At 65.7% G+C, this 55969-nt stretch carries 55 protein-coding genes and 1 pseudogene (1 of these 56 only partly in view); 8 read left to right on the top strand and 48 right to left on the bottom strand.

Features of this window, described 5'->3' with window-relative positions:
- Both secD and yajC read right to left on the bottom strand, forming a co-directional pair.
- On the bottom strand, positions 1-543 hold the 5' end (the start) of the coding sequence (secD, locus tag ACQR0U_RS26180; RefSeq protein WP_315711724.1) for a protein translocase subunit SecD. Its footprint begins 1059 nt before the window's first position; the window shows 543 of its 1602 coding nt (coding positions 1-543); its start codon is at positions 541-543; its stop codon lies beyond the left edge, outside the window.
- Between the two features lie 88 nt (positions 544-631).
- The gene (gene yajC, locus ACQR0U_RS26175; protein ID WP_006614336.1) at positions 632-1000 is read right to left on the bottom strand and encodes a preprotein translocase subunit YajC; all 369 of its coding nucleotides are present in this window, start codon (positions 998-1000) and stop codon (positions 632-634) included.
- Positions 1001-1203: 203 nt separating this feature from the next.
- Here yajC and ACQR0U_RS26170 point away from each other — a divergent pair, with 203 nt between their 5' ends.
- The gene (locus tag ACQR0U_RS26170; RefSeq protein WP_316175351.1) at positions 1204-2220 is read left to right on the top strand and encodes an ATP-binding protein; all 1017 of its coding nucleotides are present in this window, start codon (positions 1204-1206) and stop codon (positions 2218-2220) included.
- A 51-nt stretch (positions 2221-2271) separates the two neighbouring features.
- On the opposite strand, the gene ACQR0U_RS26165 is transcribed toward ACQR0U_RS26170, so the two are convergent.
- Both ACQR0U_RS26165 and ACQR0U_RS26160 read right to left on the bottom strand, forming a co-directional pair.
- Positions 2272-3726 (bottom strand): LysM peptidoglycan-binding domain-containing M23 family metallopeptidase, encoded by a 1455-nt coding sequence (locus ACQR0U_RS26165; protein WP_315711721.1) that lies wholly within the window; start codon positions 3724-3726, stop codon positions 2272-2274.
- A gap of 107 nt (positions 3727-3833) precedes the next feature.
- Positions 3834-4481 (bottom strand): protein-L-isoaspartate(D-aspartate) O-methyltransferase, encoded by a 648-nt coding sequence (locus ACQR0U_RS26160; RefSeq protein WP_315712607.1) that lies wholly within the window; start codon positions 4479-4481, stop codon positions 3834-3836.
- Positions 4482-4748: 267 nt separating this feature from the next.
- Between ACQR0U_RS26160 and ACQR0U_RS26155 the strand changes: the two genes are divergently transcribed.
- On the top strand, positions 4749-5132 hold the full coding sequence (locus ACQR0U_RS26155) for a response regulator (RefSeq protein WP_315711720.1): 384 nt from the start codon (positions 4749-4751) through the stop codon (positions 5130-5132).
- A gap of 8 nt (positions 5133-5140) precedes the next feature.
- Here the strand turns inward: ACQR0U_RS26155 and surE are convergent, their stop codons facing one another.
- The 12 genes from surE to ACQR0U_RS26095 all read right to left on the bottom strand — a co-directional run bounded on the left by surE (position 5141) and on the right by ACQR0U_RS26095 (position 17527).
- Positions 5141-5908, bottom strand: coding sequence for a 5'/3'-nucleotidase SurE (gene surE, locus ACQR0U_RS26150; protein WP_434843728.1), 768 nt, complete (start codon positions 5906-5908; stop codon positions 5141-5143).
- 95 nt (positions 5909-6003) lie between these two features.
- On the bottom strand, positions 6004-6363 hold the full coding sequence (locus ACQR0U_RS26145) for a hypothetical protein (protein WP_315751010.1): 360 nt from the start codon (positions 6361-6363) through the stop codon (positions 6004-6006).
- Between the two features lie 102 nt (positions 6364-6465).
- Positions 6466-7797 (bottom strand): serine--tRNA ligase, encoded by a 1332-nt coding sequence (gene serS, locus ACQR0U_RS26140; RefSeq protein WP_315751008.1) that lies wholly within the window; start codon positions 7795-7797, stop codon positions 6466-6468.
- Between the two features lie 126 nt (positions 7798-7923).
- Entirely contained in the window at positions 7924-8739 is an 816-nt protein-coding gene (tatC, locus tag ACQR0U_RS26135) for a twin-arginine translocase subunit TatC (protein ID WP_315827526.1), read from the bottom strand.
- The gene (tatB, locus tag ACQR0U_RS26130) at positions 8736-9263 is read right to left on the bottom strand and encodes a Sec-independent protein translocase protein TatB (RefSeq protein WP_315827525.1); all 528 of its coding nucleotides are present in this window, start codon (positions 9261-9263) and stop codon (positions 8736-8738) included. The genes tatC and tatB overlap by 4 nt, the downstream gene beginning before the upstream one ends.
- Before the next feature lie 112 nt (positions 9264-9375).
- Positions 9376-9609 (bottom strand): twin-arginine translocase TatA/TatE family subunit, encoded by a 234-nt coding sequence (locus tag ACQR0U_RS26125; protein ID WP_006614346.1) that lies wholly within the window; start codon positions 9607-9609, stop codon positions 9376-9378.
- A gap of 276 nt (positions 9610-9885) precedes the next feature.
- Positions 9886-10983, bottom strand: a complete 1098-nt coding sequence (gene scpB / locus ACQR0U_RS26120; protein ID WP_434843729.1) for an SMC-Scp complex subunit ScpB — start codon at positions 10981-10983, stop codon at positions 9886-9888.
- A gap of 19 nt (positions 10984-11002) precedes the next feature.
- Positions 11003-11842 (bottom strand): segregation and condensation protein A, encoded by an 840-nt coding sequence (locus tag ACQR0U_RS26115; protein WP_315711705.1) that lies wholly within the window; start codon positions 11840-11842, stop codon positions 11003-11005.
- Positions 11839-12867 (bottom strand): beta-N-acetylhexosaminidase, encoded by a 1029-nt coding sequence (gene nagZ, locus ACQR0U_RS26110; protein ID WP_434843730.1) that lies wholly within the window; start codon positions 12865-12867, stop codon positions 11839-11841. The genes ACQR0U_RS26115 and nagZ overlap by 4 nt, the downstream gene beginning before the upstream one ends.
- 42 nt (positions 12868-12909) lie before the next feature.
- A complete protein-coding gene (locus tag ACQR0U_RS26105) occupies positions 12910-14460 on the bottom strand; it encodes an SPOR domain-containing protein (RefSeq protein ID WP_434843731.1) in 1551 nt (516 codons plus the stop codon).
- 95 nt (positions 14461-14555) lie between these two features.
- Complete coding sequence (gene argS / locus ACQR0U_RS26100) at positions 14556-16352, bottom strand: arginine--tRNA ligase (protein ID WP_434843732.1); 1797 nt, start codon at positions 16350-16352, stop codon at positions 14556-14558.
- Positions 16353-16360: 8 nt separating this feature from the next.
- Positions 16361-17527 carry a deoxyguanosinetriphosphate triphosphohydrolase gene (locus ACQR0U_RS26095; RefSeq protein ID WP_315827520.1) on the bottom strand — a complete coding sequence of 389 codons (1167 nt, stop codon included), beginning with the start codon at positions 17525-17527 and terminating at the stop codon, positions 16361-16363.
- A gap of 111 nt (positions 17528-17638) precedes the next feature.
- Between ACQR0U_RS26095 and erpA the strand changes: the two genes are divergently transcribed.
- Complete coding sequence (erpA, locus tag ACQR0U_RS26090; RefSeq protein ID WP_434843733.1) at positions 17639-17980, top strand: iron-sulfur cluster insertion protein ErpA; 342 nt, start codon at positions 17639-17641, stop codon at positions 17978-17980.
- Positions 17981-17998: 18 nt separating this feature from the next.
- On the opposite strand, the gene ACQR0U_RS26085 is transcribed toward erpA, so the two are convergent.
- The 5 genes from ACQR0U_RS26085 to ACQR0U_RS26065 form a co-directional block, all read right to left on the bottom strand.
- A complete protein-coding gene (locus tag ACQR0U_RS26085; RefSeq protein ID WP_434843734.1) occupies positions 17999-20314 on the bottom strand; it encodes an ATP-binding protein in 2316 nt (771 codons plus the stop codon).
- A 762-nt stretch (positions 20315-21076) separates the two neighbouring features.
- Positions 21077-21817, bottom strand: a complete 741-nt coding sequence (locus ACQR0U_RS26080; protein WP_316186120.1) for a metallophosphoesterase family protein — start codon at positions 21815-21817, stop codon at positions 21077-21079.
- Between the two features lie 206 nt (positions 21818-22023).
- Positions 22024-22683, bottom strand: a complete 660-nt coding sequence (locus ACQR0U_RS26075; RefSeq protein ID WP_434843735.1) for a hypothetical protein — start codon at positions 22681-22683, stop codon at positions 22024-22026.
- Between the two features lie 147 nt (positions 22684-22830).
- A complete protein-coding gene (locus ACQR0U_RS26070; RefSeq protein WP_316186118.1) occupies positions 22831-23112 on the bottom strand; it encodes a hypothetical protein in 282 nt (93 codons plus the stop codon).
- A gap of 300 nt (positions 23113-23412) precedes the next feature.
- Positions 23413-24318, bottom strand: a complete 906-nt coding sequence (locus tag ACQR0U_RS26065; RefSeq protein WP_434843736.1) for a LysR family transcriptional regulator — start codon at positions 24316-24318, stop codon at positions 23413-23415.
- Between the two features lie 95 nt (positions 24319-24413).
- On the opposite strand from ACQR0U_RS26065, the gene styA reads away from it, so the two are divergent.
- Positions 24414-25661 (top strand): styrene monooxygenase subunit StyA, encoded by a 1248-nt coding sequence (gene styA / locus ACQR0U_RS26060; RefSeq protein ID WP_316188273.1) that lies wholly within the window; start codon positions 24414-24416, stop codon positions 25659-25661.
- Positions 25662-25684: 23 nt separating this feature from the next.
- A complete protein-coding gene (locus ACQR0U_RS26055) occupies positions 25685-26212 on the top strand; it encodes a flavin reductase family protein (RefSeq protein ID WP_434843737.1) in 528 nt (175 codons plus the stop codon).
- 431 nt (positions 26213-26643) lie between these two features.
- On the opposite strand, the pseudogene ACQR0U_RS26050 reads toward ACQR0U_RS26055, so the two are convergent.
- Positions 26644-26892 (bottom strand): annotated as a pseudogene (locus tag ACQR0U_RS26050) (aldo/keto reductase); the annotation flags it as partial.
- Positions 26893-26964: 72 nt separating this feature from the next.
- On the opposite strand from ACQR0U_RS26050, the gene xth reads away from it, so the two are divergent.
- Positions 26965-27756 (top strand): exodeoxyribonuclease III, encoded by a 792-nt coding sequence (gene xth, locus ACQR0U_RS26045; protein WP_434843738.1) that lies wholly within the window; start codon positions 26965-26967, stop codon positions 27754-27756.
- A 14-nt stretch (positions 27757-27770) separates the two neighbouring features.
- A complete protein-coding gene (bla, locus tag ACQR0U_RS26040) occupies positions 27771-28640 on the top strand; it encodes a class A beta-lactamase (RefSeq protein WP_434843739.1) in 870 nt (289 codons plus the stop codon).
- Here bla and ACQR0U_RS26035 read toward each other — a convergent pair.
- The 25 genes from ACQR0U_RS26035 to pdhA all read right to left on the bottom strand — a co-directional run bounded on the left by ACQR0U_RS26035 (position 28595) and on the right by pdhA (position 53303).
- Positions 28595-29455 (bottom strand): urease accessory protein UreD, encoded by an 861-nt coding sequence (locus tag ACQR0U_RS26035; protein ID WP_434843740.1) that lies wholly within the window; start codon positions 29453-29455, stop codon positions 28595-28597. The genes bla and ACQR0U_RS26035 overlap by 46 nt on opposite strands.
- Positions 29452-30096, bottom strand: coding sequence for an urease accessory protein UreG (gene ureG / locus ACQR0U_RS26030; protein ID WP_316225528.1), 645 nt, complete (start codon positions 30094-30096; stop codon positions 29452-29454). The genes ACQR0U_RS26035 and ureG overlap by 4 nt, the downstream gene beginning before the upstream one ends.
- Complete coding sequence (ureC, locus tag ACQR0U_RS26025) at positions 30093-31799, bottom strand: urease subunit alpha (RefSeq protein ID WP_434843741.1); 1707 nt, start codon at positions 31797-31799, stop codon at positions 30093-30095. Before ureC ends, ureG begins: the two co-directional genes overlap by 4 nt.
- A 4-nt stretch (positions 31800-31803) precedes the next feature.
- Positions 31804-32502, bottom strand: coding sequence for an urease subunit beta (gene ureB / locus ACQR0U_RS26020; protein ID WP_434843742.1), 699 nt, complete (start codon positions 32500-32502; stop codon positions 31804-31806).
- A 16-nt stretch (positions 32503-32518) separates the two neighbouring features.
- On the bottom strand, positions 32519-33196 hold the full coding sequence (locus ACQR0U_RS26015) for an urease accessory protein UreF (RefSeq protein ID WP_434843743.1): 678 nt from the start codon (positions 33194-33196) through the stop codon (positions 32519-32521).
- Positions 33189-33638: an urease accessory protein UreE gene (gene ureE, locus ACQR0U_RS26010; protein ID WP_434843744.1), complete on the bottom strand. Its 450-nt coding sequence runs from the start codon at positions 33636-33638 to the stop codon at positions 33189-33191. Before ureE ends, ACQR0U_RS26015 begins: the two co-directional genes overlap by 8 nt.
- Positions 33639-33802: 164 nt before the next feature.
- Positions 33803-34105: a putative quinol monooxygenase gene (locus tag ACQR0U_RS26005; RefSeq protein ID WP_316188265.1), complete on the bottom strand. Its 303-nt coding sequence runs from the start codon at positions 34103-34105 to the stop codon at positions 33803-33805.
- A complete protein-coding gene (locus tag ACQR0U_RS26000) occupies positions 34105-35619 on the bottom strand; it encodes an amidase (RefSeq protein ID WP_434843745.1) in 1515 nt (504 codons plus the stop codon). The genes ACQR0U_RS26005 and ACQR0U_RS26000 overlap by 1 nt, the downstream gene beginning before the upstream one ends.
- 86 nt (positions 35620-35705) lie before the next feature.
- Positions 35706-36407, bottom strand: a complete 702-nt coding sequence (locus ACQR0U_RS25995) for an ABC transporter ATP-binding protein (RefSeq protein WP_316175316.1) — start codon at positions 36405-36407, stop codon at positions 35706-35708.
- Positions 36404-37132, bottom strand: a complete 729-nt coding sequence (locus ACQR0U_RS25990; protein ID WP_434843746.1) for an ATP-binding cassette domain-containing protein — start codon at positions 37130-37132, stop codon at positions 36404-36406. Before ACQR0U_RS25990 ends, ACQR0U_RS25995 begins: the two co-directional genes overlap by 4 nt.
- 1 nt (position 37133) lies before the next feature.
- A complete protein-coding gene (locus ACQR0U_RS25985; protein ID WP_434843747.1) occupies positions 37134-38189 on the bottom strand; it encodes a branched-chain amino acid ABC transporter permease in 1056 nt (351 codons plus the stop codon).
- Complete coding sequence (locus ACQR0U_RS25980) at positions 38189-39055, bottom strand: branched-chain amino acid ABC transporter permease (RefSeq protein WP_434872317.1); 867 nt, start codon at positions 39053-39055, stop codon at positions 38189-38191. The genes ACQR0U_RS25985 and ACQR0U_RS25980 overlap by 1 nt, the downstream gene beginning before the upstream one ends.
- 65 nt (positions 39056-39120) lie before the next feature.
- Positions 39121-40359, bottom strand: a complete 1239-nt coding sequence (locus tag ACQR0U_RS25975) for an urea ABC transporter substrate-binding protein (RefSeq protein WP_316170155.1) — start codon at positions 40357-40359, stop codon at positions 39121-39123.
- 101 nt (positions 40360-40460) lie between these two features.
- The gene (locus ACQR0U_RS25970; protein WP_316194220.1) at positions 40461-41510 is read right to left on the bottom strand and encodes a substrate-binding domain-containing protein; all 1050 of its coding nucleotides are present in this window, start codon (positions 41508-41510) and stop codon (positions 40461-40463) included.
- 199 nt (positions 41511-41709) lie between these two features.
- Entirely contained in the window at positions 41710-42186 is a 477-nt protein-coding gene (locus ACQR0U_RS25965) for a GNAT family N-acetyltransferase (protein WP_316202400.1), read from the bottom strand.
- Positions 42187-42233: 47 nt separating this feature from the next.
- Positions 42234-42950, bottom strand: a complete 717-nt coding sequence (locus ACQR0U_RS25960; RefSeq protein WP_409977886.1) for a tetratricopeptide repeat protein — start codon at positions 42948-42950, stop codon at positions 42234-42236.
- Positions 42951-43053: 103 nt separating this feature from the next.
- Positions 43054-44778: a dihydroxy-acid dehydratase gene (gene ilvD / locus ACQR0U_RS25955; RefSeq protein ID WP_315827502.1), complete on the bottom strand. Its 1725-nt coding sequence runs from the start codon at positions 44776-44778 to the stop codon at positions 43054-43056.
- 236 nt (positions 44779-45014) lie between these two features.
- Positions 45015-45986 carry a tripartite tricarboxylate transporter substrate binding protein BugD gene (locus ACQR0U_RS25950; protein ID WP_316175308.1) on the bottom strand — a complete coding sequence of 324 codons (972 nt, stop codon included), beginning with the start codon at positions 45984-45986 and terminating at the stop codon, positions 45015-45017.
- A 90-nt stretch (positions 45987-46076) separates the two neighbouring features.
- Complete coding sequence (locus ACQR0U_RS25945; protein ID WP_316170326.1) at positions 46077-47318, bottom strand: threonine synthase; 1242 nt, start codon at positions 47316-47318, stop codon at positions 46077-46079.
- 125 nt (positions 47319-47443) lie between these two features.
- On the bottom strand, positions 47444-48865 hold the full coding sequence (lpdA, locus tag ACQR0U_RS25940; RefSeq protein WP_316186106.1) for a dihydrolipoyl dehydrogenase: 1422 nt from the start codon (positions 48863-48865) through the stop codon (positions 47444-47446).
- A 32-nt stretch (positions 48866-48897) separates the two neighbouring features.
- Entirely contained in the window at positions 48898-49134 is a 237-nt protein-coding gene (locus tag ACQR0U_RS25935) for a hypothetical protein (RefSeq protein WP_316186105.1), read from the bottom strand.
- 39 nt (positions 49135-49173) lie between these two features.
- Positions 49174-50529: a pyruvate dehydrogenase complex dihydrolipoamide acetyltransferase gene (locus ACQR0U_RS25930; protein ID WP_434872316.1), complete on the bottom strand. Its 1356-nt coding sequence runs from the start codon at positions 50527-50529 to the stop codon at positions 49174-49176.
- Positions 50530-50531: 2 nt separating this feature from the next.
- The gene (locus ACQR0U_RS25925) at positions 50532-50837 is read right to left on the bottom strand and encodes a DUF5076 domain-containing protein (RefSeq protein ID WP_015666657.1); all 306 of its coding nucleotides are present in this window, start codon (positions 50835-50837) and stop codon (positions 50532-50534) included.
- A gap of 18 nt (positions 50838-50855) precedes the next feature.
- Complete coding sequence (locus ACQR0U_RS25920; RefSeq protein WP_315827496.1) at positions 50856-52250, bottom strand: pyruvate dehydrogenase complex E1 component subunit beta; 1395 nt, start codon at positions 52248-52250, stop codon at positions 50856-50858.
- A 30-nt stretch (positions 52251-52280) separates the two neighbouring features.
- Complete coding sequence (gene pdhA, locus ACQR0U_RS25915) at positions 52281-53303, bottom strand: pyruvate dehydrogenase (acetyl-transferring) E1 component subunit alpha (RefSeq protein ID WP_315711659.1); 1023 nt, start codon at positions 53301-53303, stop codon at positions 52281-52283.
- A 479-nt stretch (positions 53304-53782) separates the two neighbouring features.
- Between pdhA and ACQR0U_RS25910 the strand changes: the two genes are divergently transcribed.
- Positions 53783-55462 (top strand): methyl-accepting chemotaxis protein, encoded by a 1680-nt coding sequence (locus tag ACQR0U_RS25910; protein ID WP_316186152.1) that lies wholly within the window; start codon positions 53783-53785, stop codon positions 55460-55462.
- Between the two features lie 134 nt (positions 55463-55596).
- Here the strand turns inward: ACQR0U_RS25910 and ACQR0U_RS25905 are convergent, their stop codons facing one another.
- Positions 55597-55914: an FtsB family cell division protein gene (locus tag ACQR0U_RS25905; RefSeq protein ID WP_315711657.1), complete on the bottom strand. Its 318-nt coding sequence runs from the start codon at positions 55912-55914 to the stop codon at positions 55597-55599.
- Positions 55915-55969 lie beyond the last annotated feature (55 nt).

Genomic DNA, 55969 nt, shown 5'->3' with positions numbered 1-55969 from the left:
CACGGGCTCGACGGTGCCGAGCTCGTTGACGCGGCGCTCGACGATCTGCATCGACTGCTCGATGGTCTGGCGGATGCGTTCGGTGATGGCCGCCGGCGGGATCGTCAGCCGGACCAGTCCGCCGCCGGCATCGCTGACTTCGAGGCTGCGCTGGCCGCTGGAGCCGAGCAGCCCGCCGAGCGGCTGCGAGAGATCGCGCAGCTTGGAGATCGCGGTTCCCGTGTCGCTTTCCTTGGTGATCCGGACCTCGACCCCATCACCCCGGCTCACCAATCCGGTGTAGCCGATCTTGGCATCGCGCAGCGTGCGGCGAACGTCGTCGCGCACGGCATCGAGCCGCTCCTTCTTGATGTAGTTGGAGTCGACCTCGAGCAGCAGATAGGAGCCGCCCTGCAGGTCGAGGCCGAGCACCAGCCGGCGCTGCGCCCAGGCCGGCCAGGTCTTGACCGTCGCTTCGGAGAAGAAGTTGGGCACCGCGCACAGGCACACGACGAGCGCCGTGAGAATGATGCCCAGCGCCTTCCACCGCGTGAAATACAACATGGAGGTTGTCCGTAAGGGCCGTAGCCGGCCCGGAAAATCAGAACATCACAAAGAGCGAAGACCGGCGTTCGACCGGCCAGGCCGGCGATCAGCTCGCGGCTTTCTCGTCCTTCTTGTCGTCCTTTGCGTCTGCCTTCGCGGGCTCGCCCTTGGTGCGGACGCCCGTGATCATCTGGCGCATCTGGCGCACGCGCACGCCGTCGGCGATCTCGAACTCGACCTGATCGTCGTCGACGACCTTGGTCACCTTGCCGACCAGGCCGCCCTGGGTCACGATGGTGTCGCCGCGGCGGACGTTCTTGACGAGATCGGCGTGCTCTTTGACCTTCTTCTGCTGCGGCCGCAGGATCAGGAAATACATGATCACGAAGATCAGCGCGAACGGCAGCAGCGACATCAGCATGCTGTTGGTGTCGCCAGCGCCGGCGGCCTGGGCATAGGCAGGGGTGATCAGCATGTGGTCGATCCTCGTGGGCAGCGCCCGGTGAGACGGGAATAGCCGGCGAACCACGCTTGTCTCGGCGCGGGCCGGCCTCTTGCGAATTTCGCGCGGAATATAGCGGCAGCAGTCCCAATAGCAAGGCGCCCCGCCCCTTCATTTCGCCCCGCTTGCGGCAGCCGGCGAGGCCCGATATGGCTGCCCCATCAGGAACTTGCAGCATGTCGAAAAAACCAGCCAGAGCCTCGTCCCGCGCCCCCGCCAAAAACGCCCTCAGACCGCTCGCCAAAGGCCCCCGGCCTGCAGCGCAAAAGCCACCAAAGATCGCGGCAAAACGTCCCGCCGGCCCCGCCTCCGATGATACGGCTGACCGGATTGCCCGTGCGCTGGAAGCAATTGCCGCGCATCTGGCGACAACCCATGCGGGTGCCACGCCCGCGCTGGACCTGACCGCGGCCGACGCCTTCGTCTGGCATCCGAACGGCCGGCTCTCGACGGTGCCGCGCGTCAGCCGTGTCGAGATCGACCTGCTCAAGGGCATCGACCGGATGCGCGACATCCTGATCGAGAACACCGAGCGCTTCGCCAACGGCCTGCCGGCCAACAATGCCTTGTTGTGGGGCGCGCGCGGCATGGGCAAATCATCGCTGGTGAAGGCCGCCCATGCCAGCATCAACGTCACGCGCAAGCCGGCCGACCGGCTGAAACTGATCGAGATCCACCGCGAGGACATCGAGAGCCTGCCGGCGCTGATGGACATCCTGCGTGCCGCGCCGTTCCATTTCATCGTGTTCTGCGACGACCTGTCGTTCGACGGCAATGATGCGTCCTACAAATCGCTGAAAGCCGTGCTCGAAGGCGGCATCGAGGGACGCCCGGAGAACGTCATTCTCTACGCCACCTCGAACCGGCGCCATCTGTTGGCCCGCGACATGATCGAGAACGAGCGCTCCACCGCGATCAATCCGGGCGAAGCGGTCGAGGAAAAGGTCTCGCTGTCCGACCGTTTCGGCCTATGGCTCGGCTTCCACCGCTGCAGCCAGGACGAATATCTCGCGATGGTCAAAGGCTATTGCAGCCATTTCGACATTGCAGTCGCCGAGGATCAGTTGGAGCGCGAGGCGCTGGAATGGGCCACGACGCGCGGCTCGCGCTCGGGCCGCGTCGCGTGGCAGTTCACGCAAGATCTGGCGGGCCGCCTCGGCGTGCGGCTGACAACGCAAAAAGCCGCGCAGTAATCTGCGCGGCCCTGTGTCGTCCACGATTGCGTGGGGTCAAACGACCGGACCTCACGCCCCGTTGAGGAATTGCAGCGGGTCAACCGGAGACGATCCCTTGCGGATCTCGAAGTGGAGCTGCGGCGATCCGACTTCTCCCGATTGACCCGACTTGGCAATGACCTGGCCGCGCTTGATCGGATCACCGCGCTTCACCATCAGCTCACTCGCATGGGCATATGCGGTGACATAGCCGTTGGAATGCCGCACCAGGACCAGATTGCCATAACCCTTCAATTCATTGCCGGCGTAAGCGACGACGCCATCTTCGGCCGCCTTCACCGGGGTGCCCTCGGGCACGGCGATGTTGATGCCATCGTTGGACTTGCCGTTGGTCTTGGCGCCGTAGCTGGTGATCACCTTGCCGCGCGCCGGCCAGCGGAAGGTCGGCAGCGAGCTGGTGGTCTCGGCCGGCCGTGCCGGCTCCTCCTCCTTCTCGGGCGCCGGATTGGCCTGGGCCAGGCGGGCGGTCTGGACCGGACCGGCGGCCGTCGCGACCCGCGTTGTCGGCGCTGGCGCCGGCACGGTCGCAACCGCCTGGGGAACGGTTGCGACCGGAGCCACCGGCGCAGCTGCCGCCACGGCCCTGCCAGGGACGGTCAGCCTGGTCCCGAGCTTGAGCGGCGAAGCCTGATCGAGATTGTTGGCGCGGGCGAGCTCAGCCGCCGTCAGATGGTTCTGGCGGGCGATGCTGGCGAGTGTCTCGCCGCGGTTGACGAAATGGACGGTGGACGGTGCGACGGCCGCCACCGGCTTCGGCGCGACCATTGGCGCGGCGGCAACGGGCTGGGCCGCGGGCGCAGCCGCCACCGCGCCAGGATGCGGAATGATCAGCTGCTGGCCTGGCGACAACGCGCGCGGGCCCTTGTAGCCGTTGGCAGCCAGGATCTCAGCCGGCGTCACGCGGTAGCGCTTGGCAAGGATGTCGAGCGTATCGCTGGTGCCGACGATGATCTTGGTGCCACTGGCAGGACGCGCGGCCGCGACCGAACGCGGCGGCACGGTGCCGGTGGTCTCGAGGCGCGGCTGGGCCGGCGGAGCATAGGAATGCGCGGGCTGTGCATAGGCCGGGGGTGCGGCGACGGCGGGCGCCGCGACCGGGACCGCAGCGGGTGGCGCATAGGACGCGACGCCGCGCCCGCCCGACGACATGCCTCCGGCGCCGCCACCGGTCGGATAGGATTGCGGAGCCCCGACCGCCGGGGGCGGCAGCGCCGAGGACGAATAGGCAGGCGCCGGCGCGGGAGCCGGCGTGTAGGACTGGCTGTATTGCTGGTGCTGCCGGGGCGGCTGCGCCTGCACCGACCCGGTGGAATCGGATGCAAAGGGGTTTGAAAACGGATTTTGCGTCTGCGACAGCCGCGTCGACATGTCGGCGCTGCAGCCGGCGACGCCGAACGACATCAGCGCCAACGCCGCAACTTGCGGCAGGCGGCGCGAGCGAAGCAACTCGACAGTGGCGGGCATGGTTACTCACTCGTACGCAACAAACAACGAATTCGAGTAAACACAGCCGCGGTAAATAAGCGCTTAAGCCGCGAATAAAGCGTTGTGCGGCCTGCTGATCCGCACGTTTAAAGTTCGCGCGCAATCCCCGGAATTGCCGGCACAAATCGCACGTCGACGAGCTCCTTTCGGTCGAAACGATCACCCGTCCGCGTGCTCCTGACGAGCGTCTGCACCCCGTGTTGCGGCCCGACCGGCGCGATCAGGATACCGTCCGGCTCCAGCCGGTCGAGCAGGCTCTGGGGAATCTCGTCCATCGCCGCCGTTACGATGATGCGGTCGAATTGGCCGCCCCCCGGCGGCAGCGCGTAGCCATCGCCGAGCATGACCTCGACATTGAAGCAGCCGAGCTTCTCCAACCGCTCCCTGGCCTTGTCGGCCAATGTCCGGAAGCGCTCCACCGTCAGGACGTTGGTGGCCAGCCTGGACAGAATCGCGGCCTGGTATCCTGACCCCGTCCCGATTTCGAGTACACGATGGGACTTCTGCAGCTTGAGCTGCTCGGTCATGTAGGCGACGACGAAGGGCTGGCTGATGGTCTGCCCACAGGCGATCGCCATCGCGCTGTCGCGATAGGCCTCCGGGCGGTCGGCCGGCAGAACGAACTCCTCCCGCGGCACCTCTTCCATCGCGCGCAACACCGCCTGATCGCTGATCCCCCGCCGACGCAGGGTCAGCTGAAACATCATTTTCTCGGGAGGAGCAGCTGGGGGCATCGGGATGTCGGTTGGTGGGCTCGTGCGCAATTTACCTGCCGGGCGAGGGTTGCGCACCGATTTTCCGCACACCCGTCGCAACCGGATGCACCGTCATGGTCCCGACGACGGACCGCGTTCCGCACAAGGAACCAAGTCGGGTCCGGTTCGTTCACCTTATGGGCGATCGTGCCCACGCCGCACGACCGTGAAAGACGACATTGTTGACGTTGCGCCATAAGCCGTTATTTGCGAGCGTCAAATCGGGTATGGGCAAGGACTGACATCATGACTGCACCGCGGCCGCCGCGCGGCTCTGTGTTTTTGGTTGAAGACGAAGTCATGATCCGAATGATGGTCGCCGACATGCTGGAAGAGCTCGGCTACACCGTCGCGGCCGAAGCCGGCGAAATCGGCGAAGCGATGCGGCTGGCCGAGAGCACCTATTTCGACGTCGCCATTCTCGATGTCAACGTCAACGGCAAGGTCATCTCGCCGGTGGCCGATCTCATCAAGGCGCGCAACCGTCCTTTCATCTTCGCAACCGGCTACGGTTCGTCGGGGTTGCCGGAAGAATATCGCGACCGGCCGGCCCTGCAGAAGCCATTCCAGCTCGAGACGCTCGGAAAGGCGATCGACCATGCCCTGCGTGGCGCTGGGCCACAGGGGTAGAAGGCGCTTCAGCAGAGAATGTCGCTGAGCTTGCCGGAGAACGCCTCGTCCGTGCGATCCAGGCGAAGCGGGGTCACTGATACGTAGCGCGCCGCGAGAGCTGCGAGGTCCGTCCCCTCGTCGGGCACATCGAGCGAGGCAGCCCGGTCGAAGCCGATCCAGAAATAGGGGTTGCCGCGGCCGTCGCGCCGCTCATCGACTTTCAAGAAGCCCAGATTGCGCTTGCCCTGGCGGGTGACCACGACGCCCCTGACCTCTTCCGGTGCACAGGCGGGGAAGTTGACGTTGATCACTGTATTCCTCGGCACGCCGGCTTCGAGCACCTTGCGCACGATCTGCGGGCCGAATTTGAGCGCGGTGTCCCAAGACGGCTTGTCACGCGTTGCGACGCTGAATTCCTGCGACAGGGCAAACGACGGCAGACCGAGAATGGTGCCTTCGAGCGCGCCGGCGATGGTGCCCGAATAGACCACGTCCTCGGCAACGTTGCGGCCCTTGTTGACGCCGGACAGCACCACGTCGGGCAGCTTCGCCCCCAGGATATGACGGGATCCCATGATGACGCAGTCGGTCGGCGTGCCGCGCACCGCGAAATGCCGCGGGCCGACCTCACGCAGCCGCAGGGGGTCATTGAGCGAGAGTGAATGGGACACGCCGCTCTGGTCCAGTTCGGGAGCCACGATCCAGACGTCGTCGGACAGGGCGCGTCCGATCTCCTCGATCACCTTGAGACCCGGCGCATGGATTCCGTCGTCATTGGTGCAGAGAATCCGCATGGCCAACCTTCCGTCCCTCCGAAAGCATCGTTCGGGGGTGTCTTATCTGCTGTGCAGCATCGAGGCAAACCTGAGCGCGCTGCGGCACCACCCGGTCAATGCCGGATCCGCCACTGCGGCAGGAACCTGGCGAACTGCCCTCGCGTGCCCAGCCTCAACGGTAGGCTGGATGTGCCGGATCCGCCGGGTGCCTGCTGGACAGGAGGCGCCGGCACCGCTGAAGGCTCCGTCCGCGGCACTGCCGCAAACCGGACCCGCGCGACACTCAACGCCTTCTCGAAGTCGACGGGGTTGAACCAAGCCTGATCGCGCAGCGAGTCGTGCAGGCCCTCGTCCCAGACCCTTGAGGATTCGATATCGAATGCTCCCTTCAGGCGCTGATCGACCGCCTGGATGCCGGAGCCGGTGACGGCCCATTGCCGCCCGATCCAGAAAATATCCCGATGCAGAGCCATGATGCCGGTATCTGAAAAGCAATTGCTGAACAGAACCGAGGATACGACCCGCCGGCGCGTACGCAATGGCGGCGACCTGAGCGGATGCAATTTGCCGCGACGCTATGGCTCCGCGGCCACCACCTTGAGGCCGCCCATATAAGGCTGCAGCACGTCGGGAATCGCGATCGAGCCGTCGGCCTGCTGATAGGTCTCCATGACCGCGATCAGCGCACGGCCGACAGCCGTGCCCGAACCGTTCAATGTGTGCACGAAGCGCGGCTTGCCATCGCTTCCGCGATAGCGTGCATCCATGCGGCGCGCCTGGAAGTCGCCGCACACCGAACAGCTGGAGATCTCGCGGAAGGCGCCGCCATCGCCCTGCCCGGGCATCCAGACCTCGATGTCGTAGGTCTTCTGCGAGGAGAAGCCCATGTCGCCGGTGCACAGCGTGATGACTCGATAGTGCAGATCGAGCCGGCGCAGCACTTCCTCGGCGCAGGCCAGCATGCGCTCATGCTCGTCCTTGCTGGTCTCCGGCGTCGTGATCGAGACCAGCTCGACCTTGGTGAACTGATGCTGACGGATCATGCCGCGGGTGTCGCGGCCGGCGGCGCCCGCCTCGGCGCGAAAGCACGGCGTCAGCGCCGTGAGCCGCATCGGCAACTCCTTCTCATCGACGATGGACTCGCGCACCAGGTTGGTCAGGGCCACCTCGGCAGTTGGGATGAGACCCAGCCGCTCGGTCTTGAGGCGATCATCCGGCTCTGCAATCAGCTCGCCCTTCACGGCCCAGAACTGGTCGTCCTCGAATTTCGGCAATTGGCCGGTACCGAACATGACGTCGTTGCGTACCAGCAGCGGCGGATTGATCTCGGTGTAGCCGTGCTCATTGGTATGAAGATCGAGCATGAACTGCCCGAGCGCGCGCTCGAGCCGCGCCAGGCCCCTCTTCAGCACGACGAAGCGCGCGCCCGACAGCTTCGCAGCCGATTCGAAGTCCATGGTGCCAAGAGCCGCACCGAGATCATCATGCGGCTTCGGCGCGAAGGCGTAGTTGCGCCGGGCGCCGAACATGTGGCGCTCGACATTGTCGTGCTCGTCCTTGCCGTCCGGCACCTCGTCGAGCGGCAAATTGGGAATCGCCGAGAGCTCGCGCGCCAGCTCCTCATCCGCCTGCTTCGCGGCTGCCTCCAGCTCCGGCATGGTGGTCTTGAGCTTGGCGACCTCCTCCATCAGCGCCGATGCGCGCGCGTCATCCTTGGCCTTCTTGGCCTCGCCGATTTCCTTGGAGGCGGCGTTGCGCCGGGCCTGGGCCTGCTCGGAGGCCAGGATCGCCGCGCGCCGCCGCTCGTCGATGGCGAGCAGATGCGACGACAGCGGTGCCAGACCCCGGCGCGTCAGCGCCACATCGAAACCTTGCGGATTGTCACGGATCGATCTGATGTCGTGCATGGTCGTTCGGTCCTGGGAACGAAGAGTATCGGCGAGTCGCCTGGGCTCGCGGGCCGGCCTGCACTACCGCGAATGGCGCCGGATGGGAACAGGCAACGCCCTGGGATGTCCCCGAGCGCAACCGTTCTATTCGGAAGGGTCGGCCGGGAGATTCCCCGAGCCGGACGACGAGCCGGACTTGGCCGCAGCCGCCTGCTTCTCGACGATGCCGACCGCGATGATCGCGCCCTCGTAGAGCGCCAGCAGCGGCAGCGCCAGCGAGGCCTGGCTGAGCACGTCCGGCGGCGTAAGCACGGCCGCGATGATGAAGGCGATCACGATGAAATAGCGCCGCTTCTCCTTCAGCATCTGCGAGGTGACGATGCCGATGCGGCCGAGCAGGGTCAGGATGACCGGGAGCTGGAACGCGATGCCGAAGGCGAAGATCAGCGACATCATCAGCGACAGATATTCACCGACCTTGGGCATCAGCGCGATTTGCGCCGTCTCGGGGCCGCCGAGCTGCTGCATGCCCAGTGAGAAGCGCACGATCATCGGCCACACCGCAAAATAGACCAGCATGGCGCCGAGGACGAAGAAGACGGGGGTCGCTATCAAGTAGGGTAGGAAAGCATTGCGTTCGTGGCGATACAGCCCCGGCGCCACGAACTTGTAGATCTGCGTCGCGATGATCGGGAACGAGATGAAACCAGCGCCGAACATCGCGAGCTTCAACTGCGTGATGAAATATTCGAGCAGCTGGGTGTAGATGAACTTGCTGTTCTCGGCACCTGCGACCCAGACGAACGGCAGCACCAGGATGTTGTAGATCTGCTTGGCGAAAAAGAAGCAGAAGATGAAGGCCACGCCGAAGCCGATCAGCGCCTTGATCAGCCGCGACCGCAGCTCGATCAAGTGGTCCATCAACGGGGCCTTGCTGGCCTCGATATCTTCGACGGTCATGACGCTTTGGCGTCCTTCGGGCGGTCAGCTTCTGCTGACGCAGACATTTCAGGCTGTGGCTCGGGTTTGATTTCACGGACGATCGCCAGCGGCTCGCCCACGGATTGATGGACTTCAGCCTCTGCGAAGGTCTCGGCCACTGGAGGTTCGGGGGTGGTCGGGGTCATCACAGGAGGCTCGAGCGAAGCAGCAGCCACATCCGATGCGGGCGCCGGCTCGGCGGGCTTGTCGATCCCCTCGATATCGAGAGCCTTGTCGACGTCGCGCTGCAACGAGGAGATCACGCCGGTCGGGGTGAAACCGCTGGCCGCCTCGCGGACCTCATCGAAGCTCTTCTTGAGGTCGGCCATCTCCGCTTCGCGCATCGCCTCCTGGAACTGGCCCTGGAACTCCGAGGCCATCCGGCGCGCCTTGCCGATCCATTGCCCGACCATGCGCAGGACGCCCGGAAGCTCCTTGGGACCGATCGCGATCAACGCGACGACCCCAATGACGAGCAGCTCACTCCAGCCGATATCGAACATGAAACAATCCGCCTACGCGACGACGCCTCTGATCCCGCCTATCCGGGCCTGTCTGAACAGGTCCCGGTGCCGTCCCTGCGGGAGCGCGCCGCCGGCGCCTTTCACGCGCAGATCAAACGGCTTTGCTGCCGACATCCGTGCGGGTGGCCGAAGGCGTGGCGCCGTGATCGATCGACTTGACGGGCTCGGTCTTCTCCGGCGCCTTGTCGTCGTCCTGCATGCCCTTCTTGAACGCCTTGATGCCCTGCGCGACGTCGCCCATCAGATCGGAAATCTTGCCGCGCCCGAACAACAGCAGGACGACCGCGATCACGACGATCCAGTGCCAAATGCTAAGCGAACCCATCCTGCAACCCTCCAAACACCGGCGCAGCCTTCACCCGACTGCCCGTCGACGCTACCGCCGAAACCGCGTCATATCCATGGACTTGACCGCGACACTTCGCTTCTAGCATTCGATTGCGAAACATCAACACGAACGCGGCGCATCAGCCGAAAACCGCCCGCGGACAGCCCGATCTGGCCGGAAGGTAGGCGCCAACGCCCCCAAAAACAAGCACTTAAGGTCCGACAATTCGCGGCCGGACCTACGTAATAACGCGAGTGTTAACAGCCCCGGCCGCTAGCTTTGGTGCGGCGAGCCGTCGTCGTCGGTATCGCGGTCGTGCGCGTCATCGGCCGCGTCGATCTCGTCATCCGCCGCGTCAACCTCGGCCTCTGCCTCTGCCTCGTCGTCTGCCTGAGCGTCAGCGTCGGCAGACAGCTCGACGAGCTCGATAACGGCCTCGTCGTCCGGCCCGACCTCGATCTGCTCGACGGCCAAGTCCACCTCGGTGATCTCGGTTTCCGCATCGGCGCCCGGCAGTTCCAGATCGCCAACGGCGACCTGCGACGAGGTGTCGTCCCGAACGGCGGCCTCAGCGGTCGCCATCTGGCCTTCGGCGACCTCGGCCGCAGCCGTGTCGGCTGCGACCGTTTCCATCTCGGCGGTTTCGTCTTCCGCGGTTTCGGCCTCGCCAGGCTCGGCCTCCACCGCCGGCGCAAGCGCCAGGTCGAGATCGCCCGGATCCAGCGGCTCCTCGTCCTCCCGCAGCGTCGGATCGTCCGATGGCGTCGGGACGGTGAAGCCGGTCGGCAGCCGGGAATCCAGCAGGCCGGTCCCCTTCAGCTCTTCCAGGCCAGGCAGATCGCCCAGGGTCTCCAGGCTGAACTGAGCCAGGAACGCATCGGTGGTTCCGAAGGTCAACGGACGGCCCGGCGTCTTGCGGCGCCCCCGCGGCTTGATCCAGCCGGTCTCCAGCAGAACGTCCAGCGTTCCCTTGGAGGTGACGACGCCGCGGATCTCTTCGATCTCGGCACGCGTCACCGGCTGGTGATAGGCAACGATGGCCAGAACTTCGATCGCCGCGCGCGACAGCTTGCGCGTCTCGGTGCTCTCGCGCGTCATCAGCCAGGCGAGGTCGCCGGCGGTACGGAAGGTCCACTTGTTGGCGACGCGCACGAGATTGACGCCGCGATTGGCGTACTCCGCCTGCAGCTGCGCCAGTGCGGCCTTGATGTCGACACCTTCAGGCATACGCTTGGCGAGCGCAGCCTGCTCGAGCGGCTCGGCCGAGGCAAACAGGAGAGCCTCGAGGATGCGCAACTCTTCGGGGCGCGCTACAGGCTCGATCGCGATCTCGTCGGGCTCTTCCATGCGCAGTTCCGCCAAGCTTGCCATGGCAGGGTCTCCTTGTTCGTTACTCAACCGTCAAGTCCGGCGCAGCCATGGCGCCGGGCTGGATCGGTGGACGCTTACGAAAGTACAGCGGCGCGAACGCCTGCTTCTGGTTCAGCTCGAGCTTGCCTTCGCGAACCAGCTCGAGGACGGCCGCAAAGCTCGATGCGAAGACGGTGGCCTTCTGTGCAGGCTCGACGACGTAGTCCAGCAGGTAGTCGTCGAGACATCCCCAATCGTCCGAGACCTCGGTCATACCGACCAGACGCTCGAGCGTGGCGCGGGCCTCAGCAAGCGACCAGACCGTGCGCTTGGCCATATGAACGGACGTGACGACGCGCGACTGCCGCTGGATGGCATAGGCCGACAGCAGGTCGAACAGGGTCGCGGTGAACTTGGGACGACGAACCTCCGCTATGGCCTCCGGGTTGCCGCGCGGGAACACGTCACGCTGGAACTGGGGCCGGTTCATCAGGCGATTGGCGGCTTCGCGGATCGCCTCCAGCCGGCGCAGCCGGTTGGCAAGTGCCGTGGCCATCTCCTCGGCGCTCGGACCTTCCTGCGCTGGCGGCTCGGGCAACAGGAGACGCGACTTCAGAAAAGCGAGCCAGGCCGCCATCACGAGATAGTCGGCGGCGAGCTCCAGCCGGATCTTGCGGGCAGCCTCGATGAACTGGAGATATTGGTCGGCGAGCGCCAGGATGGAGATCTTGGCAAGGTCGACCTTCTGCTGCCGCGCCAGCGCGAGCAGCAGGTCGAGCGGACCCTCGTAGCCCTCGACGTCGACGACCAACGCCGGTTCGGCCTCGGCCAGCTCCGTCGTGGGACGGCCGGTTTCAAACGACAGAATTTCAGCGGTCATGCGCTAGCGGATCCCAGCCGGTTGATCAAGGCGTCGAGCTCGCCGCGCGCGGCGTCACGATCGAAGCCTGTGGGTGCCTTGCGCGCCGCAAGCGCGCGATCGGCGCGGATCAGAGCCTGCCCTTCAAGCTCAGGTGTCTCGGCGGCCACGGCCTGCATCTCGTCGAGCTTGCCGTTGCAATGCAGAACCATGTCGCAGCCAGCCGCCACGATCGCACGCGTGCGCTCGGCGATCGATCCGGCCAACGCGTTCATGGAAACGTCATCACTCATCAACAAACCCTGGAACCCGATCCGTTTGCGAATCACCCGTTCGATCATTGTCGCAGAAGTCGTGGCCGGATGGGCGGCGTCGATCGCGCTAAACACAACATGTGCAGTCATCGCCATCGGGAGGTCGGCCAGCAGCCTGAACGCGGCGAAATCGGTTGCGTCGAGCTCCGCTTCTGGCGCATCCACGGTCGGCAACCGGAAATGGGTGTCGGCGGTGGCCCGGCCATGCCCTGGAATGTGCTTCAGCACCGGCAGCACGCCGCCCTGCTCCAGCCCCTCCGTCACCGCCCGGGCGATCGCCGCCACCTTTTCTGGCGTCGTGCCATAGGCTCGATCCCCGATCACGGCATCGGCGCCGGCGACAGGGACGTCGGCGAGCGGCAGGCAATCCACGGTGATGCCGAGCGCGACCAGGTCGTCGGCGATCAGGCGAGCGCTGAGCCAGGCGGCACGGCGACCTGCGGCCGAATCAAGATCGTAGAGACGGTCGAACACCACGCCGGCGGGATAGGCCGGCCAATGCGGCGGCCCCAGCCGCTGCACCCGGCCCCCCTCTTGGTCGATCAGGACCGGAGCGTCGGCGCGGCCGACGCAGGCCCTTAATTCCTCAACCAGTGCAGTCACTTGAGCGGGTGACTGGACGTTGCGCTTGAACAGGATGAAGCCCCAGGGCCTGGACTCGCCGATGAACGCGCGCTCGGCGTCGGTGAGATCAGGCCCGGAGATGCCGGTAATGAAAGCCCGCATGGTCATGCGGGCCGCATAGACCCCGCCTCGGGGGCGGTCAAGCAGGCCTTAATTGTTGCTAAACGGGAAACACTGTCCGCCGGCAGTTTTCAACGATCCGCACATCTTGTTGGCCTCTTCCTTCGTCGCGAAGGGCCCGACGGCTGCGCGGTACCTGACGCCGCCCTTCTCACCCAGATCCATCCGCTTGATGATCGGCTCATATTTGCCCAGCACGGCGCCGTACTTGTCCTGCACCGCCTTGTAGGACGACATCGCCTCCGCCTCGCTGGCCTGCGACGAGATCGAGACCAAGTAGCCGCCGGTACGATCGGTCTGGGTCTGCTCGGTGACCGGCACGGCCGCGGCGATGCGCGCCGGTGCGGCCGGCTGCGGTGTCAGCGGCATCGGGCTGTCGTTGGCGGCCGACGCATTGGCGTTGGCCGGCGATTTGCGGCCCTTCGGCGTCGCCGCCGGCTTGGCTGCAGGCGTCGCCGGCATCGGCGGATCGGCCGCAGCAGCCTGATTGCCCCCCGTCACGGACAGCGTCTTGATCGGACGCGGATCACTGTTGGGCAAAATGCCGTTGGCGTTGGCCATCTGCGACATCGGGGCCGCCCCGGCGCTGACCGGCGGCGGAGCCGCATTCTGGTTCATCTGCGGGAACACCACGCGCGGATTGCCGCCGCGGGCGTTCAGATCCATCGGCGTCTCCTCGCGGGACACCAGCTTCTCGCCGCCGTCATTGCCGAGCAGACGATCCGGCACCTTCGGCGTCGGATCCTGCTGGGCCATGATCTTGGTCGGACTGTTGTCGGCGCGAATGATCGGCGGCTCGCCGGTACGGCCGGACGAGATGTAGGTCTTGTAGCCGTAGGCGCCGCCGGTGCCGACCACCGCAAGGGTCAGCACCGCGAGCACGGTGCTCATGCCGCTGCGCCGCCGCGGCCGCTCCTCTTCCTCGCCCTCGTCGTAACCGTCCTGATAGCCGTATTGGCCGTCCTGGAAATCGTTGTCGCCCTGAAACCCCTGCTGTCCCGAGCCCATCTGCCCAAACAGCGCATCGTCATAGCGCGAGGAGTCCGGCTCGTTGTCGTCGAAGCCGTTGTCGCGGTTGTAGTCGCGGTCATTCTCGGCAAACCCGTGGCGCGACTCCCCGACGCTGTAGTCGAGCTTGGACAACTGATCGGCGAACTCCGCGTTCGGATAACCCGGCTGCTGCCGGGGGGCGGGCGCGGGCGCGAAATCCTGGTCCGGGAAACCCGGCTGGCCGCGCGGATCCTGATAGCCCGCCGGAAAGGCCGGCGGTGCAGGCGCGGGCTGCGGCGGCTCGCGGCCGATGTCGGCGAAGGGGTTGGCGGCGGCAGGCTGGGCACGTTGCATCCAGGCCGGAGCGCCGGCCGGAGGCATGCCGGGAACCGGCTGTTCCGGCGCGGGCGCCGCGGGGCGCGCCATCGGACGCGGTTGAGATTGCGGAGTTGCCCGGCCCGAGGCGGCAAAAGGATCGTTCTGCCCGATCAGGCGAGCGAGTTCGGCGAGCGGATCGGCATCGGCCTGCTGGTTTCCACCACGGCCAAAACCATCAGCGGGAAAGGGTCTGTCCTGGTAACGATCAGCCATCGTGATGAAGCGTCCCTGCGGGTGAGCCGCATATGCGTCCTAAGGCGGACCCTGCCAGATTGAGGCCCCCAACTGAAGTCGTGTGTTTCCCCCAATCAGCGCATTGCATCAGGAGCATTAACGCCCAAGATCGCAAGTCCCGACGCCAGAACCGAGACGACGCCCTGAACCATGGCCAAACGTGCCTTGGTCAATTCTGCATCATCATCGATAATGAAGCGTAAATAGGGCAAATCCCGCCCCCGCGTCCAGAGGGCGTGAAATTCGCTTGCAAGTTCATACAGGTAGAAGGCGATCCGGTGCGGCTCATGCGCCAGCGCTGCGCTCTCCACCGTACGTGGGTACAGTGCCAGGCGTTTCAAGAGGTCGTGTTCGGCCGAGTCGGAGAGTTTTTCGAGGTTGGCCTCGCGGAGGAACGCTAACCGCGCCCCCTCGTCCTCCGGCAGGTCCTGGAGGCTCTCCCGCGCATTGCGAAAGATCGAATGCCCCCGCGCGTGGCCATACTGGACATAGAACACGGGATTGTCGCGCGACTGCTCGATGACCTTGGCGAGGTCGAAATCGAGCACGGCGTCGTTCTTGCGGTAGAGCATCATGAAACGGACCGCATCGCGCCCCACTTCATCAACAACTTCCCGCAAGGTGACGAAGTCGCCGGAGCGCTTCGACATCTTCACCGGCTCGCCATTGCGCAACAGCTTGACGAGCTGCACGACCTTGACGTCGAGCACGGCCTGTCCGGCCGTCACCGCTTTCACCGCCGCCTGCATGCGCTTGATGTAGCCGCCGTGATCGGCGCCGAACACGTCGATCAGGTCGGCGAAGCCGCGCTCGAACTTGTGCCGGTGGTTGGCAATGTCGGAGGCGAAATAGGTGTAGCTGCCGTCCGACTTGATCAGCGGCCGATCAACGTCGTCGCCATAGGCCGTGGCGCGGAACAGAAGCTGCTCGCGATCCTCCCAATCCTCCACCGGCGCGCCCTTGGGCGGCGGCAGACGGCCTTCATACACGTCGCCCCGCTCGCGCAGGAACTCGATCGTGTCGGCAACCTTGTTGGTGCTGCCTGCAATCAGCGAGCGTTCCGAAAAGAACACGTCATGACGGATGTTGAGCGCGGCGAGATCATCCTTGATCTCGGCCATCATCATCGCGATCGCCTTGTCGCGCACGATCGGCAGCCACTCGGTCTCAGCGAGCGCCTTGAGCTTGTCGCCGTGCTCGGCCGCGAGCGCCTGCCCGACCGGCTTGAGATAGTCGCCGGGATAGAGCCCTTCCGGAATGGCGCCGATGTCCTCGCCGAGCGCCTCGCGATATCTGAGGAAGGCGGAGCGCGCGAGTACGTCGACCTGCGCGCCGGCGTCGTTGATGTAGTACTCGCGCGTGACATCGCGGCCGGCGAACTGCAGCAGGCTGCATAGCGCATCGCCGAACACCGCGCCGCGGCAGTGCCCGACATGCATCGGCCCGGTCGGATTGGCCGACACGTACTCGACGTTCACCTTCGGCGCGCCGGGCACCGGCGCAACGCGGCCGTAGGCGGCGCCTTCGCGCAGGATCGTGCCGAGCGCTTGCGCCCAGACTGCCGGCTGTAGGGTCAGGTTGATGAAGCCGGGCCCCGCGACATCGACCTTCGCCACGAGAGCGTCGGCACGCAGCCGCTCGGCGATCACATCGGCGAGTTCGCGCGGCTTGGCCTTCGCCTCCTTGGCGAGCACCATCGCGGCATTGGTGGCCATGTCGCCATGGCTCGGATCGCGCGGCGGCTCGACGACCACGCGCGAAAGATCGATGCCTTCGGGCCAGCCGCCCTGCTTGGCGATGATGGCGCAGACGGCGTGGACACGCGCGAGCATGTCGGCAAAAAGGTAAGGCGTGGAAGCTTGTTCGACCATGCCGCCGCCTAACGCAAATCCGGAGTCGAGTCAAAAAGCCGGTGGTGCTCGGTTAAGGCGAAACGGTCCGTCATTCCGGCGATAAAATGGCCGATGCGGCGAGCCCGATCGCCCTCGCCGTCGCAACCGTCCAGCCAGCCAGCGGGCAGCGCCGAACCGTCCTCATGGTAGCGGCCGTACAGGTCGGCGACGATGCGCTCGGCGTCGCGCATCACCCGCATCACCCGCTCATGGCGGTACATCCGCTGCCAGAGGAACCCCTTGATCGTCGCCTCGTGCTCGGCGACATCGGCCGGAAACGCCACCAGCGGCCCGCTATGCCGCCTGATGTCGTGAGGCGACATCGGCTGCGCCCGCGCGATCCGGCGCTCGGCCTCGGCCGCTACGGCTGCGATCAGGTAGGAGATCAGCTCGCGCACCAGCTCGGCGCCGCGCCGGATCGGATCGAGCGCCGGATATTGGCGGTCGATCTCGGCGATCATCGCGGCCAGCAGCGGAATCTCCTTGAGGTCGTCGACCGTGAACAGGCCGGCCCGCAGCCCGTCGTCGATGTCGTGGGCGTCATAGGCGATGTCGTCCGCGAGCGCCGCGACCTGGGCCTCGAGCGAGGCGTAGCTCCACAGCTCCAGGTCGAACCGGGTATTGAACTCGGCGATTCCCGGCGGGATCGGCTCCTGCAACGGCCCGTTGTGCTTGACGATGCCCTCGAGCGATTCCCAGGTCAGGTTGAGTCCGTCGAAATCCGGGTAGCGCTGCTCGAACGACGTGACGATGCGCAATGTCTGGGCATTGTGGTCGAAGCCGCCATGGTCCGCCATGCAGCGGTTCAGCGCGCGCTCGCCGGCATGGCCGAACGGCGGATGGCCGAGATCATGCGCCAAGGCCAGCGTCTCCGTCAGGTCCTCGTCGAGGCCGAACTGCCGGGCCAGCGCGCGGGCGATCTGGGCCACTTCCAAAGAATGGGTCAGGCGGGTGCGGTAGTGGTCGCCTTCGTGGAAGACGAACACCTGGGTCTTGTGCTTCAGCCGGCGGAAGGCGGTCGAATGGATGACACGGTCGCAATCCCTACGGAACGCGCTGCGGGTCCGGGACGGCGGCTCGGCGAACAGGCGGCCCCGGCTGCGATCGGGATCGCAGGAATAGGGAGCGCGGGGGGCAGCCATTCCGACCGACACGGGCGATTGTTCCTTTTGCGGTTTGATTCCTCGGCGGAGCCCACTTAACTATGGGGAGCGCCCGGCACCAAATGAATAGGGCATGACGCGCTACCTCGGAGACCTCCTGCCATGACTGATGCCTCGACCGGCCCCGTCACCATCAGCGAACGCGCCGCCCGCCGCATCGGAGAGATCCTCGGCAAGGAGAGCGCCGGCGCGATGCTGCGCATCTCGGTCGAAGGCGGCGGCTGCTCCGGCTTCCAGTACAAGTTCGACATCGACCGCGCCAAGGCCGACGACGATCTCGTCATCGAGCGCGATCGCGCGGTCGTGCTGGTCGATCCGGCCTCGGTGCCGTTCCTCGCCGGCTCGGAGGTCGATTTCGTCGACGACCTGATGGGCGCCTCGTTCCGGATCAATAATCCCAACGCCACCGCCTCCTGCGGCTGCGGCACCAGCTTCTCGGTCTAGCGCCCCCTCGTTGTCGGCTCAGGCCTCCGCCGTCGCCGCCGGGACATCGGACGGCGCAAGCGCCGGCGCCTCGACGTTTGGCGCGGGCGTTCCGATCGCCTTCAGCATTGCCGCCACCATGGCCGGCTTGCGCAACGGCTTGGCCAGAAAGTCGGTCATGCCGGCCTCGCGGCATTGCTTGATGTCGTCCGGGAAGGCGTTCGCGGTCAGCGCGATGATCGGCAGCTCGGCGAGCCGTCCACCCTTGGCCCGGATGGCCCGGGTCGCGGCGATGCCGTCCATCTCCGGCATGCGAACGTCCATCAGCACGAGGTCGAACTCCTGTTCGTCGGCCGCCTTCACCGCCTGCAGGCCATCCGGAACGATGCATTTGTCGACCGGGAACTCCTGCAGCATCTTCGACACAACCATGCGGTTGGTGGCGTCGTCCTCGGCGATCAGCACGCGCAAGGGACGGCCGAGCGCCTCGATCCGTGCCTTGAGGTCGCCGGCGCCGACCCGGTCGCCGCGCTGATCGGACACCTGCTTGTCGCTCCACGGCAAGGTCAGGCTGAAGCGGAAGGTCGAGCCTTCGCCCTGCACCGACGACACCGCGATGACGCCGCCCATCTGCTCGATGATCCGCCGGGAGATCGCCAGCCCGAGCCCGGTGCCGCCGAAGCGGCGGTTGATCGAGGCATCGGCCTGGGCGAAATCCGTGAACAGCTTGCCGACCCGATCGGCGGGAATGCCGATGCCGGTGTCGGAGACGCGCCACTCGATCGTCGCCCTGTGGTCGTCGCGCGTGCGGCAGGCCACGGCGATGGTGATGCCCCCCTGCTCGGTGAACTTCACCGCGTTGGAGGCGAGGTTGATCAGCACCTGACGAATGCGCGCCACGTCGCCCTTGAGCGCCGGCGGCAGCTTCGGATCGATGTCCGCTTTGACCAGCAGGCTCTTCGATTTCGCGTTGACGCCCATGATGGCGGTGACCGCCTCGACCAGCGCCGCCGGCGAGAAATCCACCGTCTCGAATTCGAGCTTGCCGGCGTTGAGCTTGGACAAATCGAGGATGTCGTTGAGGATGCGCTGCAGGTTGTCGCCGGACTCGCGGATCGTCATGACCGCGTGACGCTGCTCGTCGTCGAGCTTCGTCTCCAGCAAGGTCGAGGCGAGCCCGAGCACGCCGTTCATCGGGGTGCGGATCTCGTGGCTCATCATTGCCAGGAAGTCGGATTTGGCACGGCTTTCAGCTTCCGCCTGCTCGGCCCGCCAGCGCTCGGTGACGTCGCGGCCGAAGCCGCGATAGCCTGCGAACTTGCCCTCATGGTCCCGCGCCGGCCGCGCCGTCAGCGCCCAACGGCGGCGCTCGCCGCCAGCCACCACGACATGGATCAGAATTTCCGGGATCGACAGCCGCTGCGCCATGCGATCGGCCAACGTCTTGAGCGTCGCCGTATCGGTCGGGCAGAGATATTTCAGCGTATCGATCAGCCGCTCGCCCTTGAGCTGATCGAGCGGAAGCTGGGCCACGTCGGCGAAGCGCTGCGGCGCGTCGATCAGACGGCCCTCGGCATCGGTCTGCCACAGCCAGCTCGCGGCGTTCTCCTGGAATTCCTTCAGGAGCAGCGAGATCGTCTCGTTCTGGCGCTCGTGCCGGATCTGCGCCTTCAGGTTCTCCAGGAACACGTTGCCGTGCGACACCAGGTGCCGCACCATGAACGAGGTGTAGAGCAGCAGGAACACGACGAGCACGAGATAGGTCGTGCCGCCGCAAAGAAACAGCGAGCCCACCGAGGCGAGCATCAGGGTCCAGGTGTAGGCGAGACCAGCCCGCGGCACGCTCGACATCGCGAAGGCGCCACCCGAGATCATCCCGGTCATCAGCGAGCCGACGATGATCTGCAGATGCGGATCGACCTGCGGCATCACGATCAGCGGCAGCGATCCCCAGATGGTCGCCAAGAAGAACGCCTGCAACGTCATCCGGGAGATGGCGCGCTCGGACGCCTCCTGCGGCCGTGACTTGCGCGCGCGCCACCAGCCGCGCAGCGCCATGCCGCCGGCCACCGCGATCGCAGCGCCCCACGCGAAGAGAAAGAGATTGGAGACGGTGTTCCAGAACACGCCAAGAATGATCGCCGCGTTGGCGAAGTTGATGCCGATGGTCACGGGGACGAGGCGCGCGACGGCATCGACCTGCCGCGCCCGGATGCGCCGGCGATCGCGCTCGGTCAGCGCTTCGTCGTCGAGACCTTCGATGGCGCCGAAGCCGCCAATCCAAATGAAGAAGGCCCCCAGCGGGCTGCCGCCGGCCGTTCGCTTCGAGCGCGTGGGATCCCCAGGCCATTTCATGAGCGCGCAGAACCTTCGTTGTGATCCCTTGCCATGCCTGATCGGCTGCTTCAGCCGCGTTAATTGTTCCGCCCGTAGAATTACGGAACCTCCGAATGCGCGCGCTGGCAGCGCCGGATGCAACTCATCGTTCCCGCGGCACGATGTGCCCGAGTCATGATCGTCCGTTTTCCCCTCGTTCAGGTCGAGGGCGCAGGGAATGCCGGGTGCTGGCCGCAACCCATGGCCCGCCTGCAGAAAGAAAGCAGGCGGCAGTCACCACAGGTCCAGCCGGTCAACCGGCATTCCCTGCACGACGGCTCTACGCCTTATACGCATTCTCCCCGGGGACCGGGCTGTCTTGCCCCCGTGACCGGCGGATCATCGTCACCACCGGCGTGGCCTCAGCGTCGGGAGACCAGGACCATGCGATTTCGGCGTGCGCCATGTGCCGTTCGTCCGCACGGCATCACGCCATGCTGCGGCCCACGACGCCCATCGCATCCCACCCCGCGTGTCGTGACGATCGCGATACGCCCCTCGTGCCGGGGTGGGACGGCGACATAGGAGCATGAATTCTGTAAAAGCGAAACAACGATATTTTTCGCACCGGGACTGGACAGGGCAAATCAGCTTGAAGGCGCTCATGAAATTAATCTCTCGGCGCACGCCTATTCGACGCCGGCTGCGCCCATTGGCATCGCCAACATGGGTCATGCGGTGGATCGATTTGCCCGACGTGCACGCCGGATCACAATCACCACGTCGTTGTTCGCTGATCCCTCACAGCACCGCGCCGGAGGCGTAGGCACTGGCCCAATGCGGAAAACCGTTTTCGGCGGCACGCGCCGCCGCGTGATCCCAGTCATAGGTCAGCGCCAGCAGCTCGGCCTGCCAATGTCCGCGTCGCTCGGTCAGAACCGCGTAGCGCGCGTGCGGCGAGCGATGTTCGAGCTGGGCTGCGATCGGGATGTCGCCGAACACCGGGCAGCCGACGCTGCCGGGGTTGATCACCAGCGGCCCACGGGGCACCTGCACCACCGCCTGCCGATGGCTGTGGCCGCACAGGACCAGCGTGGCACCGCCGATGTTGGTGAGACGTGAGATGAGCACGTCGCGGCGCGCCGGGACGTAGCGGCCATCGTCCAGCATCTCTTCGAGCAGGAGGGCGCAGTCATCGTCTGGCGTGCCATGCACAGCGAGGATGCCCTGCTCCAGCGCGAGCCATCGCGGAAGCGCGTGCAACACCCGGCGCTGCTCGGCGGTCAGCGCCGCGCGAGCGAAGCGGCCGGCGGGAGAGAGCTTCTCTTCCGGAAACTCCTCGATCCAGCGATCATGATTGCCACGCACCGTCGGCAACTCCAGCGACTGCAGCAAGTCGAATGTCTCGCGCGGCCACAACGGGCTGGTCACGCAGTCGCCGAGATTGACGGTGGCATCGACACCGCGTGTCTCGATGTCCGCGAGCACCGCCTCCAGCGCCGGCAGATTGCCATGCACATCGGAAATCACTGCCAGCCGCATCGTCGTCTCCTTCGTCACGCGGTTCGATCGGTCCGTTCAAGGCAAAGTCTTAGCATCTTCGTCATTGCGAGCGAAGCGAAGCAATCCAGGGCCGCGCGTGGGACTCTGGATTGCTTCGCTTCGCTCGCAATGACGGCGGATAGGCCGGTGTCCGAAGCGACGCCAGCGGGCGGCGCGTGCCGACGATCCTCAAAGAAACGCGCGGATCACAACCTTACAGGAACAACCGTCAACACCGGCGCGCGGCCTGCATAACGCAGCAGCAATCGGTGCGTCGGATAGAAGATCACGAGTGGCAGGCCGATCAGGAGCATCCCGAACCACGCCGGTCCTGGCATGAAGCTCTGCGCCACGGCGTCGCTGAGGCCGTAGACGTAGTTGATGTTGACCGGCAGGTCACTGGTCGCGGGTGGCGGCGGCATCAGGAAGTAGCACACCGACAGCAGCGCCCAGGCGCCAGCCGTCCACACCGCGAAGGCGCGACGGTCATAGCCGAGCCGCCACACCAGCCACGCCAGCACGAAGGGCAGCCAGAAATGGAAGAACGACAGGCTGCGGGTGAACAGCGGCAGCTTGGCGTCGAACATGTAGGCCGTCATGCCCGTGATCGGCAGGCCTGCGGCGGTGCCGAGGAAGTCGACCACCCACAGCGCCTGCGGCAGCAGGATTCCCACCGCTGGCGCCGAGGCCAGCAGCGGACTCTCCAGCCAGACCGCGGCGAGCGTGGTCAGCAGCGCAACGTCGCAGAAATACAGGAAGTTGGTCGGGCCATAGGCCATCAGATAGGTCGGCACCAGCACCGCGCAGAAGGCGCTATAGGCAAGCTTGAACCACAGCGGAATGCCTGGCTTTGCGGCCGTCTCCATCGATCCCCTGCCCCTGAAATACGAGTGTTTTTGCAATCGCGCGGAGATTGCAGGCAGAGCCGTCGTCGCGTCAATCAGAGCGCCGGCGATGTTCGTAGTCAGCGTTAACGAGAGTTTGCGGGGCGCAGCGCAGCTGTGTGCAGTTTGCTAGATTGGCGGCTTCAAAACTGCAACGAGCCTCACTCCGCTGGTAGGATCGACCGGCTGACGTTCCTGATGTCCAATGTCTCGCAGGAAGATCTTGCCTTCCGCCGTCCATCGCCCGAAACGGGTATTGATCACATCCATCAGTCCGAACGCCGCAAGCGCCTCGATGGCATCTTGGCCGGCCGACATCGCAAGGCTGTCCACGTCGTCATCATATTGCGGCAGATATTGCATCACCATGGATGCCAACGCAGACAGGATTTTCTTTTCGCCTTCGGTCATGTCGTTCTCTTCCGGCGGTTGTGGTGGGCTTCATACCTTGGAACCGTTTACGAAGATACTCCAGTGTTGCGCTGTGAGATACAGCGCCCTCTCCCCTTGCGGGAGAGGGCTGCACCGGCCTCTCGACGCACTCATTTGGGCGAGGGGTATGTCTCCGCGATCGACGCATGGGGAGACATACCCCTCCACCCAACCGAGCTTGTCGCAGTGTCCGACATGCCCTCTCCCGCAAGGAGCGAAGGCGCAGTCATGCGCATCGCTCGCGCTGCGGTCATGCGTTCAATATCTGCTCGGAGTGCCTCACTGCGCCGCACCGATCGCGAATACGTCCGCACGCTCGATGATGAGGTCACGAAACAATCGCGCCCGGTGCGACATCCATTGCGGATCGGGATAGACGACGTGCAGCGGCAGCGACGGCACGTCGTAGTCGGGCAGCAGGTGGACCAGGTTTCCTGTCGCGATGTGCTCCACGGCGCACCAGTCCGGCAGCACGGCAGCGCCCAGGCCTTCGAGCGCTGCTGATGCCATGATGTCGGCGTCGTCGCAGGTCAGCGACGGGGTGATGGCCACGACGTGGCGGCCGGTTTCGGATTCAAAGCTCCATTCGTTCTTCGGCGACAGCCGCGAATAGGTCACGCAGGGCAGTTGGCGCAGATCGTTCGGCAGCCGCGGCTGGTGATGTCGCGCGAGCAGCGACGGCGCGGCGACCAACAGCCGCTTGACCGTGCCGACGCGACGCGCGACCAGCGAGCTCGATGGGAGCACTCCGATGCGGATCGCGAGCTCGGTGCCGGTTTCGACGAGATCGACGAACTGCTCGGTGAAGCGGATGTCGAGCCGCACCTCGGGATAACGGCGGCCATATTCGGCGAAGACGTCGCTGAAGAAATGGCGGCCGAACGAGGTCGGCACCGTCATCCGCAAGGTGCCCGACGGCGCGCCGACGCGCTTCGGCGACGGCATGCCCGCGCTCTCGAACAAGGTGACGATGTCCTTGGCGAGCTTGAGGACGCGATCGGCCTCGGCGGTCGGCCGCAGCTTGCGCGTGGTGCGGACGAACAGGCGACAGCCGAACTGCTCCTCCAAGAGCGCGATGCGCTTGGTGATCGCCGGCTGTCCCAGGCCCAGATCGGCCGCGGCCTGGGTGAAGCTGCCGGCCTCCATGACGCGGATGAAGGTCTGCAGCGCGTCGATCCGGTCCATCCATTCCTCCCCGGAATGAGTTTTATTCTCGTCATTCCGTATACGTCAGGAGGCAGGCCGGTCTAGCCTCTCAAAAAATCAAACGGAGGGAGACCATGGAGAAGTCGATTGGCATCGTCGGGGCCGGCATCGGCGGGCTGCACCTGGCGCTGTATCTGCAGAAGCAAGGCATCCAGGCCACGGTTCTGACCGACCGCGAGCCGGAACAGTATGCTGCAACGCGGTTGATGAACACGGTGGCCCATCACGGCATCACCGTGGCGCGCGAGAACGAGCTCGGCGTGAACCACTGGGACAGCCCCGAATTCGTCTATCACCACCACGATCACTTCTTCAATTTCCCCGGCAGCCCCCTGCTCTTTCGCGGGGCCTTCAAGCAGCCGAGCCGCGCGGTCGACTACCGGATCTACCTGCCGGCGCTGATGAAGGATTTCGAGGACCGCGGCGGCGCGATCGAATATGCCAGCATTCAGGACGACGACATTCCGGCGCTGGTGGCGCGCTTCGACCTGCTGGTGGTATCGACCGGCAAGGGCGCGCTGGGGCGGATGTTCAGCCACCGGCCGGAGCTGTCGCCCTACAACCAGCCGCAGCGCCTGCTCTGCGTCGGCCTCTATGACGGCGTCGACCACGGCAGCCCCGAGGGCGACGATCCGCGCGGCGTGACGCTGTCGGTCTCTCCGGGCCATGGCGAGATGATCGTGATTCCGACGCTCACCTTCGGCGGCATGAAGACGGCGCTGCTGATGGAGAACATTCCCGGCGGTGACATGGCCGAGCTGGTGTCGCTCAACTACGACGCCGATCCCTCGGCCTTCCGGCAGACGCTGCTCGACAAGCTGGAGAAGCACCATCCGCACACCTACAACCGGATCGACACGCACCGCTTCGATCTGCAGCCGCTGGACCTCTTGCAGGGCGCCGTGGTGCCGACCGTGCGGCGCTCCTCGGTCAGCTTCGACGACGGCAAGATCGCGATTGCGCTCGGCGACGTGCACTCCGTGGTCGATCCGATGATGGGCCAGGGTGCCAACATGGCCTCCTATGCCGCGTTTGAACTCGGCAAGGCGATCACCGAGGCGGTGGCGTTCGACGACCGCTTCGTCGAGACGGTCGATCGCGCGCGCGAGAACCGCGTGCTCGCCGCGGCGCGCTGGACCAACCTGATGCTGCAGCCGCCGTCGGAGGCGATGGGCCGGCTGATCTTCACCATGGCGCAGGATCGCGGGCTCTGCGACGAGTTCACCGACAATTTCAACTATCCGGAGCGGCAGTGGGACCGGCTGGCGAGCGAGCGGCGCATTCATGCCTGGATCGACGAGCGGACGCGGCTCGCGGCGTGACGCGTGATGACGGAGAGCGGCCGATGAGCCATCATCCCGATGCCGCGGGTTTTCGCGCAGCCGCGTCGCGGTTCTCCACCGGCGTGACCGTCGTCACCAGCAACGATGGCGACGGCGCGCCGGTCGGCATGACCGCCAACAGTTTCACCACGGTCTCGACGCAGCCGCCGACGGTGCTGGTCTCGCTCAAGCGCGGCCGCACCTGGCAGGCGGTGAGCGCGTCCGGCCGCTATGCGGTGAATGTGCTCGCGGCCGATGATGTCGCGATCGGCCGGCATTTCGCCGGCGCGGCCCTCGCACAGGGCGCGCCTGCCTTGGAGGCGCGTGACGGCTTCTTCCTGCTGCCGGCGGCCATCGCGCAATTCGGCTGCGAGGTCGTGAGCACGGTCGAAATCGCCGACCACACGCTGTTCATCGGCGAGGTCCGCTGGTGCCGCCACCAGGACGGCCTGCCGCTGGCATTCTACGCCAGCCGGTTTCGCAATGGGCTGGGCGCGGAGATATTGCCAAGCGATGGGCTGGCGTATCCGGCGGAGGGGTGGACGATCTGATCGCGCGGGCGGCCAGTGTCCTTCAAGCCGCCGCTGCTTACCCTCATGGTGAGGAGGCGCGCAGCGCCGTCTCGAACCATGAGGCCGCAGCGTTGGCCTCGCCCTTCGAGACGCCCGCCCGCGGCGGGCTCCTCAGGGTGAGGAGCGAGAGGTTCTCTCTTCAACGAAAATCTGATGCGGTCCGCCGGGACGACTTAGTGAGCCAAACATCGTCACATTGAAGACTGCGGGTCCGGCACAGTCGTGAGGCTCAACCGCCGATCAGTCCGGGGTCGATGCCCCCCGTTGTGGCGGCTCCAGAATGACCGAAGCGCGGCCACGTGACGATCGAACCTAATTTTACGTCCCGTCCGGCGTCGTCGTCAAATGGATCGGCACTGCAGGTACGAGGCCTGAGGCTGATGATCCACAGCAGTTCCGCTCGTGCTGGACTAGCGACGCTCGTTCAGCATCGGGAAGCCGCGCTGATGCCGGACCGGATAGGCCGCCGGCGTGTCGCTCGCGGCGTCGAGCGTGGCCACCTGCTCCGCCGTCAGGCTCCAGCCGACCGCGCCGATATTCTCGATCAGCTGGCTCTCGTCGCGGGCGCCGACGATGATGGTCGCGACCGTCGGGCGCCGCAGCAGCCAGTTCAGCGCCACCCGTGGAATGTTGCGCCCGCCTGTGATTCCCACGCCATCCGCCTTGACCGGAGTGGTCGCGGCTTGATCTAACCGGGGCCGTTTCTCCTTCCCCCCGGGAACCTCAAGCCAATGCGTATCGCCACTTGGAACGTCAATTCGGTCCGGCAGCGGATCGATCACCTCCTGACCTGGCTCAAGGACTGCTCCCCGGACATCGTCTGCCTGCAGGAGATCAAGTGCACGGACGACGCATTCCCGCGGCTGGAGATCGAGGCGCTCGGCTACAACGTGGTGACGCACGGCCAGAAGACCTTCAACGGCGTCGCGCTGTTGTCGAAGCTGCCGTTCGACGAAACCAAGTCCGGGCTCGACGGCGATGCCGAGGACGTGCATGCGCGGTTCCTCGAGGGCGTGGTCAGCCTCAAGAGCGGGGTGGTGCGCATCGCCTGCCTCTACCTGCCCAACGGCAACCCGCCGAACACGGAAAAATATCCCTACAAGCTCAAATGGATGTCGCGGCTTCGTGACTACGCGCGTGAGCGGCTGAAGACCGAGGAGCCGCTGATCCTCGCAGGTGACTTCAACGTGATCCCCGCCGCCGCCGACGTCTCCAACCCCGAGGCCTGGGTCGAGGACGCGCTGTTCCGCCCGGAGACGCGCGAGAGCTTCCAGTCGCTGCTCGGCCTCGGGCTCACCGACGCGCTGCGCGCCGTCACCGACGCGCCGGGGCAGTACACGTTCTGGGACTATCAGGCCGGCGCCTGGCAGAAGAACGCGGGGATCCGGATCGATCACCTGCTGTTGTCGCCGCAGGCCAGCGACCGGCTGGTCGAGGTCGGCATCGACAGCTATGTCAGGGCCTGGGAGAAGCCGTCGGATCACGTGCCGGTGTGGGCCGATTTCGATCTCGAGACCGCGTAACTCGAGGACGGTCCATGACGATCTACACACGGCGGCAATTGTTTCCGCTCGCAATCGTGCCGCTGCTGGCGGCGAAGCCGGTGCTTGCCGCCGACCTGCAGGCCACCATCGCCGGCATCGAAGTCGACAGCGGCGGGCGACTCGGCGTGGCGCTGCTGAACACCGCGAGCGGGGCGCTCAGCGGCCATCGGCTCGACGAGCGTTTCCCGATGTGCAGCACCTTCAAGGCGCTGCTGGCGGCGGCCATTCTCGCCAAGGTCGATGTCGGCACCGAGCAGCTGGCGCGGCGCATTCCGATCGCGCAAGCCGACATCCTGTCCTACGCACCGGTGACCAAGGCCTATGTCGGCACGTCCGGTCTCTCGGTTGGTGAGCTGTGTGACGCCGCGGTGACGCTCAGCGACAACACGGCGGCCAACCTGCTGCTCGCGACGCTCGGCGGCCCGTCCGGCCTGACCCGTGCGATCCGCGGCTTCGGCGACGCCATCACCCGGCTCGACCGCATCGAGCCCGAGCTCAATGAAAGCGTGCCGGGAGATCCGAGGGACACGACCACACCAGCGGCAATGGCCCAGACCCTGGCGAAGCTGACAACCGGCAATGGGCTGTCGCCGGCCTCCCGCGATCAGCTGACGGCCTGGCTGATCGCCTGCAAGACCGGCGGTGCCCGGCTGCGCGCCGGCCTGCCCGGCGAATGGCGCGTCGGCGACAAGACCGGGACAGGTGAGCACGGCAGCGCCAACGACGTCGCCGTGATCTGGCCTTCAGGGCGCGCGCCGGTCATCGTGAGCAGCTATCTCACCGAGACCAAGGCCAGCGACGACAAGCGCAACGCGGTTCACGCAGCGGTCGGGCGGGCTGTTGCGGACGTGCTCGGGGCTTGAACCGCGCGCGCGCCGAGATCAATCTCGCGATAGACCGCTGCAATCGCGTCGAAGCCGGCGCGGAGCTGGCGCATCTCGCGGCCCGCAAGGCGCACGTTGATGCCGGCATCGTGAGGTAGCAGGCTCGCCGCGGCATACAGATCGTCGATCCGCGCAAGTGCACCGACGGAATGCTGACGGAGCGCAGCGCGATCATGCCCCGGCGGTAACACCAGCACGGCTGTCCCAAAGGCGCGGTGGCCCTTGAACATCGCCATCGCGGGAGCGCGCAGATGCATGCGGTCGATCAGGAGTGGCTCATCGCCCGGTCTGCGGACGATAAGGGTGGAGTTAAGCTCGCGGAACAGCCGCCCCTGCCCGTTCGGATCGTGCATCGTGAAGGCGTCCGTGACGAGCGCCGAGGCGTCTTGCGCACAGTCCAATTCGAGCACCTGGCACAAGGCAGCATCGGGAAACAGGATGCGCGGCTCGGGCCTGTAGTCGAGCGACGCATGGGTCTCGACACGCAGCAGCACCTGCTCCATGGCACGTGCGCCCGGCTCGGCGCGATGGACTGAGGTGGCGCCCTGCGTGGTCACGCAAACGGCTGCACCCGCATGGAGCGTGAAGCGCTGCATCAACCGGTCCTCGCCATGCACCGCGCCACTGCCGGTCTGCAGGATCACGCTAAGCAGGTCCGGCCGATCCGCATCGGTGTGGAAGCTGCGCGTCAGCACGAACGGCCAGGCGAACAGCCGGCGGTCGATCATGGTGCGGCCGCCGCGCCGGACGAAGGACAGATCGAGCCGCGGCGGCTTTGCGCTGAGATCGCTCACGTGCGGAACAGCACCTCGCGTTCGAGCAGATCGACGATGGCGTTGATCCCTTCGCCACGGCGGCAATTGGTCAGCAGCACCGGCCGGCCGCCCCGCACCTCTGTCGCCTCACGCTGCATGCGGGCGAGATCGACGCCGACATGCGGGGCGAGATCGACCTTGTTGATCACGAGCAGATCGGCGCGGATCACGCCGGGGCCGCGCTTGCGCGGGATGTCGTCGCCGCCGGCGACGTCGATCACGAACATCCAGAAATCGGTGAGGTCGCGCGAGAAGGTCGAGGCGAGATTGTCGCCACCGCTCTCCAGCAGGATCAGCTCGACGCCGGGAAAGCGCCGCTCCAGTTCGTCGGCGGCCTCGATGTTGAGCGTCGGGTCCTCGCGGATCACGGTGTGCGGACAGGCGCCGGCTTCGACCGCCGACACGCGCGCCGGGTCGATCAATCCCGAGCGGCGGACGCGCTCGGCATCCTCGGCGGTGACGAGATCGTTGGTGATGACCGCGATGTCGATGCCGCGCGCCTGCAGCGCCGGGATGAGGCGCTCGACCAGAGCGGTCTTGCCGGAGCCGACCGGACCGCCGATGCCGACGCGCGCGGCAGTCATCGGCGCATCGGTGCGGGTGAGAGCGAGACGGCTCATCGCAGCATGAACCTCCTCGCGAGCGGCACGGTCGTCGCGGGCGGGCACATCAGCAGCTTGCCGTCGGCACGGACCTCGAAGGTCTGCGGATCGACCTCGACATGCGGCATCGCCGCGTTGCGGACCATGTCGGTCTTGCGCAGCCGGCGCACGTTCTTGATCTGCACGGTCTCACGGCCGAGCCCAAGCTTGGCGCGGATGCCGGCGTCGACCGCGAGCTTCGACATGAAGTTGACGCCGAGCCGCTGTGGCGCTGCGCCGAGCGCGCCCCACATCCGCTTCTGGATCATCGGCTCGGAGAGACCCAGACTGCCATTGCCGTCGCCCATCGCGGCCCAGACAGGGAAGCCGTTCTTGATCACCATGTAGGGCTTGAGGCCGAACGAGGCGCGCGGCCACAGCACGAGATCGGCCATCTTGCCGACCTCGATGGAGCCGACGACATGATCGATGCCGACGGCAACAGCGGGATTGATGGTGAGCTTGGCGACGTAGCGCTTGATGCGCTCATTGTCGGCGCGCGCGGTCGTCTCCTCCGGCAGCCGGCCGACGCGGTCCTTCATCACGCTGGCGAGCTGCCAGCATTTGGCGACGTTCTCGGCGAGACGTCCCATGCCCTGCGTGTCCGTGCCGAAGATCGAGATCGCGCCCATGTCGTGCAGGAAATCCTCGGCCGCCATCGACTGCGCCCGCACCCGCGCCTCGCCGAACATGACGTCTTCAGGCGCGTTGTAGTTGAGCTGATGACAGATCATCGTCATCGGCACGCCCTCCTCCATCCCATACGAGGTGTAGGGATTGGTCGGATTGGTCGAGGACGGGATCACATTCGGCCACGACACCACCTTGAGCAGGTCCGGTGCATGGCCGCCTCCGGCGCCCTCGACGTGATACATGTGGATGGTGCGGCCGTCGACCGCGGCCATCGTGTCCTCGCAGAAGCCGTATTCGTTGATCGAGTCCGTGTGCAGATGCACGGCGAAATCGTTGCGATCGGCGGCGGTCAGGCTCTTGTCGATGACGTCGGGCGCGGCGCCAAAGTCCTCGTGGATCTTGACCGACATGCCGCCGGCCGCGACCGCCTCCTCGACCGCTTCGGGGTTGGAGCCGCCGCGGCCGAACAGCGCGTAGTTCAGCGGCGAGAACTCGATCGATTTCAGGAAGTGCCCGAAATTCGGCCCCGAGCCCGAGCCGACATCGAACACCGGCCCGGAGCCGTTGCCGATCATGGTCGTGGTGCCGCCGGCCAGCGCATGGTCCGACTGTTCCGGCGAGATCAGATGGGCGTGGCTTTCGATCGCGCCGGCAGTGACGATGAACGGCCCGCCGGCGATCGGCGCGGTGGTGTGGCCCACCACCATGTCCGGATGCACGTCCGGCATCACGTCGGGATTGCCGGCCTTGCCGATGCCGACGATACGCCCGTCGCGGATGCCGATGTCGGCCTTCACGATGCCGGCGACGGCGTCGACGATGGTGGCGTTCTTGACGACGACGTCGAGGATCTTGTGGGACGACGTGCGGTGGCCGGCGATGGCCTCGCCGTCGCGCAGGTTCTTGCCGGCGCCGACCAGCAGCTCATGGCCGTAGGTCGTGTAGTCGTGCTCGATCTCGGCGAGCAGGCTGGTGTCGGCGAGCCGGATGAGATCGCCCTTGGTGGGGCCATACAGCTCGGCATAGGCGCGGCGGGTCAGCGTGGCCATGAGTTCAAGCTCCCAGATAGCCGCGCGACTGCGCGAGTTTCAGCCCGGTCTCGCGCGCGCCGGCCGCGTCGAGCGGGCCGTTGACGAGTCCGGCCTGGCCGCGCACGATCCGGTCGCCGGTGATCGGCACGAGGCGCACCGATTTGGTGACGCCCGGCTCGAAGCGGACGCCGAGTCCAGCCGGACGATCGATCTTCATGCCCCAGGCGGCGCCACGATCGAACAACAGTGCGCGGTTGACCTCGAAGAAGTGGGTGTGGCTGCGCACCTGGATGTCGCGGTCGCCGGTGTTGACGACGTCGAGCGTGACCGCCGGCAGCTCGGTGAACATCGCGATGTCGTCGCCGCCCGCAATGATTTCGCCGGGCACGAACTCGTCACCCGCAGTGCCGTCGGCCGGCTGGATCGGCTCGAACAGCGCCATCACCTTGGTGCCCTCGGCAAACATCAGCTCGACATAGAGCATCGGGATCATCTGGGCGACGCCGGGCTCGACGTCGTCGGTCGTGAGCAGCCGTCCCGCCATGTCGCGGATCTCGGCATAGGGCAGATTGCGGCGCGCCGCGGTCATCACCTCGTCGGTGATGTAGGCCACCGCCTCCGGATGGTTGAGCCTGATGCCGAGCAAGCGGTTGCGCCGCGCCATCTGCGCGGCGTTGAAGATCACGAGACGATCCATCTCGGTCGGCGACAGGTTCATCATGGCGCGGCACCTCTGGTCAGGTCGTGAACATGCGCACGTGCCGCAGCGGACCGCGCGACACGGCGATGTCGATGAAGGGCGTGAAGCTCGACGGCATCGCGTCGTCGTCGGGTGTCTCGTCGAGCAGATCAGCGAGCCGTGCGCGGGCAAGCGCGAGGCTGCGCTGCGACTCGATGTGGCCGATCAGGCCGAGCCGCACGGCGGCGCTGACGAGGCCGGCGACGAGGGTCCAGCCGGAGACCAGTTCGGCCGCGTCGAGGCCAAGGCCGGCATCGCGGCCGGTGATGGCTTGTACCACCGGCAGATGTCCGAGCCGCGCATCGGCAGAAGCGCGGGCACGGTACGCCTGAGATGACGGACCGGCGAGCTTGACCCAGACGCCGAGCAGCGCCCTGCCCGCGCGCCGCGAGCCCTCGCGCATCTCGGCCGACGGCGTCGTCGCCTCGGCGAGGCGATCCACGGCGGCGATCGCGGCAATGTCGTCGGCGTGCCAGGCGCGGCGGAGCAGGATGCGATCCATGCTGGCCCAGCGCTGCGCGAGGTGATCGGCAATAACGCCGTCGAGGTCGGCGCGACCGGACAGCAGGCCGTCGGCCGCGAGGCCTTCGATGCCCCAGGAGAAGGCAAAGCCGCCGGCGGGAAAGGCACTGTCGCCGAGCTGCAGCAGCGCGAGCGCCTCGCCGCGGTCAAACACGATCGCGCTCCACGACCTCGCCGGCATCGAGCAGCGGCTGGATGCGGGCGCGATAGGTGTCGAGCGGGGCATCGAGCAGCACGATCAGATGATCGTCTTCGAAGCGGACGCGCCAGTGCAGGTTGCCGGCGTGCCAGCCGAGCTTCAGCGCACAGGCCGGATCGCGCGCGCGCAGGCGCCAGACCTGCTCCTCACCGAAGCGGGCGATGATCGCGCGATCGGAATCGAGATGCAGCAGCGCGCCGTCGACGAGCTGTTCGTCGCGATCGAGGCTGACGGCGCAGTCGGTGCCGCGATCGGTGGTCCGCCGGAAGCGCTTGCGGCCGGCGTCCTCCGGCGGCACGAACAACAGCTCGACGCCGCCGCGATGCTCCAGCGCATGGAGCCGGCCGGCATAGGCCCTGTCGTCGGCGCGTCCTATGATGCCGTGCAAACGGAGCATCGGCGTGATTTCCTCTCGTTGACGTCATCACTGTCATTCCGGGGCAGCCCGCCAGGGCTGAACCCGGAATCTCGAGATTCTCAGGTGCGCAATTGCGCACCATAGTTCGATGCTGTCGCATCGCCCCGGAATGACTGTGGAGACGGTTGGTACCTCCCAGCGCACTACCGCAGCGTCGCCGACACCTCCTGCGACGTCACGAGAATGACCTCGCCGTCGAGGATCAGCTTGGCGATGCCGAAGAAGGTCGCCACCGCGGCGGAGCCGTTGTGGCGGTCCATCGCGGCCTTGTCGGCGAAGCGCTCGTAGGTCGTGAACAGACCGGGCTCGGTCTCACTCTGCGAGATGAAGAACCCGATCGTCTCCGGCTCGTTGGCCGCGACATGGGCCGCGACGGCGACGAGAGCGTCGCGCATCGTGGCCTCGTATCCCGCCTTGGCCCTGATGACCGCGGTGATGGTGATCATCAGAAGGTCTTCCAGTCGCCGTCGGCCTCGAACGCCGCCGCCGCCTGGTAGATGGTGGATTCGGCGTAGTCCTTGCCGATCAGCATCAGGCCGACCGGCAGGCCGTCCGAGAGGCCGCACGGCAGGGTCATCGCCGGATGGCCTGTCACGTCGAACGGGCTGGTCGTCGCGGTCATCTCGAAGGCGCGCTGCACCACCTCGGCGAGCGGCGCATCCTTGGCCGGGATCGGCGTGGCGACGCACGGCAGGGTCGGCATCAGCAGCAGATCGTAGGAGCCGAACATGGCATCATAGGCCGCCTTGGCCTGAATCGCGATGTTGCGCGACTTGGCGTAGTAGCGGCCACGATAGTGCTCGAGGCCCCACTGCCCGACCAGCATGGTCAGCTTCAACGTCACCGACAGATCGTCGGCGCGCGTGCGCCAGCCGGAATGCGCATCGAGCAGACCGACATCGTAAAGGCCCTTCCAGTTGAACCCCATGCCGTTGCCGAGCATCATCTGCACGAGGAAGCCTTCGAGCGTGATCGGATTCCACGCCGCCAGCGCATGCATGTGCTCGGGGATCGAGACTTCCGACACGCTCGCGCCCATCTTGGCGAAGCGCTCCGCGCCAACCTTGACCTTGGCGACCACGCCCTCTTCCATGTTGGGCGCGCTGAAGCCTTCCTTGAGGACGCCGATCTTGAGACCCTTGACGCCCTTGCCGAGCGCCTCGGTGTAGGCCGAGACCTTCGGCGCATATTGCCGGGGATCGAGACCGTCGGCGCCGGCCAGCACTTCGAGCAGCAGCGCATTGTCGGCGACCGACTTGGTCATCGGCCCGGTGTGGTCGATCGTCGACTCGATCGGCATCACGCCGGTGTAAGGCACGAGGCCGTGGGTCGCCTTCATGCCGTAGATGCCGCAATAGGACGCTGGGATGCGGATCGAGCCGCCCTGGTCGCCGCCGATCGCCATGTCGACCTCGCCGGCCGCCACCAGCGCGGCGCTGCCCGACGACGAGCCGCCGGCCGAATAGCCCATCTTCCAGGGATTGTGCACCGGCGCGGGATCGGAGGTGTGGCTGCCGCCGGACAGGCAGAAGTGCTCGCAGACGGCCTTGCCGACGATGGTGCCGCCGGCATCGAGAATGCGGGAGACGATGGTGGCGTCGGCGGCGGGAATGAAACCTTCGAGCGTGGTCGAGCCGTTCATCATGGGAACGCCGGCGAGCGCGACGTTGTCCTTCAGCACGACGCTCCGGCCGGCGAGCTTACCGCTGGACGCGCCCTTCACCTCGGTCTTGATCGCCCAGGCGTTGTACTTGTTCTCCTTCGGCGGCGGCTTGGCGCCCGGCGTGCGCGGATATTTGACAGGCGGCAGCGGGTTCGGCAGCTCGTCGATGATATCGTACTGGTCGAACATGCCGCCCATCAGCGACAGATATTCGGCGGCCTCCTCCATCGTCATGTTCATGTGCAGGCTGGCGGCGAGATCGGCGACTTCCTCGGCATTCGGGCGTTTGATGGACATGAGTCATCCTTTCTTGTGAGGACAAGCTGGGCAGAGACAGCAGATTGTCAGTTCAATGGGCCGGCGCAGCTGCGCCGGTACGGGCTCTAGCTCGGGACCATTTGACCTTCCCGGGCCAGGAGAGTCTCACGGTCGAGTTCCTCGGTGATACGCCCCTTCTGGATGTGCAGGATGCGGTCCGATAACGACGTGATGAATTCGAGGTTCTGCTCGACCACGATCAAAGACATCTTCCAGCGCGACTTCAACGCCAGCAGCGTCTCGATGATCTCCTCGATGATCGACGGCTGGATGCCTTCGGTCGGTTCGTCCAACAGGATCAGCTTCGGCTTGGTGCACAGGCAGCGTGCCAGCGCCAGCAATTGCTGCTCGCCGCCGGACAGCGCGCCGCCGCGGCGGTCGAGCAGGCGGACCAGCCGCGGAAAATCCTGCAGCACGGCATCGATGACGCTACGGTCCTCCTTGGGAGCCGCGGCGAGCCCCATGCGCAGATTTTCCATGACCGAAAGGTCCGGAAAGATCTCGCGGCCCTGCGGCACCAGACCGATGCCGAGCCGCGAGCGCTCGTGCGGCTTGAGATGCGTGATGGTCTTGCCGGCGAACACCACCGAGCCGTCGGTGGTCGGCAGGTGTCCCATCAAGGTGCGCAGCGCCGTGGTCTTCCCCATGCCGTTATGGCCGAGGATGCCGAGATACTCGCCGTCCGCCACGGTCAGATCCACGCCGAACAGGATCGGGATCCGGCCATAGCCGGACTTGAGCCCGTTGACTTCGAGAAGCGCGCTCATGCCGCCACCTTCTTGCCGAGATAGACGTCGCGCACGCGCTGGTCGGCGAGCACCTTGTCGACAGTGTCCTCGACCAGCACGCGGCCCTGGTGGAACACGGTGACGCGCTTGGCGATCTGCTTGATGAACTCCATGTCGTGCTCGACGACGACGATGGCGCGGGTCTGGTTGATCTCGCGGATGATCGCCGCGGTGTGGAAGGTCTCCTCGTCGGTCATCCCCGCGGCGGGCTCGTCGAGCAGGATCAGCTCCGGCTCGGCAGCGAGCACCATGCCGATCTCGACCCACTGGCGCTGACCGTGGGACAGCGTGGCGACGATGCTGTCGGCATAGTCGGTCAAACGGATCATCTCCAGCACCGCGTCGACGGCAGGCCCCTGCTGGCGCGGCGTCGCCTTGCGGCGGACGGCGAGCCAGATGTTCTCGCGCACCGACAGGCCGTTGAACACGTTTGGCACCTGGGTCTTGATGCCGATGCCCATGCGCGCGATCTCGTGCGACGCCTTGCCGGCGATCGGCATGCCGCGGAAGGCGATCGTGCCCGAGGTCGGCATGAGCTGGCCGGTGAGCGTCTTGAAGAAGGTGCTCTTGCCGGCGCCGTTGGGGCCGATCAGGCAGCGCAGCTCCATCTCCTGCAGGGTGAAGGTGATGTCGTCGTTGGCGACCACGCCGCCGAAGCGCATCGTCAGGTGCTCGGCCTTGAGCAGAGGGACGAGGTCCGCCATGTCATTCGGCTCCTGCAGGATGCGGCGCCGCCGCTGATTGGACCGGCGGGCCATTGGTCTTCGGCTTCCTGTCCGGGATCAGCCGCATCACCAGGTCACGCGCGGTCGGCACGATGCCCTTCGGCAGCAGCAGAACGAACACCACCAGCACGCCGCCCAGCACGAGGTTGGAGTTCAAGAGCTGCTGCGAGCCGATATAGGCGACGATGTATTCGATCACGACGCAGCCGATGATCGGCCCGAGCAAGGTGCCGAGGCCGCCGACCGTGATCCAGATGATGATCTCCGCCGACAGCGACAGGCTGAAGATGGTCGGGCTGACGAAGGCGCCCCAGTTGACGTAGAGCGCGCCGGCCAGGCCGGCGATGGCGCCGCCGAGGATGAAGGTCAGGCACTTCACCAGACGCGGGTCGTAGCCGAGCAGCGACGCGCGCACCTCGTTCTCGCGCACGGCGACGATGATGCGGCCCGCCGGCAGCGCCAGCAGCAGCCGCAGCAGCAGGAACACGCCGAGCAGCACATAGGCCGTGGTCCACCATGACTGCTCCGGCGACAGCACGGTCGAGGGATCGAACGGCATGTTGAAGGTCGGCACCGCCGGCATGCCGTTGAAGCCGCCGAGCAGCGCCTTGCCGATCTTGTAGGCGTCGCCCGACGTCGAGTTGACAGAGTTGAACAGGATCAATGTCACCGTCAGCGTGATGACGCCGAGATAGACGTCGGAGATGCGGCCGAAGAAGATGAAATAGCCGAGGATCGCCGCGAACGTCGCCGGGACCGCGATGGCCACCAGGATCGCAGGCGTCGAGTCCTGGAAATTGATGGCCGCGATCGCATAGGCATAGCCGCCGAGCCCGAAGAACGCGGTCTGTCCGAACGACAGGATGCCGCCGAAGCCCCAGATGAAGGCGAGGCTGAGCGCCAGCACCGCCATTGCAGCGAACAGCGTCAGCTGCATCAGCGCGAACAGCTCGATCACGCTCGGCACGATCGCAATCGCTACGATGGCAAGGACGATCGCGCCCACCTGGCCGGAAAGACGGAGGTGCTTGTCCATCACAGGCTCCCCTTGAAGAAGCGCCCGGAGATGCCCTGCGGCAGCAAGCGGATCAGCACGATCGCGGTGGTGAAGACGATCACCTCGCCATAGACCGGCGTGGTGAAATAGGCGCCGATCTGGTTGACCGAGCCGAACAGGCTCGCGGCCGAGAGCGTGCCGGAGAGGATCGCGGCGCCGCCGCCGACCACGGTCATGAACGCCTTGGCGACATAGGCGCCGCCCATCACGGGGGTGATGCCGGACACCGGCGCCAGCAGGCCGCCGGCGAGGCCGGTCACGGCCGCACCGAGCGCGAAGGTGCTCATGTAGACCCGGGCCGGGTTGACGCCGAGCGTCGCCGCCATCGCCGGATTCTGCATCGTGGCGCGGGCGACCAGGCCGAAACGGGTGTAGCGCATCACGCCGTAGATGATCGCCATCATGACGGCCGCCATCAAGGCAAGGAACAGCGTGTAGTAGCTCGACTGATACGAGCCAATCGAAAAGCCGCCGAGCGGCGTCGGCACGCCCTGCTGGGTGTTGCCATAGATCGTCGTGATGATCCCGATGATCAGGAGGCTGAGGCCCCAGGTCGCGAGCATCGAATCGACGAGACGGCCATAGAGGAAGCGGATCAGGCAGCGCTCGATGACAAGGCCCACGACGCCGACGAACAAGGGCGCAATGATCAGCATCGCGATCCAGATGTTCACACCGGCATTGGCGGAAATGACGGTCGCATAGGCGCCGAGCATGATGAATTCGCCATGGGCGAGATTGATGATCTTCATCATGCCGAAGATGATCGCCAGTCCCAGGCAGAGCAGGAACAGCGACGAGATTCCATTGAGGACGTCGAGCGCGAGGATGACGTAGATCGCCATGCGTCAGGTCTTTCAGGGCAGTCCAGGGACACCGGGCCCCGCCGGATGGCGGGACCCGGCAGGCGTCAGAGATTGATGATGTACTGCTTGGTGTCGGTGGGGTTCTTGACGAGGTCGCAGACACTCGCGGTGTCCGCCGGCTTGGCATCGGTGTAGGTCTCCAGCACCGACCATTTGCGGTCCTTCACCTCGGCAAGGAACGCGTTGCGAACCGTGTGATGGGTCGGCTTGTCCAGCGAGACCTTGCCGCTGGGGCCGTCGAAGACGAGGCCGCTTTCGAGCGCCTCGATCACCTTCATGCGGTCGATGCTGCCGGCCTTCTTGACGCCCTCGGCCCACAGCATCACGCCTTCATAGGTGCACGAGGCGAGCTCGCTGATGTAAGGCGAATCCGGATGCGCCTTCTTGATCTTCTCGACGAAGCTCTTGGAGGCCGGCGTGGTCAGCTCCTCGAAATAGCCGTAGGCGCCAATGACCCCATCGCTTTCCGCCGCGTCCAGCGTCGAGGGCTCGTTGACGAGCCCAAAGGTGGTCGAGGCGATCGGGATCTTCGATTTCATGCCGGCGGCAGTCCACTGCCGGTAGAACGCGGTGTGGTTGCCGCCGACCAGCGCCGACAGGATGAGGTCGGGCTTGGCCGCCTGGATCTTCGAGATGGTCGAGCCGAAATTGGTGACGTCGAGCGGGAAGAAGTCGGTCGAGAGAATCTCGCCGCCATTGTCCTTGCAGTACTTGGTCATCCACTTCGCGGTGATCTGACCGTAATTGTAGTCGGCCGCGATGATGTAGGCCTTCTTGCCCGACTTCTTCATCGCGCTCGGCACAAGCTTCTCGACCGTCTGCGCCGGCGTGGTGCCGGTGCAGAAGGTGTTGCGGTCGCAGACGCCGCCTTCGTACAGCGTGTTGTAGAAGTACAGCACCTTGAAGCGGTCGAAGGTCGGCCGGATCGCCTCGCGCGAGGCCGAGGTGATGCCGCCATGGACGACGTCGACCTTGTCCTTCACCGCCAGCTGCTGGGCATATTGCGAGTACAGCTGGATGTTGGACTGGGTGTCGTAGTGGATCACCTTCAAGGGACGGCCGAGCAGGCCGCCGGCGGCATTGATCTCATCGACGGCAAGCTGCAGCGCGTAGACCATCGGCGTGCCGGAGGTGCCGATCGGGCCCGACTGGTCGTGCAGGCTGCCGACCGTGATCGGGTTCTCGGCCGCGAGCGCGCCTGAGCGGAACACCGCAGGTGCCGCGATCAAGGTCGACGTCGCGATGGCCGAGCGTTGCAGAAAACGACGGCGGGAAAAAATCATCAGGGGTCCCCATCGGTTGGTGATGCTGTTGCACAAGTCGCGCAAAGTTTAAAATTACAATATTTGAAAAGGCAAGTGTTTTTTGGGGCGCACCTTGCGCGTCAGCGCGAGGCGACGACCGCGAAGTCGTAGCCGTCCAGCTCGGCGAGGTGGATCGGGTGCCGGCCGCCAACCACCGGCTGTGCCTCCGTGCCGCGCGCGGTGCGCCGCTGCAGCGTGCGCCCGAAGAAGCGCCTGAGAACGCGCGCATCGAAGCTCTCGGCGCGCTCGATCAGCGCGGCGAGCGCGTGAATGCCCTCGTAGCAGGACTCGCCATAGCCGTTCGCGGGCGGCGGGTTGTCGCCGAACGCCGTGTAGTAACGCTCCAGGAAGGCGCCGTTGTTGCGCGAGCGCAGCGATGCAAAGTAGCTGGAGGCGACGAACACGTTCTCGGTCTCGCTGCTGTCGAGTCCATAGACGATGGTCTCGTCGAAGGCCGAGGAGAAGCGCAGAACGTGGCGGCTGAGCCCGGCGGCGCAGAAGGCGCGGCTGAACACGATGCAGTCGAAGCCGAGAAAGACCGGGAGAACGACGTCGCTGCGCGTGGTCTTGATACGATCGAGCATCTCGTCGAAATCATGCACGCCGACCGGCACGTAGTGCTCTCCGGTGACGACGCCGCCGTATCGCGCGATCAGGCGCTTGGCGATGTCGAGCGAGGAACGCGGCCAGATGTAGTCGTTGCCGCACAGGAAGAAGCGCCGGGCGCGCTTGCACTCCGAGAGCCATTGGATCGCGGGTGCCAGCAATTCGCCGGCGGTCTCGCCCGTGGTCATCACATCGCTGTTCGCCGGCAGGCCCTCGAACTGGGGCGTGTAGACGAACGGCACGCGGCCGCGCGCGGCTTGCGCGACAGGATCGCGCGCGTAGCTCGGCAGCATGCCGACGAGGCCGTCGACGGCGAACTCGTCGACCGCTTCGACCGCGGCCCGACCCGCGCTGGCGGCGGTTGCGCCGGCGTCGATGACGATCAGCTCGACCTGTCGGCGGCGGATGCCGGCGGCCTGGTTCAGCTCGGTCACGGCCAGCCGCCCACAGGCTTCCGCGGAGGGTGCCCACAACCCCGCCGAGCCGCGCTGAGGAATGATCAGGCCGATCCGAACGCTGTGCAAACGTGCCGCCTCTGCTGTTGCCGAGGATTTGCACTCACGAATCGTGCCAAGCGCGTTTTGGCGTCATCGCGGTCGTTCGTGTACCAAAGTTCGCCGATTTTGGTTCTGGAACCTGACGCTGGTCAGAACATCGGCGCGCCGACGCCTATTCGTTAGGCATCCGCTGCCATGGCCTCGATGTGTCGTCGCGACCCGCGACTCACCGCGCGGGACCGAGGGTTTTGCGCATCGGATAGGAGACCGCGGTGCCGAACTTGCCGGCGGGCACGCCGACATCGGCGTAGCCGCGGGCGAGATAGAATCGATGCGCGGTCTCGGTGCTCAACAAGGCGATCTCCCTTGCACCAAGCGCGAGCGCCCGCCGCTCCAGCTCGGCCACAAGCGCCGAGCTGATGCCGCGAAACCGGGCTCGCGGCGACACGTAGTTGACCGTGATCTCGCCGGGATGGGCGAGCCCGCCGACCGCGAGAATCGCACCATCCTCGACCGCGACCAGCAGTGAGCGCCCCTGCCCGTCCGCCCACTGCGCCACGTTCTGGGGTGTCTTGTTGGCCAGCCAGCGCGCCAGGATCTGCGGGTCGCCGCGGTGGTCGTCCCTGCACAATTCGGAAATCGAGGCCCGCAACACGGCGCAGGCCGCCTCGGCATCGTCAGCCGTCGCATCGCGGATGATCATCGCAGCCCCTCGCTCGAACGGAGGGAACGCGATGCATTCCGCTCCTGCTACTCGCGCTTGCCCTGCACCCAGCTCTCGAGCATCTGCAGCGCCGAGGCGCGGTCATCGTCCGAGGCCTTGGCGAAGGCGCGGTTGTAGCTCTCCTTGATCCAGGCTTCGTCCGGACCGGCGCTGTCGCGCGCCAGCGTGAGCCACATCAGTCCGCGCGCCGGCTGGCGCGGCAGCCGGTCGCCGTTGAACAGCATCTGACCAAGCAGCGCCTGGGCCTGGTGCTGGCCCTTCTGCGCGGCGAGGCCGAGCCAGCGCGCACCATAACGGAAGTCGTCGCGCGAGGCATCCGCGGTCTTCAGGTACATCCGCGCCAGGTCGTACTGGGCGTCCGCATTGCCGAAGTAGGACGCCGCATAGGAGAACATCTCCCGCGCGCGATCCGGATCGGCCTTGACCTTCGTGTTGGGGATGCCGCTCAGGTAATAGCGGCCGAGCGCGACGAAGGCATTGGCGACGATCTGCGCCTGCGGCGCCGACGGGCTGTCCTCCGCATGCGCATTGGCGATGCGGCTGAAATAGTCGAAGGCGCGCATGTCGTCGCGCGCAACGCCATCGCCCGCCGCATACATGCGGCCGAGCTTGAACTGCGCAATCGGGTGGCCTTCCTCCGCCGCGTATTGCAGCGCCGTCAGGGACTGCGTGGGTGAGGTCGAGGACGTCGTCGCGGGCAGCGCCTTGCGCAGCGCGCCGGCGCCAGCCTGCTGTCCAGCCACGGGGATCGCCGGCTCCTGGTTGACCGGAGCGCCATCGAACGCGAACGATGGCGTCGGCAACGCGAGCGGGGCAACCCCCAGCATCAATGCGAAAAGGATCCGATCAGATGTCCGCATAGCAATACTTCTCTTGCGCACCACCTGGATGGGTCACGGCGCCCGCCACGGCCGGCCCCACCTGCTGGGCATATTTCCAAAGTGCACCTGACGTGTGATGCGTCTCACGCGGCGTCCACTTGGTCTTGCGTGTCGCCAGCTCGGCATCGCTCAACTTCACGTTAAGGATGCCCGCCTCGGCGTCGATCTCGATGATGTCGCCATCCTCGACCAGCGCGATCGGTCCGCCGACCGCCGCCTCCGGTCCGATATGGCCGATGCAGAAGCCCCGGGTCGCGCCCGAGAACCGGCCGTCGGTGATCAGCGCGATCTTGCCGCCCATGCCCTGCCCGGTCAGCGCCGCCGTGGTCTGCAGCATTTCCCGCATGCCCGGACCGCCGCGCGGCCCCTCGTAGCGAATGACGATCACGTCGCCTTCGCGATAGGTGCGCTTCTGGACGGCGTCAAAGGCGTCCTCTTCCCGATCGAAGCAGCGGGCCGGCCCAGAGAATTTCAAGTTCGACATGCCCGCGACTTTCACGATCGCGCCCTCTGGCGCGAGATTGCCTTTCAGACCGACGACACCCCCGGTTGCAGTGATCGGCTTGTCAGCCGGCATCACCACGTCCTGGTGCGGATTCCACTTCACGCCTTTGAGGTTTTCGGCGATCGTCCGGCCGGTGACTGTGAGGCAGTCGCCGTTCAAATAGCCATGGTCGAGCAACGTCTTCATCAAGAGCGGAATGCCACCAGCCTCGAACATGTCTTTGGCGACATAGCGGCCACCCGGCTTCAAATCCGCGATATAAGGTGTCTTTTTGAAGATTTCGGCGACGTCGAATAAGTCGAACTTGATGCCGGCCTCGTGCGCAATCGCAGGTAGATGCAGCGCAGCATTGGTCGACCCGCCGGACGCCGCCACAACCGCAGCGGCATTCTCCAGGGATTTTCGCGTGACGATGTCGCGCGGGCGGATATTGGCGGCAATCAGCTCCATGACCTGTTCGCCGGCGGTCATGCAGAAGGCATCGCGGATTTCGTAAGGCGCCGGGGCCCCGGCCGAATAAGGCAGCGCCAGCCCGATCGCTTCGGACACCGTCGCCATCGTGTTGGCCGTGAATTGGGCGCCGCAGGCGCCAGCCGATGGGCAGGCGACGCGCTCGAGCTCGTCGAGGTCGTCGTCCGACATCGCACCCACCGAATGCTTGCCGACAGCCTCGAACATGTCCTGCACGGTGACCTGCTGGCCGCGGAAATTGCCGGGCAGGATCGAGCCGCCATAGATGAAGATCGAGGGCACGTTGAGCCGGACCATCGCCATCATCATGCCCGGCAGCGACTTGTCGCAGCCGGCGAGGCCGACGAGCGCATCGTAGGAATGGCCGCGAATCGTCAGCTCCACCGAATCGGCGATCGCCTCGCGCGACGGCAGCGACGAGCGCATGCCGTCATGGCCCATCGCGATGCCGTCGGTCACGGTGATGGTGCAGAATTCGCGCGGCGTGCCGCCGGCGTGGGCGACGCCCTTCTTCACCGCCTGGGCCTGCCGCATCAGCGCGATGTTGCAGGGCGCAGCCTCGTTCCAGCACGAGGCGACGCCGACGAAGGGCTGATGGATCTGCGCCGTGGTGAGGCCCATGGCGTAGAGGTAGGACCGATGCGGCGCACGCTCGGGCCCTTCCGTCACATGACGGCTGGGCAGCCTGCGCTTGATGTCGGTCTTCGCGTCCATCGCTGTTTTGGCCTCCCGGTGCTGCGGAGAACGCTCAAAATCCGGCAAGTGGATTTTCGGCAGCCTCACACGCACTGGTTATGTTCTGATCAAAGTATTTCACGACCAGGTGTGGCTAAAAAGCGGCGCGTTTGCGGAGCGCCGGAGATTGTTACCAAAACTTCGTAAACTGTGGCGACGTCGCAACATTCGTGGCCGATGCGCAACCATGTGCGATTGGGCGTGGCAGGGTGAGCCTACTCCGGCACCACCCCAGCGGCGCGGATCATCGGCCACCATTTGCGGATCTCGGCGCGCTGCAAGGTTCCAAGCGCGGCGGGGCTGCGCTGGTCGGCCGTCGGCATCTGCAACCCCAGGTTTTTCAATTGATTTTTCACATCCGGCTCGTCCAGCGCGGCCACCGCCGCCGCATTGAGGGTGTCGACGATCTCCTTGCTGGCGCCCTTCGGCAGCCAGAGGCCCGACCACAGGGTCATGTGGAAGCCCGGCAGGCCGGCCTCGTCGGTGGTCGGAATCTCCGGCGCGGACTCGAGGCGCTTGGCGTCGGTGACGGCGTAGGCGCGGATCGTGCCGGCGCGAACCTGGTTGATGGCGTTGGAGGTCTGGTCCACGATCAGATCGATCTGGCCGGCGACCAGATCGTTCATCGCCGGCCCCGTGCCGCGATACGGCACATATTGCAGCTTGAGGCCGGTGACCTGCTCGAAATAGAGCCCCGCGATGTGGCTGCCGGAGCCATTGCCCGCTGTGCCGGCCGACACGGGATTCGGCTGCGACTTCACCCAGGCGAGAAACTCCGGCAGCGACTTCGCCGGGATGTTGTTCCTGCTGACGATGATCATCGGATTGCTCGGCAGCAGCACCACCGGCTCGAGATCGGCTTCGAGGTCATAGCCGAGCCGGTAGACGGCGCCGTTGGCGACATGGGTGCCGAGATGGCCGAAGCTCACGGTGTAGCCGTCGGGCTTCGAGCGGACGGCACGGCCCACGCCGATCGAGCCGCCCGCCCCTGTCACGTTCTCGATCAGAACGGGCTGGCCGAGCGTCTGTCTCATGTGCTCGGCGAGGATGCGCATCATCGCATCCGATGGGCCGCCGGCAGCGAATGGCACGATCACGGTGATCGCGCGCGAGGGATAATTGTCGGCGCGCGCCGGCTGCATCAGCGCAAGACACACCAACAGCACGGCGCAAAGAGCTCGTCGCATCACGTCCTCCCTTGTGTCGCACGCACCGGCGGCAGACGCGAATGCGTCTGCGCCGGAGCATGTGCCCGAGGCCGCGGTGCTGGTTGTTAGTTAGAACTGCCCGAAGTCGATCGGCTGGTGACGATCGAGCGTGCGGGTGACCGGCGGCAGCGGATATTTAAGTCCTGTCGCGCAATTGAACAGCATGACGCGATCGTTTTTCGTTACGCGCCCGTCGGCCAGGCTCTGCTTGTAGGCGGCATAGGTCGCCGCGCCTTCCGGGCACAACAGCAGCCCCTCCTCGCGCGCGACTTCGCTGAGCGCAGATGAAATCTTCTCATCATCGACCGCGATGGCGAAACCTTTGCTCTCGCGCACCGCGCGCAGGATGAGAAAATCACCCACCGCTTGAGGCACGCGGATGCCGGACGCGATGGTGTGGGCGTCTTCCCACCGGGTCGCATGCTCGACGCCCTGCTCGAAGGCCCGCACCATCGGCGCGCAGCCCGACGCCTGCACCGCGACCATGCGCGGACGCTTGGAACCGATGAAGCCGATCTTCTCCAGTTCGTCGAACGCCTTCCACATGCCGATCAGGCCGGTGCCGCCGCCGGTCGGATAGAAGATCACGTCGGGCACGTCCCAGCCGAGCTGCTCGGCAAGCTCCAGGCCCATCGTCTTCTTGCCCTCGATGCGATACGGCTCCTTCAGCGTCGAGGTATCGAACCAGCCGACCTTGGCCTTGCCCTCGCCGACGATCTTGCCGCAATCGTCGATCAGTCCGTTGACGCGGTAGACGGTCGCGCCCTGCAGCTCGATCTCGCTGACGTTCACCTCCGGCGTATCGGCCGGACAGAAGATCGTGGTCTTGATGCCGCAGGAGGTCGCATAGGCCGCGAGCGCAGCACCGGCATTGCCGTTGGTCGGCATCGCCATGTGCTTGATGCCGAGCGCCTTGCCCATCGACACTGCCATCACGAGGCCGCGCGCCTTGAACGAGCCGGTCGGCAGCCGGCCCTCATCCTTGACGATGATCTCGCCGCCGCCGAGCTTCTTCGACAGCTTGGGCAGGCTGATCAGCGGTGTCATGACCTCGCCGAGGCTGACGATGTCCCGGCATTTGCGCACCGGCAGCAGCTCGCGATAGCGCCACATGTCGGCCGGACGCTGCGCCAGCGCGTCCTTCGTGAGCGCCCGCTTCACGCCCGCGAGATCGTAGCGCACCAAGAGCGGCTTGCCGGCCTTGGAGAGGTTGTGGACCTGATCCGCCGGATAGTGATCGCCTTCCATCGCGCATTCGAGATGGGTGACGAAGGTCGGACGTTCGATGGTGAGATTGTCGCTGGATTTCACGGCAGTGACTTTCTGGCTGCTGTCGTCATTGCCGGGCTTGACCCGGCAATCCATCCGCTTCGCAGAGTTTCCCGAAGCGCGATGGATGCGCGGGTCAAGCCCGCGCATGACGAGCGGGGACGGAGCTACATGTTCAGCACGCGGCCGTAGGCGTCGAGCACGGCTTCCTTCATCATCTCCGACAGGGTCGGATGCGGGAAGACCGTGTGCATCAGCTCTTCCTCTGTCGTCTCGAGGTTCATCGCCACGACATAGCCCTGGATCAGCTCGGTGACCTCGGCGCCGACCATGTGGGCGCCGATCAGTTGTCCGGTCTTCTTGTCGAAGATCACCTTGACCAGGCCCTGGTCCTCGCCGAGCGCAATTGCCTTGCCGTTGCCGACGAAGGGGAAGCGGCCGACTCTGACGTCGCGGCCCTGCTCCTTGGCCTTGGCCTCGGTGAGGCCGGCGGAGGCGACCTGCGGATGGCAATAGGTGCAGCCCGGAATGAGGTTCTTGTCCATCGCGTGCGGATGCAGGCCCTTGATCGCCTCGATGCAGACCACGCCCTCATGCTCGGCCTTGTGCGCCAGCATCGGGGGACCGGCGACGTCACCGATGGCGTAGATGCCGGGCACGTTGGTCTTGCCGTAGCCGTCGATGACGATGCAGCCACGATCGGTCTTCACCCCGAGCTTCTCCAGCCCGAGATTCTCGATGTTGCCGACCACGCCGACGGCCGAGATCACGCGATCGAACTCGACCGCCTCGATCTTGCCCTTGCCGTCGTCGATCGTGGCGACCACGCTGTCGCTCTTCTTGTCGAGCTTGGTGACCTTGGCCCCGGTCATGATCTTGAGGCCCTGCTTCTCCAGCTGCTTGCGCGCGAGGCCGGCGATCTCGGCGTCCTCGACGGGCAGGATCTGCGGCAGCACCTCGACCACCGTCACCTCGGAGCCCATGGTGCGGAAGAACGACGCGAACTCGATACCGATCGCGCCAGAGCCGACCACCAACAGCGACTTCGGCATCTTGTCAGGAACCATCGCCTCGAAATAGGTCCAGACCAGCTTCTTGTCCGGCTCGAGCCCCGGCAGCACGCGCGGCCGCGCGCCGGTGGCAACGATGATGTGCTTCGCCTGATAGGTCCCCTCGCCCAGCGCGCCCTTGGGCGCCTCGACGTCGGATTTGGTCACCGTGATCTTGCCGGGCGCGTCGATCGCAGCCTTGCCCCAGATCACCTGGACCTTGTTCTTCTTCATCAGGAAGCCGACGCCGTCATTGAGGCGCTTCGAGACGCCGCGCGAGCGCTGCACAACCGCCTTCGGATCGTAGGAGATGTTCTCCGCCGACAGGCCATAGTCCTTGGCGTGCTGCATGTAATGATAGATCTCGGCCGAGCGCAGCAGCGCCTTGGTCGGGATGCAGCCCCAGTTCAGGCAGATGCCGCCGAGATAGGATTTCTCGATGATCGCGGTCTTGAAGCCGAGCTGGGCGGCGCGGATCGCGGCGACGTAGCCGCCCGGGCCGGACCCGATGATGATGATGTCGAAGGATGTGTCGGCCATGACGGCTCCCATTCAACTTAAGCAGTCGGAAATCAGACGGTGGGGCTGCGGACGGAGCGTCGCCAGATCATGGCTCGCATGACGGCTTCCAGGAGCATCAGCAGGGTGCAGATAGCGAATCCGGCGAGCGCGATCGGCGCCCAGATGCGGCGCGACAGCGCCTCGCCGGAGAAGAAGGCAGAATAGATGACGTCGATCCCGAGCGGATTGGCAAACAGCGCGGCGCTCACCAGCGCCGTGATCCAGGGCCACCGCGTTCTGATGCGCATGCGTCGGCCCCGTTTGCCATCCCGCTCCGGAAAGCAAGATCACACCATCATCATCACGGGATTCTCGATCAGTTGCTTGAAGGCGCCGATCAGCTCGGCGCCGAGCGCGCCGTCGATCGCGCGGTGATCGCACGACAGCGTCACGCTCATCATGCTCGCGATCTCGATCTTGCCGTTGCGCACGACGGGGCGTTCTTCCGAGGTGCCAACCGCGAGGATCGTGGCATGCGGCGGATTGATCACGGCGGTGAAGTGGTTGATGCCGTACATGCCGAGGTTGGAGACGGCCGTGGTGCCGCCCTGATATTCCTCCGGCTTCAGCTTGCGCGAGCGGGCGCGCGCGGCAAAGTCCTTCATCTCGCTGGAGATCTCCGATAGCGTCTTGGTCTCGGCCTTGCGGATGATCGGCGTGATCAGTCCGCCGGGCATTGCGACGGCGACACCGACGTCGGAATGCTTGTGCTTGACCATGCCGCCTTCGGTCCAGCTGACGTTGCAGTTCGGGATCTTCTGCAGCGCCACCGCCATCGCCTTGATGACGAAATCGTTCACGCTGAGCTTGTAGAGCGGCTTCTTCTCCTTGTCCTTGGGAGCCGCCGCATTGATCTCCTCGCGCGCAGCCAGGAGCTTGCCGATGTCGCAGTCGATCGTGAGATAGAAGTGCGGGACGTTCTGCACCGACGCCGTCAGGCGCTGCGCGATGGTGCGGCGCATGCCGTCGTGCGGGATGACCTCGTAGGAGCCGGGCTCGAACAGCGCCAGGATCTGCTTGTCCGACATCGACGGCGCCAGCGCCGGCGCGCCTGCCGCGGCGGGAGCCGCCGACGGCGCGGCCTTCAGGCCCTTGCCGGACTTCGCCTCTTCCACGTCACGCGCGACGACGCGACCATGCGGGCCGGTGCCGGTGATGCGGCCGAGATCGATGCCGGCATCCTTGGCGAGACGGCGCGCCAATGGCGACGAGAAGATGCGCGCATGGCCGTTGACCTGAGGGGCCGCCGCAGGCGCGGCTGGCGCAGGAGCCGTAGCCGGCTTCGGCGCGGGCGCCGCGGCCGGTGCAGCTGTCGCAGCGGGAGCCGCCGAGGCGATGGGCTTGGCCTCGGGCTTGGGAGCGGCCGCCGCCGGCGCGCTGCCGGCCGCCTTGACGTCCTCGCCCTCGCCGGCGAGCACCGCGATCACGTCGTTCACGGGCACGTCCTGCGTGCCTTCCGGCACAAGGATCTTGGCGAGGGTGCCTTCGTCGACCGCCTCGACTTCCATCGTGGCCTTGTCGGTCTCGATCTCGGCGATGACCTCGCCTGACTTGACCTGGTCGCCTTCCTTCTTGAGCCAACGGGCGAGGTTGCCCTTCTCCATCGTCGGCGACAGCGCGGGCATGAGAATGTTGATCGGCATGATCAGTGACCTTGTTTCGACCTGGGGCTGGTGGTGCCCGTATCGGTCGGCCGAGCCAGCTCGGCTTCGAACATCTCGACGATGCGCTGCAGCGCCTCGTCTTCGGAATAATCGCTCTCGCGCGCATAGGCGCGCGCAGCATGACGGGCGACGTCGACCAGGAGCAGCCCCCACACGTCGGGCTCCTCGAACGCGCGCTGGAAGGCGATCGAGAGCCCGCCATCGAGCACGAAGGCGCGCAACACTTCGGTGGCGTCCTCGCGGCCGATTACATCGGGCGGCAGCGGCTGCTCCTTGGGTCCGGCCATCTGGGCGTCCTCGACGGCTTACCGGTAGCAGACGGATTTGGCGGCCTGAACGACCTCCGCGGCCGAGGGCAGCGCGAGCTTCTCGAGATTCGCCGCATACGGCATCGGCACGTCCTTGCCGGACACGCGCGCGACTGGGGCATCGAGATAGTCGAAGGCGTGCTCCATGATGCGCGCGGCGATCTCGGCGCCGACGCCGCTCTGCTGCCAGCCCTCCTCCACCGTCACCGCGCGGCCGGTCTTCTTGACCGAGGCGACGATGGTCTCGGTGTCCATCGGACGCAGCGTGCGCAGGTCGATCACCTCGGCCTCGATGCCCTCCTTGGCAAGCTCATCGGCGGCCTTCAGCGCGTAGGTCATGCCGTTCGACCACGAGATGATGGTGACGTCCTTGCCGCTGCGGGCGATGCGCGCCTTGCCGATCGGGATCACATAGTCGTCGAGCTTCGGCACCTCGCCGGAGTGGCCGTAGAGCACCTCGTTCTCGAGAAAGATCACCGGGTTCGGATCGCGGATCGCGGCCTTCAGCAGGCCCTTGGCGTCCGCCGCGGAGTACGGCGCGATCACCTTGAGGCCGGGAACGTGAGAGTACCAGGACGCGTAGTCCTGGCTATGCTGCGCGGCAACGCGGGCGGCGGCGCCGTTCGGACCACGGAACACGATCGAGCAGCCCATCTGGCCACCGGACATATAGAGTGTCTTCGCCGCGGAGTTGATGATCTGGTCCATCGCCTGCATGGCGAAGTTGAAGGTCATGAACTCGACGATCGGCTTCAGGCCGGCCATCGCCGCACCGACGCCGATGCCGGCGAAGCCGTGCTCGGTGATCGGCGTGTCCATCACGCGGCGGGCGCCGAACTCCTGCAGCAGGCCCTGGGTGACCTTGTAGGCGCCCTGATATTCGGCGACCTCCTCGCCCATGATGAAGACGTCGCCGTCTCGGCGCATCTCCTCGGCCATGGCGTCGCGCAGCGCCTCGCGGATGGTTTGCGTCACCATCTCGGTGCCCGCTGGCACCTCGGGATCGGGCTCGGCCACGCTCTGCGGCGCAGCCACGCCGGTCGGCGCAGGCGATGCCGACACCGAAGCAGCCGGCTCGGCCGGCGGCGCCGACTGCGCGGCTTTCATCTCGGCAGCGGGTGCCGCCTTGCCGAGATCGGCCACGCTCTCGCCATCCGCGAGGATGGTCGCAATCGGCGTATTGACCGCGACGTCGGCGGTGCCTTCGGGGATCAGGATCTTGCCGAGCGTGCCCTCGTCGGTCGCCTCGACCTCCATCGTGGCCTTGTCGGTCTCGATCTCGGCGATCACGTCACCCGACTTGATCGCCTCACCTTCCTTCTTCAGCCATTTGGCGAGATTGCCCTTTTCCATCGTGGGCGACAGCGCAGGCATCAAAACTTGAATAGGCATATCAGCTCCAGAGAAACAGCTTGCGCGCGCTCAGCGGTAAACGTCGGTGTAGAGCTCGGCGACATCGGGCTCGGGATCGGCCTGCGCGAAATCGGCGGCCTCGTTGACGATCTTGCGCACGTCGGCATCGATCGTCTTGAGATCCTGCTCGCTGACCTTGGCCGCCAGCAGGCGGTTGCGCACCTGCTCGATCGGATCCTGGTCGTGACGGACCTTCTCCACCTCCTCGCGGGTGCGATACTTCGCCGGGTCCGACATCGAGTGGCCGCGATAGCGGTAGGTCTGCATTTCCAGAATGTACGGGCCCTTGCCCTCGCGGCACCAGGCAACGGCCTTCTCGCCCGCAGCCTTCACGGCGCGGACGTCCATGCCGTCGACCTGCTCGCCCGGGATGTTGAAGGAGATGCCGCGCTTGGAGAAGTCGGTCTGCGCCGAGGCGCGCGACACCGCCGTGCCCATCGCATAGCGGTTGTTCTCGATGACGTAGATCACCGGCAGCTTCCAGAGCTCCGCCATGTTGAAGCTCTCATAGACCTGCCCCTGGTTGGCCGCGCCATCGCCGAAATAGGCGACGCTGACCGAGTCGTTGCCGCGGTAGCGGTTGGCGAGCGCAAGGCCGGTGCCGAGCGAGACCTGGGCGCCGACGATGCCGTGGCCGCCGAAGAAGTTCTTCTCCATGCTGAACATGTGCATGGAGCCGCCCTTGCCCTTGGAGTATCCACCGCGGCGCCCGGTGAGCTCGGCCATCACGCCCTTGGCGTCCATGCCGGTGGCCAGCATGTGGCCGTGATCGCGATAGCCGGTGATGACCTGATCGCCCGGCTTCAGCGCCATCTGCATGCCGACCACGACGGCTTCCTGGCCGATGTAAAGATGGCAGAAGCCGCCGATCGCACCCATGCCATAAAGCTGACCGGCCTTTTCCTCAAAGCGGCGGATCAGCAGCATGTCGCGGAGCGCAGCCAATTCCTGTTCTCTGGTGAATTCCGGCGGCGGGCCGTTGTCTCTGTCCTGCCCTTGTTCCTTTGCGGCGGTCTTCTTCGGTGCGGCCATGGCAATTCCGGATGAGAGAAAAAGTAGCTCTCTCTAGCTCAACTCCAGGAGACGTAAAAGGACCGCGTGGCGCGTCCGAAGGCTTTGGCGTGCCGCGCTGCAATGCACACGAAATATTGCAAATACAATTCCACCATTTTTGGAATCCGACCGCAGGCCGCTACAAAAATGAGCAGCCATCTCAGCGGATGGGACGCTTGAGGCCAAGCCGACGACGCCCTCGACGACACCCTCATCGTTGGATCTTGACGACGCCGACAGCGACCAAAGAACCCGACATATCGAACATCGGCATAACGGATATTCCGACCGAGCAGCGGCAGAGGGTCTCCGTGTTCCTACGGGCCTTCGAATCAATCAATTCTAAACCCTCCGCAGCGCACAATTTTTCCGAATTCATCAACGAAATCAAACAACTCAACGAAAATCCCTGGCTGCCTGGACTGTCCGGCTGCCTGGGCCCTCTGACAGGAACGAACATGGTTCTCACCATCCCTCGCCGCTTTGCGGTTCTGGTCGCGTTATCCATCGGCGTCTGTATCGTCGCCGTGGTCAGCCAGCTGCTGGCCACCCGAACAGCCCTGGTCGAAGAGCGTAAGGCTGCAGTCGTCGGACAGGTGCAATCTGCCGTGTCGATCGTGAAGGGCTTTGCCGATGCGGCGGCGAAGGGGGCCCTGACCGCGGACGAGGCGCAGAACCGCGCCAAGGCCGTGCTCCGCGGCATTCGGTTCGGCAAGAACGACTACATCTTCGTCTACCAGCCGGACGGCGTGAACCTCGTGCTTGGCCCGAAGCCGGATTGGGAGGGCAAGGGTCTGCTCAACGAAAAGGACGCCAATGGTCTGCCCTTCGTACGCGAGTTGATCGCGGCTTCGACCCAGCCTGGTGGCGGCTTCGTCAGCTATATGTTCGCGCGCGCCGGCAGCAGCGTCCCGGTGGCGAAGCTCGGCTACACCATGAAGGCCGATCCGTGGAACTGGGTTGTGGGCACAGGCGTGTATGTCGACGATCTCGACGAGGCGTTCTACGCCTCCGTCAAGGTGACGCTGATGTGGGCCGTCGGACTGATCGCCCTGCTGTGCGTTGCGACCCTGATGATCGCGCGCGGCCTGGTCCGGCCGCTGCAAGCGATCACCCGGACGATGACCGAGCTTGCGAACGGGAATCTCGCTGTGCAGATCCCGAACTCGGAACGGCGCGACGAGGTCGGCGAGATGGCCCGTGCCGTCGAGGTGTTCAAGGTCAATGCCGTCGCCCGCCAGCGGCTCGAGGCCGAGCAGAACGAGCTGGAGGCACGCCAGGCCGAGCAGCGCAAGATCGATACGATGCGCCTTGCGAACGATTTCGAGACAGCGGTCGGCCAGATCATCGAGACGGTGTCGTCGGCAGCGACCGATCTGGAGTCATCGGCCCAGTCGCTCAGCGCAACGGCCGAGCGCTCGAAGGGTCTTGCCACCGTCGTAGCCGGCGCCTCAGGCGCCGCCTCCAACAACGTCCAGTCGGTCGCCGCCGCCACCGAGGAAATGTCCTCCTCCGTGAACGAGATCAGCCGACAGGTGCAGCAGTCTTCGGCGATCGCCAGTGAAGCCGTTGAGCAGGCCCGCAAGACCAATGAACGCGTGGGCGAATTGTCGCAAGCGGCGGCTCGCATCGGCGACGTGGTGGAGCTCATCAACACCATCGCCGGCCAGACCAACCTGCTGGCCTTGAACGCCACCATCGAGGCGGCGCGGGCGGGTGAAGCTGGCCGCGGCTTCGCCGTTGTCGCCTCGGAGGTCAAGGCGCTCGCCGAGCAGACTGCCAAGGCGACGGGAGAGATCAGCCAGCAGATTGGCGCCATCCAGACCGCCACTCAGCATTCGGTGACCGCCATCAAGGAAATCGGCGACACGATCGGCCGGATGTCGGAAATCGCCGCCACCATCGCAGCCGCTGTCGAAGAACAGGGCGCCGCAACCCAGGAAATCTCGCGCAACATCCAGCAAGCCGCCAGCGGTACGAAAGAGGTCTCCGCGAATGTTGCCGACGTCCAGCGCGAAGCAACCGAGACGGGGACGGCTTCGTCCCAGGTGCTCAACGCTGTGCAGTCACTGTCCCAGGACAGCAACCGCCTGAAGGCCGAGGTCCACAAGTTCCTCGCCACCGTGCGGGCCGCATAAGGGGCAGCCCATCAGCGATCGTCGAAGGCCCGCGCGCAGCGCGGGTCTTCCTCGTCATGGGCTTGTCGTGCCTGCGTTCGTTACGCTGACGCGAGGCGAGTCTCACAACGGATGCATCGCGGAGACCGGCTCGCTCAGTTCGGCCGATTGATCCGGATCAGATCACGCGGGTTAGCGTAGCCGAGCTGGAAGCGGGCGCGCTCATCGAGCATGTCGGGATCGACCCGGTCGGAGCGCAGCAGCGACACGCGCTTCTCACCCTCCGCCCGCTCCTGCTTCAGCCGGGCGAGCTCGGAGGTGAGCGCAATGATCTCCTGGTCGAGCTCCTGACGCGCGGTCAGGCCGTAGCGGCCGGTATAGGCGTTGATGCCGAAATAGCCGATGATGGCGGCCGCCATCGTGTAGAGGGCGAGCCCGGTCAGGAACGATTTGAGCCGCGCGCGGGAGACCATGGGCCGGAAGATGGGGCGCCTTGGTTAAGGATCTGCTAATCTACGCCGCGCGGCT

Source organism: Bradyrhizobium sp. HKCCYLRH3097 (assembly GCF_051167875.1).
In the GTDB taxonomy this organism is placed as follows: Bacteria; Pseudomonadota; Alphaproteobacteria; order Rhizobiales; family Xanthobacteraceae; genus Bradyrhizobium.
The sequence above is the reverse complement of the archived record's forward strand: the minus strand, read 5'-3'. Positions and strand labels throughout refer to the sequence as shown.

Bases quoted from the DNA above. Each gene is read 5' to 3' on its own strand.
- yajC (WP_006614336.1), bottom strand. From the start codon at position 1,000: ATGCTGATCACCCCTGCCTATGCCCAGGCCGCCGGCGCTGGCGACACC.
- ACQR0U_RS26170 (WP_316175351.1), top strand. From the start codon at position 1,204: ATGTCGAAAAAACCAGCCAGAGCCTCGTCCCGCGCCCCCGCCAAAAAC.
- ACQR0U_RS26165 (WP_315711721.1), bottom strand. From the start codon at position 3,726: ATGCCCGCCACTGTCGAGTTGCTTCGCTCGCGCCGCCTGCCGCAAGTT.
- ACQR0U_RS26160 (WP_315712607.1), bottom strand. From the start codon at position 4,481: ATGCCCCCAGCTGCTCCTCCCGAGAAAATGATGTTTCAGCTGACCCTG.
- ACQR0U_RS26155 (WP_315711720.1), top strand. From the start codon at position 4,749: ATGACTGCACCGCGGCCGCCGCGCGGCTCTGTGTTTTTGGTTGAAGAC.
- surE (WP_434843728.1), bottom strand. From the start codon at position 5,908: ATGCGGATTCTCTGCACCAATGACGACGGAATCCATGCGCCGGGTCTC.
- ACQR0U_RS26145 (WP_315751010.1), bottom strand. From the start codon at position 6,363: ATGGCTCTGCATCGGGATATTTTCTGGATCGGGCGGCAATGGGCCGTC.
- serS (WP_315751008.1), bottom strand. From the start codon at position 7,797: ATGCACGACATCAGATCGATCCGTGACAATCCGCAAGGTTTCGATGTG.
- tatC (WP_315827526.1), bottom strand. From the start codon at position 8,739: ATGACCGTCGAAGATATCGAGGCCAGCAAGGCCCCGTTGATGGACCAC.
- tatB (WP_315827525.1), bottom strand. From the start codon at position 9,263: ATGTTCGATATCGGCTGGAGTGAGCTGCTCGTCATTGGGGTCGTCGCG.
- ACQR0U_RS26125 (WP_006614346.1), bottom strand. From the start codon at position 9,609: ATGGGTTCGCTTAGCATTTGGCACTGGATCGTCGTGATCGCGGTCGTC.
- scpB (WP_434843729.1), bottom strand. From the start codon at position 10,983: ATGGCAAGCTTGGCGGAACTGCGCATGGAAGAGCCCGACGAGATCGCG.
- ACQR0U_RS26115 (WP_315711705.1), bottom strand. From the start codon at position 11,842: ATGACCGCTGAAATTCTGTCGTTTGAAACCGGCCGTCCCACGACGGAG.
- nagZ (WP_434843730.1), bottom strand. From the start codon at position 12,867: ATGACCATGCGGGCTTTCATTACCGGCATCTCCGGGCCTGATCTCACC.
- ACQR0U_RS26105 (WP_434843731.1), bottom strand. From the start codon at position 14,460: ATGGCTGATCGTTACCAGGACAGACCCTTTCCCGCTGATGGTTTTGGC.
- argS (WP_434843732.1), bottom strand. From the start codon at position 16,352: ATGGTCGAACAAGCTTCCACGCCTTACCTTTTTGCCGACATGCTCGCG.
- erpA (WP_434843733.1), top strand. From the start codon at position 17,639: ATGACTGATGCCTCGACCGGCCCCGTCACCATCAGCGAACGCGCCGCC.
- ACQR0U_RS26085 (WP_434843734.1), bottom strand. From the start codon at position 20,314: ATGAAATGGCCTGGGGATCCCACGCGCTCGAAGCGAACGGCCGGCGGC.
- ACQR0U_RS26080 (WP_316186120.1), bottom strand. From the start codon at position 21,817: ATGCGGCTGGCAGTGATTTCCGATGTGCATGGCAATCTGCCGGCGCTG.
- ACQR0U_RS26075 (WP_434843735.1), bottom strand. From the start codon at position 22,683: ATGGAGACGGCCGCAAAGCCAGGCATTCCGCTGTGGTTCAAGCTTGCC.
- ACQR0U_RS26070 (WP_316186118.1), bottom strand. From the start codon at position 23,112: ATGACCGAAGGCGAAAAGAAAATCCTGTCTGCGTTGGCATCCATGGTG.
- ACQR0U_RS26065 (WP_434843736.1), bottom strand. From the start codon at position 24,318: ATGGACCGGATCGACGCGCTGCAGACCTTCATCCGCGTCATGGAGGCC.
- styA (WP_316188273.1), top strand. From the start codon at position 24,414: ATGGAGAAGTCGATTGGCATCGTCGGGGCCGGCATCGGCGGGCTGCAC.
- ACQR0U_RS26055 (WP_434843737.1), top strand. From the start codon at position 25,685: ATGAGCCATCATCCCGATGCCGCGGGTTTTCGCGCAGCCGCGTCGCGG.
- xth (WP_434843738.1), top strand. From the start codon at position 26,965: ATGCGTATCGCCACTTGGAACGTCAATTCGGTCCGGCAGCGGATCGAT.
- bla (WP_434843739.1), top strand. From the start codon at position 27,771: ATGACGATCTACACACGGCGGCAATTGTTTCCGCTCGCAATCGTGCCG.
- ureG (WP_316225528.1), bottom strand. From the start codon at position 30,096: ATGAGCCGTCTCGCTCTCACCCGCACCGATGCGCCGATGACTGCCGCG.
- ureC (WP_434843741.1), bottom strand. From the start codon at position 31,799: ATGGCCACGCTGACCCGCCGCGCCTATGCCGAGCTGTATGGCCCCACC.
- ureB (WP_434843742.1), bottom strand. From the start codon at position 32,502: ATGATGAACCTGTCGCCGACCGAGATGGATCGTCTCGTGATCTTCAAC.
- ureE (WP_434843744.1), bottom strand. From the start codon at position 33,638: ATGCTCCGTTTGCACGGCATCATAGGACGCGCCGACGACAGGGCCTAT.
- ACQR0U_RS26005 (WP_316188265.1), bottom strand. From the start codon at position 34,105: ATGATCACCATCACCGCGGTCATCAGGGCCAAGGCGGGATACGAGGCC.
- ACQR0U_RS26000 (WP_434843745.1), bottom strand. From the start codon at position 35,619: ATGTCCATCAAACGCCCGAATGCCGAGGAAGTCGCCGATCTCGCCGCC.
- ACQR0U_RS25995 (WP_316175316.1), bottom strand. From the start codon at position 36,407: ATGAGCGCGCTTCTCGAAGTCAACGGGCTCAAGTCCGGCTATGGCCGG.
- ACQR0U_RS25990 (WP_434843746.1), bottom strand. From the start codon at position 37,132: ATGGCGGACCTCGTCCCTCTGCTCAAGGCCGAGCACCTGACGATGCGC.
- ACQR0U_RS25985 (WP_434843747.1), bottom strand. From the start codon at position 38,189: ATGGACAAGCACCTCCGTCTTTCCGGCCAGGTGGGCGCGATCGTCCTT.
- ACQR0U_RS25980 (WP_434872317.1), bottom strand. From the start codon at position 39,055: ATGGCGATCTACGTCATCCTCGCGCTCGACGTCCTCAATGGAATCTCG.
- ACQR0U_RS25975 (WP_316170155.1), bottom strand. From the start codon at position 40,359: ATGATTTTTTCCCGCCGTCGTTTTCTGCAACGCTCGGCCATCGCGACG.
- ACQR0U_RS25965 (WP_316202400.1), bottom strand. From the start codon at position 42,186: ATGATCATCCGCGATGCGACGGCTGACGATGCCGAGGCGGCCTGCGCC.
- ilvD (WP_315827502.1), bottom strand. From the start codon at position 44,778: ATGGACGCGAAGACCGACATCAAGCGCAGGCTGCCCAGCCGTCATGTG.
- ACQR0U_RS25950 (WP_316175308.1), bottom strand. From the start codon at position 45,986: ATGCGACGAGCTCTTTGCGCCGTGCTGTTGGTGTGTCTTGCGCTGATG.
- lpdA (WP_316186106.1), bottom strand. From the start codon at position 48,865: ATGGCCGACACATCCTTCGACATCATCATCATCGGGTCCGGCCCGGGC.
- ACQR0U_RS25935 (WP_316186105.1), bottom strand. From the start codon at position 49,134: ATGCGCATCAGAACGCGGTGGCCCTGGATCACGGCGCTGGTGAGCGCC.
- ACQR0U_RS25930 (WP_434872316.1), bottom strand. From the start codon at position 50,529: ATGCCGATCAACATTCTCATGCCCGCGCTGTCGCCGACGATGGAGAAG.
- ACQR0U_RS25925 (WP_015666657.1), bottom strand. From the start codon at position 50,837: ATGGCCGGACCCAAGGAGCAGCCGCTGCCGCCCGATGTAATCGGCCGC.
- ACQR0U_RS25920 (WP_315827496.1), bottom strand. From the start codon at position 52,250: ATGCCTATTCAAGTTTTGATGCCTGCGCTGTCGCCCACGATGGAAAAG.
- pdhA (WP_315711659.1), bottom strand. From the start codon at position 53,303: ATGGCCGCACCGAAGAAGACCGCCGCAAAGGAACAAGGGCAGGACAGA.
- ACQR0U_RS25910 (WP_316186152.1), top strand. From the start codon at position 53,783: ATGGTTCTCACCATCCCTCGCCGCTTTGCGGTTCTGGTCGCGTTATCC.
- ACQR0U_RS25905 (WP_315711657.1), bottom strand. From the start codon at position 55,914: ATGGTCTCCCGCGCGCGGCTCAAATCGTTCCTGACCGGGCTCGCCCTC.